Here is a 57,366-nt window from a genome sequence, read left to right as displayed (position 1 = left end):
ATTGCCCTCGACGGCATATCGTTCGAGACGGCCGATCCGCTCGAACTCAACGGCCTTCATCGCGACCTCAACACGCTCTACCGCAACCTCGCGGACGAACGCCTCGCGCTTTGGACCCACATCCTCCGTCGTCGCGACAACGACTATCCCGAGGGAGCGTTTGCCAATCCCTTCTCCGCTGCCCTGAACGCGAAATATCGCGCCCGCATGGTAGAGGAGGATCTCTTCCGCAACGACCTCTATCTGACCCTGCTGTGGTATCCGACCCGCGATCCCGCTGAGAAGATCTCGAAGCTCCTGGGCCGCCTTCGCCGGGCGCGCCGCGGGAGCGTAGAGCTCGACGAGGAGGCGCTCAAGCAGTTGCGCGACAAGGTCACCGACGTGACGGCCGGCCTCAAGCGGTTCCAGCCACGTGTTCTTTCCCTCTACGAACACGATGGTCTTCTGTTTTCCGAGCCGAGTGAGGTCCTGCACCAGATCATCGGCGGCCGGCGGGAACGAGTGCCCCTCACGGAGGGGCGGGTTTCGTCAGCGATCTATTCCGACCGCGTCATCATCGGTCGCGAGACGGTGGAGATCCGCCATGAGGCTGAGACCCGGTATGCAGGGATCTTCAGCTTCAAGGAATATCCCGCCCGGACCAGGCCCGGCATGCTCGCGGGCGTCCTCACCACGCCGTTCGAGCTCATCCTGGCGCAGTCCTTCGCGTTCGCCTCAAAGGCCGATGCCCGGACCATCCTGGGACGCAAGCAGAACCAGATGGTGAGCGCCGGCGACAAGGCGAATTCGCAGGTCGATGACCTCGATGGCGCCCTGGACGAACTGGAATCCAATCGCTTCGTGCTGGGCGAGCATCACCTGACGCTGTCGGTCTTCGCCCCATCGGTGAAGGACCTCACCGACAATCTGGCGAAGGCACGCTCTCATCTGACCAACGGCGGTGCCGTCGTGGCACGCGAGGACCTTGGCCTCGAAGCCGCCTGGTGGGCGCAGCTGCCTGGCAATTTCCGCTACCGGGCCCGCTCTGGTGCGATCACCTCGCGCAACTTTGCCGCGCTGTCGCCATTTCACTCATATCCGGTCGGCCGGAAGGACGGCAATGAATGGGGGCCGGCCGTCGCGATGCTGAAGACGGCCTCCGGCTCGCCGTTCTATTTCAACTTCCACCATGGCGATCTCGGCAACACCTTCGTGTGCGGCCCCTCTGGATCCGGCAAGACCGTTATCCTGAACTTCATGCTCTCGCAGCTCGAGAAGCACGATCCCCACATGGTGTTCTTCGACAAGGACCGTGGCGCCGATCTCTTCGTGCGGGCGGCGGGCGGCACGTATCTGCCTCTGAAGAATGGGACGCCAACCGGCTGCGCGCCGCTGAAGGGGCTTGAGCTCACGCCGGAGAACAAGGTGTTCCTGGCGCAATGGATCGCCAAGCTCGTCGGCTCAAAGTCGCGCGAGCTTTCCGTGAGTGACCTGCGCGACATCGCCGGCGCCGTCGACGGCCTCGCGGACCTCCCGGTCCAGCGGCGCACCATCGGCGCGTTGCGCACCTTCCTCAACAACACCGACCCGGAGGGCATTGCCGCCCGGCTGCGGCGTTGGGAGAGGGGAGGGCCCCTCGGCTGGGTCTTCGACAACGAGACCGACGACATTGGGATCGGCGCCAAGTTCCTCGGCTACGACATGACGGATTTCCTCGACAATGAGGAGATCCGCACGCCGCTCATGGCCTACCTGTTCCACCGGGTGGAGCAGCTGATCGACGGCCGCCGCATCATCATCGTTATCGACGAGTTCTGGAAGGCGCTGCTGGACGAGGGATTTCGCGACCTCGCCCAGAACAAGCTCAAGACCATCCGGAAGCAGGGCGGCCTCATGCTCTTCGCGACGCAGAGCCCACGCGATGCGATCGCCTCGCCGATCGCCCACACCATCATCGAGCAGTGCCCGACCCAGATCTTCATGCCGAACCCGCGTGGCAGCCACGCCGATTACGTGGACGGCTTCAAGCTCACCGAGCGGGAATATCAGCTCATCGCGCGCGAGCTGTCCCCTGAAAGCCGCCGCTTCATTGTCAAGCAGGGGCACAACAGCGTCGTCGCCGAGCTGAACCTCGCTGGCTTCGACGACGAGCTCGCCGTCCTCTCCGGCCGCACCGCCAATGTCGAGCTGGCCGACGCGATCCGTGCGGAGGTCGGCAGCGGTCAGGAGGACTGGCTCCCCCTATTCCAACAAAGAAGGAGTCCCGGCTGATGGCAAAGCGAACCATGCTGTTGGCGGCCGCAGCCGCGCTCTGCATCTTCGCGGGAGCGGCCAACGCCCAAGGCATTCCGGTGATCGACCAAGCAGCCCTCGCCAAGCAGCTGGAGAGCATCGCGCAGCTCAAGTCGCAGCTCGACACCCTGAACCAGCAGCTTCAGCAGGCACAGCAGCTTTACGGTTCGCTGAACAAGCTGACAAACATGGCCGACGTCGCGAGCGTGCTCAACGATCCCGCGATCCGCAAGGCGCTGCCCCAGGACTTCAATGCGATCGAAGGCCTGCTCCAGGGCTCCGGTTCAGGCGCCTTCGGCGAGTCCGCGTCCAAGTTCCTGCAGGACAATTCCACCTACCAGACCAGCGCCAACGATTTCTACGCGCAGGAGCTGTCTCGGATCCAGAAGAAGAACGCCGGCCAGATGAGCCTTGGCCAGCAGATCTATGATGCCGCCACCAAGCGGATCGACGGCATCGACCAGCTCCGGCAGCAGATCGCATCGGCCGGCACCTCGAAAGACGTGGCGGACCTGCAGGCGCGTCTCCAAGCCGAAGCGGCGTTCCTACAGATCGATGTGGTGCGGATGCAAGGCCTGCGCATGGTGCAGCAGGCCCAGGCCCAGGTGGACGACCAGCGCAAGGCCGAGGACTGGCGCAAGCGCATCGACACGATGAACGCGGCGCTGCCATGAAGCGGATCACGGCGTTCCTCCTGATGCTTCCTCTTGCCGCTTGCTTCGAGCCGGGGGAGGGGACTTACACCGTCAGCGACTATCTCGCCGATGATGCCTTGCGTGCCGAGCAGCTGGCGAAGTGCCGCGAGAATCCGGGGCAGCTCGCCGCAATCCCCAACTGCGAGAATGCGACCGAAGCGGATGGCAAGGCCCGCCTTCAGCGCATGAACAAGGCGCTGGGAGGGTAGGGCATGTATCAGGTCTTCTCGTTCCTCGATAACCAGTTCAAGACGCCGCTCGAGGACTTCATCAGCTCGGGGACATCGGGGATCAGCTCCTGGGTGACGGGGCCGCTGACCATCGCGCTGACGCTTTATGTCATCCTCTACGGCTTCCTCGTCCTGCGCGGCTCGATTCCCGAGCCGATCATGGAATTCGCATTCCGGGCGATGAAGCTCGCCATCATCCTGATGCTGGTGCAGAACGCCTCGAATTATCAGACCTATGTCTCGAAGGTGTTCTTCGAGGATTTGCCCACTGAGATCTCCGGCGCCCTCAACACCGGCTCGGCGCCGAGCGCCTCCGCCTTCGATTCCCTCCTCGACAAGGGGCAAAAATCCGCCAACGACATCTGGGCGAAAGGGTCCTGGCCGGTCGACATCCTGACCGGCGCGGCAGGGCTCGTGGTCATCGTCATGACCTTCATCGTCGCGGCGATTGGCTATGTGGTGTCACTCTATGCCCGCGTCGCGCTCGCCATCGTCCTCGCCATAGGTCCGATCTTCGTCGCGTTGGCCATGTTCCAGTCGACGCGGCGGTTCACCGAGGCGTGGATCGGCCAGATGGCAAACTTCGTCATCCTGCAGGTGCTCGTCGTCGCGGTGGGATCGCTCCTGGTGACCTGCCTCGATGCCACCTTCGCCACCATGGAATCCTATGCGGACGTGCTGATGCGTCCGATCGCGCTCGGCGCCATCGCGCTTTCCGCTCTCTACGTCTTCTACCAGCTCCCCGGCATCGCGTCCGCGCTTGCCGCAGGCGGAGCATCACTGACCTACGGCTACGGCGCCGCGCGCGACGCGCATGAAGGCACGATCGCCCGGAGCACCCGGTATGCGGCCCGCGCCGTCGGCCGGGGTGTCCGCGCGGCGGGACGTAACTTCGGATCGGGCGGGGCTGGGTGACGCCGTTTCCTGAGAATCATTTTCACAGCCGGGTGGGTGCATGTTGCGTTCGTTCCTATTGCTCTGCATGGCGTCGGCTCTCAGCGGCTGTGCATCGCTGTCCTATCCCTTGCCTAAATGCGACGGCTACGCGCGTCGGCCGCTTAACCGCGCCATGTGGCAGTGGGAGGAAAGCAGCAACGTGAAGGCGCAGTCGGACGCAGCGCCCCTGGCGCCGAACCGCGCAACGGCATTTGCCGATGAGGCGCCGGCATCGCCAACTGGCCCGTTCGCGCATCTCGACAGCGCCGGTTCCTACCGATCTTGCGCGGGGCAGGGGTGATGGTGACGAACGAAAGCCTTAAAAGTTATTTCGAGAAAGCCCGCCGGTTCGATCAGGACCGGATGATCCGGGCGGAGCGCTCGACCCGGGTCGCCTGGTTCGTGGCGATCTGCGCCAGCATCCTGGCGGCGGCCGCGGTCTTCGCGGTTGCGGGTCTGACGCCGCTGAAGACGGTGCAGCCCTTTGTCGTCAGGGTCGACAATTCCACAGGCATCGTCGATGTGGTCTCGGCCCTGACCGCGACCGCCGGAACCTACGACGAGGCCGTCACCAAGTATTTCGCGGCGCGATACGTCCGGGCGCGGGAGGCCTATGTCTGGAGCGAGGCGGAAGAGAACTTCCGGACCGTCGCCCTTCTTTCCACCCAGGCCGAGCAGCAACGGTTCGCCGCGCTCTATCGCGGCAGCAATCCGGAATCTCCCCAGAACATCTATGTCCGCAGCGCCACTGCCCGGATCAACATCGTCTCGATCTCGCTGATCAACCCTCACGTGGTGTCGGTCCGCTACATCCGCACCGTCACGCGCGGAGAGGATGTCCGCACCACCCATTGGGTGGCAACGTTGACCTTCGCCTATGTCAACGCGCCCATGTCCGCGACGGACCGGTTGGTCAATCCGCTCGGCTTTGTCGTGAGCGAGTACCGGGCCGACCCGGAGGCCATCAATTGAAGCGCGCTGCTCTCATCTTCGTGGTGGCTTGGGCCTGCCTCGTCACCCCTGCCAATGCCCTGGAGACGCCCAGCAGCGCACCCCAGGACAACCGGGTCCGCTTCGTCGACTACGAGCCCTACAACATCACCAAGATCGTGGGCTCGCTGCGCTCCTCGGTCCAGGTCGAGTTCGCCGAAGACGAGGAAATCGCTCATGTGGCGCTCGGCAACACAGTGGCCTGGGAGGTGGCACCCGCCGGAAACATCCTGTTCCTAAAGCCGCGCGAGAACCAGCCGGTCACCAACATCTCGGTGGTGACGACACGGCGCAATGGATCGACCCGCAGTTATCAGATGGAGCTCACGGTGCGCGACGGCTCGGTCGCCTCGGGACAGCCCACCTACTTCTATGTGAAGTATCGATATCCCGCCGACGAGGCCGGGCGCCGGCGCCAGGAGGCAGCGGCAAGGGCTCAGGCCGCCCAGGCCGGCTATGCCGACAAGGTGCTCACCTTCCATGAGCAATATGGCCCCCGCAACTGGCGCTACTCGGCGCAGGGCTCGGCCGCGCTCGAGCCGGAGGCGGTCTACGACAATGGCAAGCTGACCACCTTCGCTTTCACCGGCAACCAGGAGATGCCGGCCATTTACATGGAGAATTCCGACGGCACGGAGAGCCTGGTCCCGAAATCGGTCGAGGGCGACCTGGTGCTCGTCCAGGCCATCAGCCGCAAGTTCATCCTGCGACGTGGCGGCGATGTGCTCTGCATCTTCAACGAAGCCTATGACCGGGTTGGGATCAACCCGGGCACCAACACGACGTCTCCCTCGGTCGAGCGGATCGTGAAACCACAATCGGCGCCGAAGGCGCAATAGGGGGCGGGCGATGGCGGACGATATCGAAAGCGGCGTGCCGGGAGAGCGTGGTCAGTCCGTCACTGGACGGCGGCAAGACAACCCGCTCCTGAAACGCGGAGCGGTGGTGCTGGCCGTCATCGCATTCGTCGGCTTTGCCCTGTGGTCGATGCGAGATCGAGGACCGCGGACGGACGCTGAGAAGCCCGAGCGTGTCGTCATCCGGCAGACCACGGATTTTGAGCCGGCCCGCCAGCCTGCGGCCATGCCGGAGGTGAAGCTGCCGACGCCGGTCGTCACGCCGCAAGCCGCCCCGGCGGACGACCCGTTGCTCGACGCCGCCCGCCGCGCTCCGGTGATGGCGTACGGGGCACAGCGCGGCCCACAGAACCGGCAACAAGCTGCCGGCGCTCCGCCTGACGTCAGCTCCAACTATGTACCCCTGAATGGCGCTGGAGACGGCTTCAACGGGCCGGCCGAAAACGAGGACCAGCGCTTCGGCCGCATGATGACGCCAACCCACCTCGAAGGGTCCCGGGCGGGCACCCTGGGCAACCGGGACTTCATCATCGCCATGGGCACGTCGATCCCGTGCATCCTCGAGACCGCCTTGTCCTCGGATCAGCCCGGCTTCGCCAGCTGTGTCATCAATCGCGACGTGCTCTCGGACAATGGCCGTGTCGTCATGATGGAGAAGGGCACGCAGGTCGTGGGCGAGTACCGTGGTGGCCTGCGCCGCGGGCAGGCCCGCCTCTTCGTGCTGTGGAATCGCGCCAAGACCCCGAAAGGCGTGATCATCACCCTCGCATCACCGGCCACCGACGCCTTGGGCCGGGCCGGCATGGACGGCTATGTCGACACTCATTGGTGGGAGCGCTTCGGCAGCGCTCTGCTGCTTTCGATTGTCGGCGATGCCGCCAACTACGCCCAGGGCCAGCTCCAGCAGGGCGACATCCAGGTCCAGAACAGCGCCAATGCCGGCCAGCAGGCGGCCGCCATCGCGGTCGAGCAGTCCATCAACATCCCGCCGACGCTGGAGAAACACCAGGGCGAGTTGGTGTCGATCTTCGTCGCCCGGGACCTGGATTTCTCTGGCGTCTACGGCCTGCGCGTCACCGAGCCGCGCAACACGATCTACGATCGCGGCGTGCTCGGCGACTTCAGCCGGCGTTCGACGCTCGTCACAAAATAGGCGAGGGGAGGGGGATGACAGAAGGAGCAGATGTCGGCGTCGTCCGCGACCTGCTTTTCCCTCTCGCGCAATTCCTCAGCGACGAGACGCTCTACGAGATCGTGATCAACCGCCCAGGCACCGTCCTCACCGAGGGTCCCGACGGGTGGCGCACGCACGCAACGCCGGATCTCACGTTCGAGAAACTGATGCGGCTCGCGCGGGCCGTAGCGAGCTATTCGCACCAGGCGATCGACGAAGCTCACCCACTGCTCTCAGCCACCCTGCCCGATGAGCATCGCATCCAGATCGTCATTCCACCCGCCACCCCTAAAGGCACGGTGAGTATCACGCTCCGCAATCCCTCCGCGGTCGCGCTGACGCTCGACGATCTCGAAACCGCCGGCCTCTTCTCGGAAGTCAGTCCGATCCCCGACGAGCTCTCGGCAGCCGACGCCAGGCTGCTCGAGCTATACCAAGCCGGAAGCTACATGCCGTTCTTGCGGGAGGCGGTGCTCGCTCGAAAGAATATTATCATTTCGGGCGCGACGCGGTCCGGCAAGACCACGCTCTCGAAGGCGCTGATCCAACATATCCCCGAAGACGAACGGCTGATCACCATCGAGGACACGCCCGAACTCGTGATCCCGCAGGATAACCATGTGCGGCTGTTCTATTCGAAGGACGGGCAGGGGCTGGCCAAGATCGGGGCGAAGGAGCTTTTGGAGGCATCCTTGCGTATGCGTCCGGATCGCGTCCTGCTGCAGGAGCTCCGCGACGGCACCGCCTTCTATTACATCCGCAACGTGAATTCAGGACATCCCGGCTCGATCACCACCGTGCATGCCGATTCCGCCAGGTTGGCGTTCGAGCAGCTTACGCTGCTCGTGAAGGAATCTGATGGTGGGCACGACCTCGAGCGGAGCGATATCCGCGACCTGCTGAAGATCGCGATCGACGTCATCGTTCAGTGCAGGAGAGCAGGGGGGCGATTTCGTGTGTCAGAGATCTATTTCGATCCGCATCGGCACACCGGACCAGAGATGTAGCGCGAGGAGCTAATCGGAGGGTCGAATACTGTTTCATTGATCGAAGAGCTGTTCGTCACTTCGGCATGCTTTCGCGCGCTATCCGAGATACGCCATGGGCGAATCCAAGATATTCATCCAGAATTTGGCTTCTAAAATGGCAAAGCATCGATCTTTGCACGGTTTGAGATTTGACTTCCATCCTAGGCCTACCGCTTTTTTTGGCAGCAGTGCGACGGATACCTAAATAGCAGTGTGACCGGCTCGCCTATGCCAAGTACCCCAAAGCTTAGCAGTGCCATCAAGCCTTTTAAGCCCCATCGTGAGGTGAGGCGTCAGCCTATCAGATGCCGAAGCGCCACGCCTGCCAGTGCACAACCTGCCAGGGTTGGCAACATTCCAATCTCAAACCGGAGCATAGCGACCATCGCCGCAAGGGAAAGAACAGCCGCCCGCCAATCGACGGTGTCGGGAAAAGGAAGGTCCACGCCGATGCCGAGAAACCAAACCGTTCGGACTTCGCGGAACACGACGTGGAGCGCGAACCAGAGGGCGAGATTCATGATCACGCCGACTACGGCCGCCGTGATGGCGGACAAAGCCGCCGATATGGCCCGGTTGCTGCGCAGCGCCTCGACATAGGGCGCCCCGAGGAAGGTCCAGAGGAAGCACGGCGCGAACGTCATCCAGGTGGTGAGGAGGGCGCCGAGGCATCCGGCGAGACGCGGATCGAGCGACCCCGGCGTCCGGACGGCGGCCAGGAAACCCACGAACTGGAGCACCATGATGAGGGGACCGGGGGTGGTCTCCGCGAGGCCGAGGCCGTCCACCATTTCCCGGGGGGCGAGCCAACCGAAGGTCTGCACCGCCGCCTGGGCCACGTAGGCAAGGACGGCATAGGCCCCGCCGAAGGTGACGACGGCCATGGCGCTGAAGAAGCTCCCGTTCTGCGTCCAGACGCTGGGTTCCGAGCGGCGGCGAGCGCCGAGAAGCTCCCCCCTTTTTGCCGTTCGCCCCCTGCTGGTGGACGCGGATGGTGGTGGAATCGAGCATCTGGATGTCGCCGTCGTAGGCCTTCGACACCGCATCGAAGATGGGATCCCAGACGCCGATCTTCCGCCATCGCACGAAACGGTTGTAGCAGGTTGTGGAAGGCCCGTAGCGTTCGGGGATGTCGGCCCACGGCGAGCCCGTGCGAAGGCGCCAGTAGATGCCGTTCAGCACCATCCGGTCGTCCGCCCGAGCCACCCCGCGCGGCTTGTTCGGCAACAGCGGCTCAATGATGAAGTGAGGTGGTTCGATCGACACTTCATATACCGTCAATGGCCAAATCCGCCGGCGGTAATTCCATCGGCCAGGGGAGAGGTCGTTGAGAAAAAACCAAAGATACAGTTCAGGGCGACGCGTTTGCCTCGCAGGAGTGGCCATAGCCACGGAGTTTGGATAATTGGCCGCGGTCTCGGGGCTGCCATGCACGCGGGTCCTGCATGGCCCTCAACCGGGGCCCGAAGTGGGCTGGCGGTGAACGTCGAACCGCGCTGTACCGCAAGCCTACGGTTCGTCATGGTTGAGAAGTGACCAGACAGCAACGAACAGAGCGACGATCAGCGGGCCGAGGACAAATCCGTTCATGCCGATCAACGAGAGCCCGCCCACAGTGGAAATGAGCACGGCGTAGTCCGGCAGCATGGTGCCCTTCCCCACCAAAGCTGGCCGCAGGACGTTGTCCACCGTGCTGATCACCAGCGTGCCGATCACGAGCAGGATGGCGCCCTTCAGATAGGCGCCGGTCAGCAGCAGATAGGCGGCCGCTGGCACCCAGACCAGTCCGGCGCCCACGGCGGGGAGGAGCGAGAGCACGGCCATCAGGACGCCCCACAGGAGCGCGGCCTGGATCCCCAGCATCCCGAAAGTGACTCCGCCGATGGCGCCCTGGATTGCGGCGATGGTGACATTGCCCTTGACTGTGGCCTTCACCACCGAGGTGAACTTCTCGAGCAACTGGTCGGTTTCGCGCGCGCCGAGGGGGCTGGCTTTGCGGATACGGGCGGCAAGGGCTACGCCATCGCGGAACAGGAAGAACAGCAGGTAAAGCATCACCCCGAGGCTGATGATGAACTGGGCCGTGTTCTGCCCGATGATGACCGCCCTGTTGGCGAGGGTCTGGCTGAATTCGAGGAGGAACGATGTCAGCCGGGTCTGGAGCTGAGCCATGTCGCCGAGATCGAGCGCGGCAAGGGCCCTCCAAACGAAGGACGGCAGCACCCCCTGGAGCTGCGCGAGCATTGTGCCTGGATCGAATTCGCGCGTGCCGATGCGGGTGTAGAGGCTGGCGGCTTCGTTGGCGAGGGCGGCGAGGATCAGTGTGCCGGGGATGACGACGACGCAGACGCAGGCCAGGACGCTGAGTGCCGCCGCGAGGTTGCGCCGGCTGCCGAGCCGGTTCTCGAGCCCGCGTTGGAGCGGATCGAACAAGATCGCCAGGATGACCGCCCACAAGATCGCGCCGTAATAGGGCGATAGCAGCCAGAGGAACGCCACCGTCACGAGGACGATGGTGGCGAGAAAGGCGAACTCCTGGATCTTCGTCCGCGACATGAGCGGTACAGGCCCCATGGTTGCAGACATCCTGTCTGGCCTATTCGGATCCGGCGTGTCCGAGCCGTCAACGTGTGGCTTCGACCTTCGGTGTGTCTTTTCGAGTTTCGGTTTCGGTGCCGCGCATCCGCCGCCGAGCGTCGAGATCATAGAGGATGGGAACGACGAACACGGTGAGCGCCGTGGATACCACCGTTCCGAAAATCAGGGAGATGGCGAGCCCGCCGAAGACCGGGTCCGTCACCATGATCGCCGAGCCCAGGATGATGGCGAGCGTGGTGAGAAGGATCGGGCGCAGGCGCACGGCTCCGGCCTGCCGCACGGCCACATCGAGAGGCATGCCGTGCTTCAGATTGTCCTGGATGAAGTCGATGATCAGCAGCGAGTTGCGGATCACGACGCCGGACAGGGCGATGATGCCCACCATGGAAGTTGCCGAGAAATCCGCCCCCACCAGCCAGTGGCCCGGGAAGATCCCGATGATGCCGAGCGGTACTGACGACATGGCGATCATGGGAATGAGGAACGACCGATAATAGGCCACGAGCAGGAAGTAGACCATGAGCAGGGCGCCGCCCAGGGCCACGCCCATGTCGCGGTAGATGTCGAGGGTCATGCGCATCTCGCCGCCCCACAGGAGTTGGTAGCCACCGATGGTGTCGGGCACGTCCTGGACGAAGCCGAGATTGCCGGTGCGCAGCGGCTGCCCGTCCGGCGCCGTGATGCCGGAAAGGCGCCGCTGCAGGTCCAGCACGGCGTAGAGCGGCACCGAGGCGGAGAGTTCCGCGCCGACGAAGGTCACCTTTTCGTTGTCGCGATGGAGGATGGGGCGGTCCGCCTCCGCGGGGATCACTGTCACCAGTTCGGAAAGCGGCACTGGCCTCCCATCCGCATTGTCGACGAAGACGCGGTCGAGCCGCGTCGGGTCCACCTCGAAGCGGCGGGGCACGAAGGCGCGCACATCCACCGGGTCCTTCTCGTCCGGCAGATGGGCGCGGCTCAGCACCTTGCCGCCGTAGATGAGGGAGAGGGCCTCGGCGATCTGCGCCGTGGAGACCTTGGAAAGGGCGGCCTTCTCCTTGTCCGGCACGATGCGGTGCTCCCGCACGTCCTCCGGCTCGGTGTCGATGAGATCGACCACGTCGTAGGTTTCCGTGAAGGCCTTGCGCACCCCGGCCGACAGCGCCCGCAGCCCCTCGGAATCCGGGCCGTAAATCTCGGCGAGGACGGTCGAGCGCAGCGGCGGGCCGGGTGGGTCCTCGACCAGGGAGACCTGGGTGCCGGGATAGGCCCTCGCGAGGGCCTCCACCTTGGGTCGCAAATCGCGCACGATGTCGATGGAGCTTTCCGACCGGTCGTGCTTGTCGGTGAGGTTCACCCGGATCTCGGCGATGTTGCTGCCGACGCGGCCAGCCGTGCCCTTGAACAGGCCGTTGAAATCCTCGACGCCCGCCTGCCCGATCCAGCTCTGGGTGTTGGCGACCTGCGGCTCCGTCGCGAGCAGCGCCATGATCTCCCGCGCGAAGCGGTCGGTGACCTCGATCGGCGTCGTCTCCGGTGTCTTGATGACGACGTTGAACGTGTTCTTGTTGTCCTTCGGCAGGAAGCCGAGGGGCACGCCCAGCGCCGAGACCGGGCCGGCGACGCCGGACGGGCGAACGAAGTGCCAAGCCCCCTGCATCATGGAGGCGATCATCAGGACGAGCACGGCCGCGGCGAAGATACGGCGGACGCCGCGCCGGTGCTGGAGGGGCGCGATGAGGCGAAGATAGAGGCGCTCCATCCACCCCGGCTCGCCGTGATGCGCGGCTTCCGCGTGGGCGTCCTCCTCCTGCACCTCATGGCGGTGGAGCCACCGGTTGGCCGCCCAGGGCGTGACGATGTAGGCCACGAGGACGGATGCGGCCATGGCGATGGGCACGTTGTAGGCGATGGGATAGAAATATTCGCCCGGCATGTCGGTGACGAAGAACAGGGAAGCGAACACCAGCATCACCGCGAAGGTGGCGAGATTGGTGGCGTTGCCGATTTCGTTGGTGGCCTCGACCGTCATCTTCTCCTTGCTGGCGCGGGAGCGCTTTGCGCCGTAGTGGCGGTGGATGTTCTCGATGACCACGATGGCCGCGTCCACCAGGAGGCCGAGGGCGAGGATGAGGGCGAACAGCGTCACGCGGTTGATGGTGACGCCGCCGAGAAGGTCGGCCGCAAGGGTGATGGACAGGATGAGCGGCACCGTCACCATCACAATCAACGCCTCGCGCCAGCCCAGGAAGAAGATCAGGACAAGCCCAACCGTGGCGAGGGCGATCAGGAGGTGCTCGAGCAGAAGGTTCACGGCGGCATCGGCCTTCTCGCCGTCGTCGCGGGTGACCACCGCCTGAACGTCCTTCGGCACGAACGTCGCCTGCATCTGTGTCACCCGGTCGATGACGGCGTTGGCCACTGTGACGGCATTGGCACCCTTCTTCTTGGCCACGGCGATGGTCACTGCCGGTAGATCTGCCGCGTCCGGTCCACCGAAGCGCGGGTCGCCGGGGCCGAAGGAAAAGCGGCTCAAGGTGGAGAGTTCAGGCGGGGGACCATCGGTCAGCGTCGCCACGTCGCGCACATAGACCGGGCGGCCATCATGGATGGCCACGATCTGGTTCAGCACGTCGTCCGCGGAGGTGAAGTCGGCTGAAAGCTTGATGGCCTCCACCTTTCCGCCGCGCACGGTGGGCGCAAGGGGCACGGAGAGGTTGCTGGCGCCGAAGGCCAGATAGGCCTGGCTCAGCGTCACGCCGAAGGCCTGAAGGCGGTCGGGATCGAGCTCGATGGCGATCTCTCGCGTCTGCCCGCCCTTCACCGAGATGACGGAGACGTTGTCCGTGCTGCGCAGGTGCTCCGCCATGCGTTCGGCGAGCCGCTTCAGGGCATAGTCGTCATAGCGCAGGGAGGAGAGGGTCACGGTGACGATGGGCACGTCGTCCGCATCGATGCTGCGCACGAAGGGCGTGCTCGCGTCTGCCGGCAGGCGGGCGCGGCTCGCCAGGACCCGGTCGTAGAGCTTCACCAGCGACTCTTCCTTCGGCTGGCCCACCTTGAACTGCACCTGGACCATGGCGAGGGAGTTCTGCGCCGTGCTCTCCACATGGTCGACGCCGGACATCTCGCTCATGATGCCTTCGAGCGGCCTGACGACGAGCTGCTCCACCTCGGACGCCGACGCGCCGGGCAGGCTCACCGTGATGAGGGCCGCCGGCACGATGATCTGCGGGTTCTCTTCCCGCGGGGTCTTCAGCACCGCCACAACGCCGATCAGCGCCACCGCGATGATGAAGACGATGGTGAGCTTGGAGGTGATGAAGGTCTGGGCGAGGCGCCCGGCCATGTTGAGACGCGGCGTGCTCATTTCGTCCCCGCGACCACGTTGACCGTCGCGCCGTCGCGCAGTGTGTCGGTGGCGCCGACGAGAACGGTCTCGCCGGCCGCGAGCCCGGCATTGACCTCCACGGCCTCGTCGATCTCCTTGCCGGTGCGCAGCCAGCGGAACCGCGCCGAGTTGCCGTCCAGCACGAACACCCCGTCGAGCCCGCCGCGACGCACGATGGCGGCGCGCGGCACGAGCAGCGCCGTGCGGGCGCCGAAGACGAAGTCCGCGCGCCCGAACATGCCCGGTACCAGCGCCGGGTCGGCGGGCAGGATCACGTTGATCTCGTAGCGCCGCGTGATGTCGTCTCCGGACGGTACGATGCCGCGCACGCGGCCTTGGAAAACCTTGCCCTTCAGCGTATCGATCCGCACTTGGACCGTGGCCTTCGGGTTGATCTCACTGAGCTTGCTCTCCGCGACGAAAGCCTTGAACAGGAGAACTTCGCGCGATTCCACCGTCAGCAAGGGTGTGCCGGCGGTCGCCATCTCGCCGGTGCGCCGCGTGACGGCTACCACCACGCCGTCCACGGGGCTGGTGATGGTGGCATAGCTTTTCTGGGCCCTGGCGGCGGCGAGCGCGGACTGTGCCTTGTCGAGGCCCGCCTGGGCGACATCCACGCGCACCTTGGCCTTGCGCAAGGTTTCAGCGGCGACGGAGCCCGTGACGGCGAGCTTGGAATATTTTTCCACGTCCTGCCTGGCGTCGTCGAGATCCTCCCGGCTCGCCCGCACGCCGGCCTCCGCCTGCCGGATGGCCTCGTCGATGTCGGAGGGGTCGATGCGCACGAGGAGGTCGCCGCGCGACACCTTCTGCCCCTCGCGCACGTCGAGCTGCTGGATGAAGCCCACCACCCGCGAGGACATCGCGATGCGCCCGTCGGAGACGACTGAGCCGGGAATGCTATAGATCACCGGGACATTGGTTTCCTCGATTGGCACGGCCGATAGGCCCGTGGGCTTTTCGGAGGAAGGCTCCGCCGCGGCCGCGCCGGCCCCGGACGAGACGAACAGGAACAGGGCCGCGAGGCAGGCGGCACGGGACATCGGCGCCATGTCACTCGTCCCCCGGCCTGCTGGAGGAGCCGACTTTCCTGTCGGCGCGATGCTGCTCAGCCTGGGGGTGGACGTCCCAGAGGGCAGAGCACTGCGCCCTAAACACGGACGGCGTGGCGAAGCTCAGGGGTGACATGACTGATCCTTTTGAATCACCAACCGTGTTTTCGATCGGGAGTGGGCCGGCCATGATCGCACGTTCGGCGTCTTGATAAGTTCATTCGAATGAACTAATTGTTGGACGAGGAAAATGCAATGGCAACAGAAACCACATCGCAGAGTGGTCACGACGCCCGGAGCGCAAAAACCCGTGAGCATCTCATCGAGGCGGCGATCGAGGTCGTCGGCGCCGTGGGTTATGAGGGGGCGAGCACACGCGCCCTGGCAAAGGCCGCGAACGCGAACCTGTCGGCCATCCCGTATCATTTCGGCAGCAAGAAAGAGCTGTATCTCGCGGCGGCGCAGATGATCGCCGACTATGCGCGGGGTCGCTTCGCGGAAGTCACCGCCTTGCTGGATGAACCTGCGGACGCCGATCCGGCCAGCCGCTTCGAAAAGGCGCTCATCCACCTGCTGCACATCGTTCTCGATGATGCCGAGCCGCACTCCTGGACGTCGTTCCTGGGGCGCTGCACCTACGACAACGACGATGCCTTTGCCCTCATCCACGATCAGGCCATAGCGCCGCTGCTCGACCGCCTCATCCGCTCCGCAAGCGTAATCTCCGGACAAAAGCCCGGTGAAGCGACCTTGCGGCTGCGCATCAGCGCCATCGTCACCGCCATCATCGGCTTCCGCTTCCTGCGCGGCATCATGCTGCGCGGCATGGACGGGGAGAGCATCCAGGCCGGCTATGTCAGGCAGATGGAGGACATGGTCCGCGATCTGTGCCGCAGCGATTTTCTCCGCGCGTCGCAGCCACGGTGATCCCCGGCTGCGGCCGCCTTTTCAGGCCCCGTCATCTTAGCTTCAGCACCCGAAAGGACAGACGTCATGAGTGACCAATCCTACCCGCACGAGACCATCGTCTGGGTCAAGCAACGCCTCGACGAGCTCGATGCCATCATTGGCGAGGTGGAAAAATCCTCGGCCGAACTGGAGGGCAAGGTCCGGGCCGAGGCCGAGCAGGCTCTCGTCAAACTCAAGGAGTCCCGCCTCACCATCGGCAGGCAGTACGACCGGCTGCTCGCCGAGGCCGACGACGTGAAGCAGGGCGCCAAGGAGTTGCAGGACGCCCTCGACGACGAATGGGTCGAGGTGGAAACTTCCCTCCAGTCCTTCCTCGCGGCCGCCGCGGGCGAAGCGGGCGCGGTGCGTCGGCTCGTGGTCGCTCGAGCCGATGCGCAGCGCCAGTCGTGGGAAGCCTCGCTCCAGGCGTTCCGCGACCAGGCCACCGAGACGGTGGAAAAGGCCCGGCAGGACCTTGATGCCGCAATCCGGCGCCTGTCCGACGAGGCAGACAAGTTCCAGGCGAAGATCGGAGAAGCGAAGGACGCCGGTGACGAGTCGTGGGCGGCTGTGAAGACCGGCCTCGCTGAGGCCAGGGAGGTCCACGATCGCACGATCGAAAAGATCAAGGGCGCATTCGCCAAGCTGTTCTGAGCTTTGTGGCGCTCGGGTCCATCGGCCTCTTGAAGCCCCAGTGGAGATGAAAATGAAGACTATGCGCTCAAACATTTTCGGGCTCGCGATCCTGGTGCCCGCCCTGGCGATCGCCGGCCCCAGCGCGTTCGCCCAGGGTGCTGCGACGCCCTCTCCGGCGCAGGGGGCCGGCCAGACCTCCGTCCCCCGCCAGGCCATCCAGTGGACGCAGGACAGCCTTGCGGAAGCCGACGCGACCATCGCTGCGCTGGAGCGGGAAGCTGCCAAGCTGCAGGGTGATGCCCGTGCCAAGGCGGACGCGGCGCTCAAGACGCTGCGCGACACGCGCGATGCCTATCGGGCGCAGGCCGACGCGGCGATAGCCAATGCGAAATCTTGGACCGATGCGCAGGTGAGTGCGGCTCAGGTCGGGCTCGATGCGAGTTGGGCGGCATTCCAATCGGCACGCGATTCCTATCTGGACGCAGCCAAGGCGGACCTCGCGACGCGCCGGGCTGTGCTCCAGGCGGAATTGGAGGCTCGGCGGACAGTCTGGCTGCAATCCATCGAGGATCTGCGCACACGGGCAGATAAGGTCTCGGACGACCAACGCGCGGCCATCGAGGCGCGCATTGCCGCGCTGAAGGCGCAGGTCGATGATGCTCAGGCTAGGCTCGCGCGGCTCGAAGAAGCCTCGAGTACAGCCTGGAAGGCTGTACAGAAGAGCTACGCCGATGCCAGGGCTCTCTTTTACGAGACCTATCGTTCGATTCGAAAGGCGATCGACGACGCGTCAAAGTAGAAATGTGTGTTTCGGCGTCGACGATTGGGTCTGACGCAATTGTTGTGGAGAAGATCTAAGTGCCAGACTCGACACTCTACGAAGGATAGCAACACCTTGCGAGGCGCCTTGTCATGAGGCGAAGATTTGCGACGATGATCCAAGCTTCGGCGCTAGCGATGGTTCTCTCGACATCCTTTGTGAGCCTGCGGCAGCGCCCGAGCCAGGCGAAAGTGCGTTCAACGACCCATCGTCGCGGCAATGGCCTGCCAGAGGTCTGGAACGGTCCGTGCGGCGGCCTCTCGCAGGAGTGCCTTGAGCTTGGAGAAGGCATTCTCGATCGGGTTGAAGTCGGGACTATAGGGCGGCAGATGACGGGGCTGATGTCGCTGGGCCACGCGCTCTTCATCGGCCTCGGCGCCTACAGCGTCGCCTGGGGTGCCTCGGTGCAGGGCTGGCCGCCGCTGGTGACTTGGCCGATGGGCGTCGCCATCGCGGTGGCGGCGGCGGCCGTCATGGGCATGCTCTGCTTCCGCTACGGCCTGCGCGGCTATTTCTTCGCGATCGCGACGCTCGCCTTCAACGAGGTGGCGTTCTTCTCGGTCTCGGCCAGCGCCGCGCTCGGCCGCTCGGACGGGGCTCATCCTGCCGACCTCCTCGGAGGAGTCTGCTGATGCTGCAGTTCTTCGACAAATGGCCCTATGGGCTGATCATCGGCACGGTGCTGATCGCGGCGCTGGCGATCAGGCAGTACCTGCTGACCTCCCGCACCGGCTATTACTGGCGGGCGCTGCGCGACAACGAGGAGGCGGCGGAAGCACTCGGCGTCGATGCGCGCGCCTACAAGCTGCGCTGCTTCATGCTCAGCGCCGGCATCTCGGCGCTCTGCAGCGCCTTCTACGCCAATTACGTCGCCTTCGTGGACCCGCGCTCGATGCTCGGGATCGACCTCTCGATCCAGATGCTGGTCTATTCGATCATCGGCGGCATGGCCCTGCTCTGCTGCCGCCAGCGCATCCAGACGTTTGATGCGGGCCTGGTTCCAAGCCTTATCCTCGGCGGTACAGATGCCCTTTTCCTTCAGATTGCGCACCGCGCCCTCGTGGAAGGGGAGATCGAGCCGGGAATGACCCGATTGCTGGAGCGACCACCGGCTCATGATGGCCGTGGTCTTCTTGTAAAGGCCGTAGGTCTCGTCGAGCGCCTTGATGAACGCATAGACGTCGGCGGCGGACTTGTCCTTCAAGGTCGCCACCACCGGGTAGCGGTAGGCGGCCATGGAGATTTTCTCACCCTTCTTCAGGCCGGCGGCGATGTCCTCCTCGAAGGGGCCCATGATGGGCAGCACCTTGTGACGGGCGGCCCAGCCCTTCTTGTTGTTGGGATCGAGCGGAATCCAGCGGATGCCGCGGGGGGAATCGGCTTCGGTCGGTGCCCACGCCGGGGTCGCGAAGTCAAACATGCCCTCGGCGATCAAGGGCCGCAAGCGCCGCATCGTCACCGACACGCTTGGCCATCTGGTCGGGCTCGTCGTCCACGGTGCCGATATCCAGGATCGAGACAGGGCCGTCGAGGTCCTGAGCTCGATCCGCCATCGCTATCCCTGGTTGCGTCATGTCTTCGCCGATGGGGGCTACGGCGGCGAGAAACTGAAGGGACGCTTGACCAGGATCGGCTCCTGGACCCTGCAGATCGTCAAGCGCTCCGATCACGCCGGGGGCTTCGAGGTTTTGCCGAAGCTATTCCGGCCTTCACGACCGGCGAGTGCCAGAACTACTTCGAGGCCGCCGGATATGAACCGGTGTAAGGAGAAAATGCTCTAGATGACCTGCTGCCCTGGGCCTATGCCCCCGCGCCACTCAAGGCCGTGGCCTGAGAACGGCGGTTACGATGGGTTGGACTATGGACAAAAAGAGCAACAGCGATAGCAAGCTTCTGAACGTTACCGCTGGAAATCGAGTGTGTGTAATCTATTCTCGACGGGATGATTCGATCTCAATACACATTGAGAAAGATATGTTTGATTGAATTGCACAAGATTCGCTCGTAAATTCGGAAAATATGCTAACTCAATGCGCAGTGCATTCACAAAATGCGATTTCAACGACAGGGGCGTGGAAGGAGGCATATATGCGGAAATTTATATTTGAATCAAGTATACTGGTGCAAAAAGGAGATATGTCTATCGATCGAATTTACGTAAGCTTAATGGAGCTATGTACGAGTATAAATCGTAGTGGAACCGATTTGCTCCTAAACTTTGAAGTGGGAAGCGCGCTTCTTCGTGTTGCATGCAATGCATTTCTAATGCGCGTTGAAGCGGATGACTTGGTGGGATGTCATTCCATGAAAGTCGTGCTCGAAGGCACAGCCGTGGAAATTGCCGGTCTCAAACAATCGTCAATTCTCTGGATCGCCGCTAATTCGGTGCCATTCGCGGCATTGGCAGATCATCCGATCGTACCGAGGATCTAGCTGGCCACCGCAGCCGGCGGATCAATGCAATCTACTCTAAGCCGCTTCCCTGGCGTTTCACAAATCTGACCGCCCGGAACTGCGCGCCGAGCTTGCGCATTGCATCCTCACCCGCAAGGAACGCGCCGACCCTCGCCGCGTCGGCCGAGATCTCAGCCGCTACGCGAAGGATCATTCCGAGAGGGCGCGCGAGGAACTCGCCGAGATTGGTTCGGCGCTCCTCTGCGCGATCTCGGAATTGTCCCCGAGCTGGAACCACGGCCTGACCATGCCGCGTACCTTGGAAGCTGGCTGAAGGTCCTCGCCGATGACAAGCGGGCGATCTTCCAGGCAGCTGCGCACGCGCAGCGCGCTGTCACCTACCTGCACGGCCTGCAGCCGCAAGCCGAGACGATGCTGGAGGCGGCCTGATGTTCCGCGCTCCAATCGTCGAAGGGGATGGCGCATCGCCATCCCCGATCCGCTTGCGTGTGCTCAGCCTCGGCGCCGGCGTCCAATCCACGACCCTGGCTTTAATGGCCGCGCATGGCATCGTCGAGCCGATGCCGGATTGCGCCATATTCGCCGATACCGGCTGGGAGCCGGCATCGGTCTACGAGCATCCGCGCTGGCTGATGTCGAAGAATGTCCTGCCCTTGGCGGTCCACATCGTCACGGCCGGAAACATCCGCGACAACCTCCTCGATGCGTCGCGCGGCGAGCGTTAGCCGGGGTACTGACCAGTGCCCCGGCTAACATCGGCCGGTCAGGACCCGAGGTCCGGCGAGAGCCGCCCGATGTTTTCCAGGACGATCTGCCGGATGGCCTTCTTGGAGAGCTTGCCGGTGGCGGTGTGGGGTAGCTCGGACACGATCACCACGTCGTCCGGGATGCTCCATTTGGAAATCTTGCCCTCGTAATGGGCGCACATGTCGGCGCGGGTGAAGCTGGTGCCAGGCTTCAGCACCGCCACCAGCACCGGGCGCTCGCCCCAGCGGGTGTCGGGCTTCGCCACGATGGCCGCTTCCTGGATGGCGGGGTGTGCCTGGGCGATGTTCTCCAGGTCGATGGAGGAGATCCACTCGCCGCCGGACTTCACCACGTCCTTGGTGCGGTCCACGATCTGGATGAAGCCGTCCGCGTCCTGGGTCACCACGTCACCGGTGTTGAACCAGCCGGGCTGCTCCTCGTGGGCGGGGCTGTGGGGTGTGTTGAAATAGGCGCCGGCCACCCACGGCCCGCGCACCAACATGGCGCCGAAGCTCTTGCCGTCGCGGGGCACGTCCCTGCTGTCGGCGCCGGCCACGCGGAACTCCATGCCGAACAGGGGGCGGCCCTGCTTGCATTCGAGGGCGAGCCGCGCTTCCGGGTCGAGCGCCTCGTGCTTGGGCTTGAGGGCGGCGGCAAGGCCCAACGGACTCGTCTCCGTCATGCCCCAGGCGTGGCGCACCTTCACCCCCATCTTGTGGAAGCGGCTGATCATGATGGGCGGCGTCGCCGAGCCGCCGATCACCACGCGCTTGAGCGAGGAGAAGGCGTGGCCGTGGGCGTCCATCCAGTCGAGCAGGCCGAGCCACACGGTGGGCACACCGGCGGTGAAAGACACCCCTTCCGCCTCAAATAAAGCATGCAGGCTAGAGCCGTTGAGATTGGCGCCCGGCAGCACCAGCTTGGCGCCCACCATGGGCGCGGCGAAGGGCAGGCCCCAGGCGTTGACGTGGAACATGGGCACGATGGGGCATATCACGTCGTTGGCGGAGAGCCCCAGCGCATCGGGTGTGGCGATCGCCATGGCGTGCAGAACGCACGAGCGGTGGGAATAGAGTACGCCCTTAGGGTCGCCCGTGGTGCCGGAGGTGTAGCACAGGCCGGAGGCGGTGTTCTCGTCGAAGGTCGGCCAGTCGAAGCTGTCCGGCTCGGCGGCGATGAAGGTTTCGTAGCACTTCAGGCCCGGCAGCTTCTCGGCGAGGATGTCCGACTTGGGCATGTGCGCCTCGTCCGTCATTGCGACAACGGCCTTCAGGTCCTTCAGCTGTTCCGCCAGTTCCTCGATGACGGGCAGGAAGGTGAGGTCGAAAAACAGCACGCTGTCGCCAGCATGCTCAATGATGTAGGCGATCTGCTCGCGGAACAAGCGCGGGTTGATGGTGTGGCACACGAAACCGGAGCCGGAGACGCCGTAATACAGCTCCATGTGCCGGTAGCCGTTCCACGCCAGCGTGCCGACGCGATCGCCGGTCTTCAGGCCCATGCGGGCGAGCGCATTGGCCAGCTGGCGGCTGCGCCGGGCGAGATCCGCATAAGTGTAGCGGTGGAGGCCGCCTTCCACCGTGGCGGACACCACCTCGGTGTCGCCGTGATACGCCTCCGCATGCTTGAGGATCGAGGACAACAGCAGCGGCACGTCCATCATGGTTCCGAGCATCGCTTCCCTCCAGTTATTTGGTGTTTGTGCGTTGGTTCCGGGCGTCGGTCGTCTCGGGCAGATCTTCAGAAGGCGTCGGCCTGAAGCGCCATGAGCGCGGTCGCGCCGTGCGCAAGGGCGGCTTCCAGCCCCAGCGTCTGCGGCAGCATGCGCTGGACGAAGAACCGGGCAAGGGCGCCCTTGCGCGCCTCCACAGGCGTCGCCGCGCCGGCGGGCGGCACGGCGGCGGCCATGCGCACCCACATCCAGCCGAAGGCAACGAGGGCGAACAGGCGCAGATAGTCGGTGGCGGCGGCCCCCGCCTCCACGCCGCCGCCGGTCTCGGCGAGGCGCTGCGTGGCCCGCTCCAGCCGCGCGAGGGCCTCGGCCACCGGCGTCACCAGCCCTTCGCCCGCGGTCGGCAGCGCGGCGTCGAGCTCGGCGCGGATGAGGGTGAAGAAGCGCCCGGTCAGCTTGCCGCCGTCGAGGCCGAGCTTGCGCCCCACGAGGTCCATGGCCTGCACGCCGTTGGTGCCCTCATAGATCTGGGCGATGCGGGCATCACGCACATATTGCTCCATGCCCCATTCGCGGATGTAGCCGTGCCCGCCCAGCACCTGCTGGGAGGCGACCGCGGTCTCGAAGCCGAAATCGGTGAAGGCCGCCTTCACCACCGGGGTGAGCAGCGCCACGAGGAGATCGGCCTCGTTGCGCACCTTCTCGTCGGGATGATGATCGGCGATGTCCATCTGGAGCGCTGTCCACACCGCGAGCGCGCGCGCCGCATCGGCGAAGGCGCGCCCGGTGAGCAGCATCTTGCGCACGTCGGGATGGTTGATGATGGGAACCGGTCCCGGCGCTCCGTCCGCGCCATGGCCCTGCAGGCGCTCCTTGGCGTAGGAAACGGCCTTCTGGTTGGCCGCCTCGGCGATGCCGAGGCCCTGGACGCCGACGAACAGACGTTCCGCATTCATCATGGTGAACATGGCATTGAGCCCACGGCCCGGATCGCCCACCAGGAAGCCGGTGGCGCCATCATAGTTCATCACGCAGGTGGGCTGGGCGTGAATGCCCATCTTGTGCTCCAGGGCGCCCACGCTCATGGAATTGCGCGCGCCGAGGCTGCCGTCCGCATTCGCCAGGACCTTCGGCGAGAGGAACAGGCTGATGCCCTTCACGCCCTTGGGCGCGTCGGGCAGGCGGGCGAGCACCAGGTGGATGATATTGCCGCCGAAATCCTGATCGCCCGAGGAGATGAAGATCTTGGTGCCGGTGATGGCAAAGGAGCCGTCGCCATTCGGCACCGCGCGGGTGGAGAGAAGGCCGAGGTCGGTGCCGGCGGACGCCTCCGTGAGGGCCATGGCGCCGGTCCATTCGCCGGAGATCATCTTCGGCAGGTAGGTGGCCTTCAGCTCGTCGGAGCCATGATGGCCGATGGCCTCCACCGCACCGCGGGTGAGGCCGGGGAACAGGCCGAAAGACAGGTTCGCAGAGGACAGCATCTCGTCGAGCAGGATCTGCAGCACCCGCGGCAGGCCCTGGCCGCCATATTCGGGATCACCGGACAGCGAGCACCAGCCAGCCTCGGCGAAGGCGCGATAGGCGGCGGCGACGCCCTTCGGCGTGGTCACGACGCCGTTCTCGAGGGTGCAGCCCTCCTCGTCGCCGGGGCGGTTGAGGGGCTCCAGCACGCCGGCCGCGAACTTGCCAGCCTCCTCCATGACGCTGACGGCGAGTTCGGCGTTGACCTCCTCGTAGCCGGGCAGGCCGGCCATGAGGGCATCGAAGCCGAACACCCGCTGCAGCAGGAAGGCGATGTCCGCGACGGGGGCGGTATAGGTGGCCATGGGGCGTCCTCGGAAAATCAGTTGCGCAGGGGATTGCCGGTGGCGAGCATATGGCGGACCCGCTCCAGCGTCGGCTCTTCGCCGAGCAGAGCGATGAAGGCGGCGCGCTCCAGCGCGGTCACGGTGTCTTCGCCCGCCGGACGGGCGGGGTCGGCATCCGCCCCGCCGGTGAACACGGTGACGAGGGCTTCCCCCACCACCCGGTCATGGGCGGTGAGGCGGCCGGCGACGGCCTCCGTATCCAGCACGTGGCGCAGCGCCGAGGCGCCGGACGGGCCGGACAGGGTGATGACCGCGGGCGCCGGCGGCGCATAGCCCTCGGCGAGCGAGAGCGCCTTCGCCTTTGCATCCGCCAGCAGGCGGTCGCGGTTCATGGTGATGCCGTCCCTGGGTCGCAGATAGCCGAGGCGCCGGGCCTCGAACGCGCTGGACGACACCTTCGCCGGGGCGATGACGCCGAAGGCGGCCAGCGCCGGCGCCACGGGTCCCTTCGCGCTCACATGGCCTTCGGCGAAGCGCAGCAACATTTCCTTGCAGCCGCCCCAGCCCGGCACCACGCCAATGCGCGTCTCCACGAGGCCGATGGAGAGTTCCGCATGAGCCTGGATGGCATCGCAGTGCAGCAGCAGTTCGCAACCGCCGCCGAAGGCCAGCCCCGCCGCTGCGCCCACCACCGGGAACGGGGCGTACTTCACCGCCTTGAACACGCGGTGGCCCTGATCGATGCGCGGGCCGAAGCCCTCCGGGCCGATCTGCTCCACCGCCTCCAGGAACTGGTGGATATCGGCGCCGGCGCTGAATACCGGCCCATCCGTGCCGATGACGAGGCCGCGGAAGTCCCGCGCCACGCGCGCCAGCGTCGCCTCCAGCGCGTCGAGCACCTCCGGGTTGAAGGTGTTCATCTTGGTTCGGATCTCGAAGCAGGCCACGCCCTCACCCAGATCCCACAGCCGCGCGGCGCCGAAGTCCTCCACCGGGGCGGAGGCGAGCTGCACCGCAGCGAGGGTGATGACCCCCGGCGCCTGAGCCACCTTGCGGCGGGTGCTGTCGGGCAGGAGGCACACGCGCGCGCCATCCGCCACGCCGTAGAAGCCGAGGGCAGCGGCGGCCTTCGCCAGATAGTCCGGCACCGGGATGCCGCGCCGCTCCAGCCGCGCCACCAGCCAGTCCGCGCCCAGCTGGTCGATGATCTCGAAGGGCCCCCTGGCCCAGCCGTAGCCGGCGCGCAGGGCGGTATCCACCGCGTCCGGCCCATCGGCGATCTCGGGCGTGACGGCGGCGGCATAGCCCAGCGTCTTCTCCATCACCGCGGCGGCGTAGCGGCCGGCGGCGCCCTCATGCTCCATCAGGGCGCGCGGGTTGCCCTTGGCAGCATCGAGGCTGTCGCTCTTCGCCTCCCGCTGGGGGCGGTAGTCGCCGGTGGCAAGGTCGACCACCTCGCGGGTCTTGCGGTCGGCGGAGAGCTTGACGAAGCCGGCGCCGCTCTTCCGGCCCAGCCGGTTCTGCGCCACCATGCGGGCGAGGAGCCGGGGCTCCACCGGATATTGCTTGAGGGCGTCCGCCTCCGGCAGCGCACCGTGCAGCGAGCGCAGCACCAGCGCCATCAGGTCGATGCCGACGAGGTCCATCAGCCCGAAGATGCCGGTCTTGGGGATGCCGAAGGGCTTGGAGATGGCGGCGTCCGCCACCTCCACGTCGAGGCCTAGGGCGATGGCCTCGTTCACCGCCGCCGCCATCCAGAAATTGCCGATGCGGTTGGCGACGAAACCGGGCGTGTCGCGGCAGATGACGATGGACTTCCCCAGCCGCCGGTCGCCGAAATCGCGGATCGCCTCCAGCAAGTGCGGCCGCGTGGCCGCGCCGGCCACCAACTCCAGCAGCGGCATGGTGCGGGGCGGATTGAAGAAGTGGGTGACGAGGAAGTCCGCCGCAAACGCTTCCGGCAGCCCCGCCACCAGGGCCGCGAGCGGGATGGTGGAGGTGTTCGAACTGACGATGGAGCCCGGCTTGCGCACGGATTCGATGCGGGTATAAAGCCCCTGCTTCACGTCGGGCTGCTCGGCCACCACCTCGATGATCCAGTCGGCATCGGCCAGCAGCAGCATGTCGTCGCCCACCGATCCCGTAGCGATGCGCTCAGCGAAGGCAGGATCCATGAAGCCGCCGGCCTTCAGCTGACGCGCCACGGCGGCGGTGGCGGTGGACGCCTCCACATCCAGCAGCACGACATCGAGGCCGGCATTGGCAAGGTGCGCCGCGATGCCCGAGCCCATGACGCCGGCGCCGATGACGCCGGCCTTGCGGATCTCGCCCATCACGCGGCCTCCAGCACCAGAGCGATGCCCTGTCCGCCGCCGATGCACTGGGTAGCGAGGCCGTAGCGCCCGCCGTCGCGCTTCAAAAGCTGCGCCGCCTTGCCCACGAGGCGCGCGCCGGTGGCGCCCAAAGGATGGCCGAGCGCGATGGCGCCGCCGTCGCGGTTGAGGCGGGCGGGGTCGATATCGAGGTCGCGGCAGCAGGCCAGCACCTGCACGGCGAAGGCCTCGTTCATCTCGATCACGTCGAGGTCGGCGGCGGTGATGCCGGCGCGCTTCAGCGCCTTGCGCGTCGCCTCCACGGGGCCGATGCCCATGATCTCCGGCGCGCAGCCGGAGACCGCATAGCCCGCCACCCTCGCCAACGGGGTCAGGTTGTGCCGGCGCGCATAGTCTTCCGACACCACGAGGGTGGCGGAGGCGCCATCGGTGAGCGGGGAGGAGTTGCCTGCCGTCACCGAGCCACCGGCCTTGAACACCGCCTTCAGCGTGGAAAGCTTGTCCACGGTGGTGCCGCCGCGCACGCCGCCGTCCTTGTCCACCACGCCTGTCGGCGTCGCCACCGGGACGATCTCGGCGGCGAGGCGTCCGTCGGCCTGGGCGGCGGCGGCCTTGTCCTGGCTGGCAGCCGCATAGGCGTCCTGCTCCGCGCGGGTGATGCCATAGCGGGCCATCAGGTTCTCGGCGGTGAGGCCCATATTGAGGAAGGAGGCGCGCAGGGCGTCGTCCCAGTCGGGGTTCGGCATGGGGTTGAAGCCCATCATGGGCACCTTGGTCATGCTCTCCACGCCGCCGGCCACGAAGGCCTCACCCGCACCCATGGCGATGGCGCCCGCCGCCATCTGGATCGCCTGCATGGAGGAGCCGCACCAGCGGTTCACCGTGGAGCCGCCGACGCTCTGCGGCAGCCCGGCGATGACGGAGACGCAGCGGGCGATGTTCAGCCCCTGCTCGCCCTCGGCGAAGGCGCAGCCGAGGATCACGTCTTCCAGCGTCGCGGGGTCGATACCCGAGCGCTGGACCACCGCGGCGACGATGCCGGCGGCGAGATCATCCGGTCGCATGGCGGAGAGGGCGCCTTTGTATGCCGGGGCGAAGGGGCTGCGCGCGTAGTCGGCGATGAAGGCTTCAGCCATGCTCGGTTCATGCTCCATTAGACACAAATTGACGGTTTGGCTTCCGGGATCGGTCACCTGCATCCCACTTTCATCCCGCGACATACTGGCATTACTGGACGGCACACTGCATCGTGCGAGATAATCCATGTCCCAACCTGTCATCCTCGACATCATCAAGGATGGGCTCCATGACCGCCGGAGCGGTCTGTGCACCACCTGCCGAGTACGGCGCCACGCTCGATCGACCATGTGAACCGGGCCTCCATGTCCCGGCCGCGAACAGGTTGTGGCACTCGGGTCGACGCTTGGTCGGCGTCATCTAGGTGGCCTTCACAATTGACGCCTACATCCGCCGCATCGCCGCATCGCCGCATGGCGTGTGAGCAGGACAGTCCGTGCCTGCATCCTCTTCGATGCTTTTGAGCAGACCCTGTACGAGCACCGTCCTGTTTGCTGTGGCGGTCTGATACATCATTCGGATCGCGACATGTCAGCATCCGCACACTAACTGCCCGGCTAAGAGGGTATCGCACCTATCCACTCACCGGACGGCAAGGTACCTTACGCCGCCGATATGCAGGGTCGGCCTTCAGAACCGGTAAGCCACCCCTACGTTCACGAGCACCGGATCTACCTCGACACTGGCGTTCACAGGAGCACCGCCCAGCCAACCACTCACATCCGACTTGAACGGTACATAGCGGACGTCAATATTGGCCAGCCAGTTTTCGTTCAGACGATAGCGGAACCCAGCTTGCAGGGCTGGCGACCATGCATCCTTCAAGTTGAAATTAATGAGCGCCCCGTCTTTTTCGCCGAAGAACACTACTCGTCCCACGCCGACACCAACATAGGGGCTCAACCCGCCAATAGAAAATATATGATACTGGAGTGACAAGATCGCAGGGCCGTATTTCGTTTCACCGACTGGAAGCCCCGCAAGCGATCCTTCCCCCGTGAGTGACGCCGTAGCGGGGATTCCACTATAAAAATTGACCGCGAAAGAAGGGCTAAGGAAGTATGAAACGTCGAAAGTCAGGGTCATGTCATCCGTGATCGCCACGTCCGCGTGCGGCACGGGGACCCCGGCTACGGTGGTTGCGTGGAGTGACTCGCCGGTAAGTACCTTCGTGGCGTTCAGCCCCACCACCCAATCGCCGCCCGAATAGAGCGGCTCGGCGGACGCATAGCTGGCAGCGGTGGCTACGACGATCAGGGCCGCGAGGCCGCTCTTTGCCTTACTGTTGGTGAAGTCCATTCCATCCCCCCTATTTTTATCTTCAACCGTTCCGCCGCGTTGGACGGAGTTCGCGCTGCACCTCAGGCGTCGGACGAATCCGAGAACCCCGGTGACCTCGGCGCTTGGCGCCTTCACTGCCACGATCACAGGGCGTTCTTTGTCCCATCGGTCTCGAACGAGATGATCCGGGTCTCGCCGTGGTAGCGGGCGCCGTGGTCGCTCAGCGAATGGATAGTGAACGGGATCACCATCATCTGACCCTCCATCTCGGTCTCCCCTCTCGTTTTACTGTTCTGTGCAAGGCATTGTGCAACGCCGTGATCGAGCCATCGGACCTCGCCTTCGCTCGCCCCGTTCCATGTCATCCCGCGCATCGCCGGTCGCGGCGCTCTGCGGACCCGTGTTGGCCAGCACCCGGCCGGCTTGCGTCCAGAGCGCGCACTCGCCCGAGAATGATCTCCGCGGCGTTCTCCGCGATCGCTATCGTCGGCGCGTTGGTATTGCCGGCCACGAGGCTCGGCATGATTGACGCATCGACCACCCGAAGTCCGCTGATCCCGCGTACCCTCAACTCGGGATCGACGACCGAACCCTCGTCCGCGCCCATACGGCAGGTGCCCACCGGATGGTATATCGTCTCGGCGTTCTCGCGAATGAAGGCGATGATATCATCGTTGCTTTGCACCGCCTTGCCGGGTTGCACTTCGTACTTGCTGTGTGCGGCCATCGCCGGCGCATCGAGGATGCGGCGTCCGATCTTGAAGGCCGCGATCATGGTCTCGATGTCTGCGGGATTGCTCAGGTAGTTCGGCTGGATCAGGGGATCGTCCATCGGGTCCGGGCTTTTCAGCCCAATATGGCCGCGGCTCTTCGGCAGCAGATCGCAGATGTGAAGCGTGTAGCCATAGCCGAGCGCAATCTGGCGGCCGTGGTCGCGCAGATAGGTCGGAAGGAAGTGGAACTGAACGTTCGGCCGATCGCGGTCGGGCGAAGATTTCACGAAGCCCCCGCTCTCGGCCACGTTCGAGGTGAGGAATCCGCGCCGGAGGAAGAGGTACGAGTAAAGTCCGCCCAGCGCGCGAGGCAAGAAGCTCGGTGCTACGCCGATCGGCTGGCGCGAGTTGGCCGCGTGCATCAGCGTAATGTCCAAGTGATCAGCCATGTTCTTGCCAACATCTGGCAAGTGGTGAGCGACCGGAATCCCTCCTTCTTTCAATTCTCTGGCATCGCCAATACCAGAGAGAAGAAGAAGTTGTGGCGAATTCACTGCACCACCTGACAGGATCACCTCTCCGCCCGAATTCAAGCGAAGTTGACGATACTCCGTCCCTTGGCGCAGAGTCACGCCGGTAGTGGTCTTGTCGTCAAGCACCACACGCGTAACACGTGCGTTGGTCAGAATATCAAGATTCGAGCGGCTCTCGACACCGCGCAGGAATGCCTGCGCTGAACTCCAGCGGCGTCCATTCTTCTGTGTGACCTGGTACAACCCCAAGCCTTCCTGACTCTCACCGTTGAAGTCGCCGTTGTAGGGAATCTGGAGCTCACCCCCGGCCCGAACGAAATCTCGGCTTAACGGGTTGACGGTTTTCAGTTCGCTTACGGAGAGTTCGCCACCTTGACCGTGATGTTCGTCTCCGCTGAAGCGGCGGTTGTCTTCTATCCGCTTGAACAACGTTTTCATGCGATCCCAGCCCCAGACGTCGTTGCCTGCTACGCTGGCCCAATAATCATAATCCGCCCGGTGGCCGCGAATATAAACCATGGCATTTATCGAGGATGAACCGCCGAGAGTTTTGCCGCGAGGCCAGAACAGACACCGGCCGTTCAGATGCTCTTGCGGTTCGGTTTCGAAAGCCCAATTGAGCTTTTTGCTGTTCGCAAGAAGCGCGATGCCCAGCGGCATGTGGATGAGCGAGCTCTTGTCCTTCGGCCCCGCCTCGATCAGGGCGACCCGTTTGGCAGGATCAGCGGACAGGCGGTTGGCCATGACGCAGCCGGCCGAGCCGGCACCAACTATGATATAGTCATACATATGATGAATTCCGGTCATTTGGGGCGCGGCCTCAGCCAAGAACGCGAACGACGGCGTTAACGAGGTGCTGGACGAAGCCGGTATAGGGCGGGAACAGCATGTGAGTGATCGAGTGCCTCTCCTCCATCACCGCTTTCTCGTGAGAGAAGGCCCTGAAGCCGTATTCACCGTGTGCGGCGCCGATGCCCGAGTTGTTAACCCCGCCGAAGGGTAGGTTCGGGTGCAGGAAATGCACTACCGTCATATTTACCCCCACCGCACCCGACGAGGTGCGTGCGATGATCTCCCCGGCGAAGGATTTGCTCTTGTCGAAAATATAGAGGGCTAGCGGCTTGGGATTAGCGTTGATCCGGTCGATCACCTTGTCCAGGTCGACGTATTCGATGATCGGCAAAATCGGTCCGAAGAGTTCCTCGCGGGTGATTTCCATGTCGTCAGATACGTCGGCGATCAGCGTCGGCGCCACGAAGTTCTGGGTAGCGTCGGTCTGCCCGCCCTGCAAGATTCGCGCGCCCTTGGCCCTGGCGTCCTCGATCAACGCGTGTATGCGGCCGAAGTGACGTGCGTTCACGATCCGGCAGTAATCGGGCGTGGCCTTCTGCGCCTCCAGCGTCTTGCCGTAGACGCGGCCGACCTCGGCCTGCACCGCCGCGTTGAACGCCGCCACGACATCGCGGTGCACGAACACATGGTCCGGCGCGATGCAGGTCTGGCCGTTGTTGGCGAACTTGCCCCAGACGATATTGCGCGCGGCCTTCTTGATATTGGCGTTCGGTCCGACGATAGTGGGTGACTTACCACCCAGCTCAAGCGTCACCGAGGCGAGGTTCTTCGCCGCCGCGTCCATTACCACCCTTCCGATCGCGGGGCTGCCGGTGAAGAAGATGTGATCGAAGGGTAGCGATAACAGACGTTGCGCAGTGCCTGCGTCTCCCTCAATCACAGTCACTAGGTCGGGGGTGAAGGCTTCCCGAACAATCTGGGCGATCACGCGCGAGGCGTTCGGCGTCATCTCCGACGGTTTGATGATCACGCTGTTACCCGCTGCGAGGGCCGACACGAGAGGCCCGAGCGAGAGATTCACAGGGTAGTTCCAGGGGGCGATGATGAGGCAGACGCCCTTCGGCTCCGGCCGCACTTGCGCCTTCGTTCCGAACACGCCCAGCGTTGCAGCCACGCGTTTGGGGCGCATCCATTTTTTCAGATGATGCTTGGTGTGACGGATCTCTTGCAGGACCGGGAAGATTTCGGTGAGTTTCACCTCGGCGAGGGGTTTGCGGAAGTCCGCGCCACAGGCTGCAATAATGTCTTTCTCAAAGCGCCTGATCGTTTCACTCAGCCGGTTGAGTTGGGCTATGCGGGCAGCGTGGTCGAAACTTGCCCGCCGCGTGAGTTGAGCGCGCTGTTGCCGCTCGAAAATCGACCTGATTTCATCGTCGCTCATAATATTTGGCGCGATCTTTACGATTTGGTTCATCGTCCCGGCCCTCACTTTTCTTCGTAGAGGACGTAGTCTTCTTTGGTTGCGCCGCAGTCGGGGCAGCACCAGTTGGCCGGGATCTCGTTGAACAGGGTTCCGGGCGCGAAGCCTTCGTGCTCGTCCCCCAGAGCCTCATCATAGATGTGCCCGCATGTGATGCATATCCATTTCCGGTAGGCGGTAGCGACGGACGGGGCCGATTGCGGTGTTCTTTCTTTTCCAACCTGAGCTGGGGCCAACTCTCGTTGAGGGGTAGGGCTCACCTCACGAGTCGCGGGAGAGAGGGGCGGAGGCGCGATACGTTCCAAAACCGCCGTGCTGCCATCCCGAGCGACGGTCGAAGAGGCGACGGCGCTCCGCGCCATTCCCTGCGTCCCGGCATCGGCACAGAGCGGAACGTCATCGATCAGCACGAAGTCAATCTTGTCGCGAACGGCGCAATCGGGACAGGACCAGCTTTCGGGCACCTGCGACCAGGACGTTCCCGGCTTGAATCCTTCATGCGGATGGCCCGCCACCTCATCATAAGTATACCCACAATCCGGGCACTGATATTTGGCCATATCCACTTCCTCCCATGCAGCCAACCCCCTTCCCCCGACCACCCGCGGTGTTTCGGCGAGCTATTTATCCAGCGGGGTGGCGGCCGTTTCCTCCGCGCCGACCTGGGCGCGGCGCATTACTTTTTAATGATTGGTACTGCGAGGCGGCCGCTTAGTAGCAGCCGCCCCGTGATGAGCCGTATCTCTTATTCTGCCGCGACCGGGGCGACAACGGTCGTGGGCACGACCGACCCGAACTTGCGCTCGTAATAGTCGTACATGCCCGGCTGGATCTGGATCTTGCTCAGATCGCCATTGGCCCATGCGACAACGCGGTGATCCATGATGGTGCGGTACCAGCGCGGAAACAGCGCGGCGAAGAACATGCCCGGATAACCTGACGGCAGCGCCGGCAGATCTTTGAAATCGCGCAGCGACTGATAGGCCCGCGTCGGATGCGCGTGGTGGTCGGAATGGCGCTGCAGGTGGAACAGGATCAGGTTCGACATGATATGGTTAGAATTCCACGAATGATGCGGCTTCTGATGCTCGTAACGGCCGTTGGGCAGCTTTTCACGCAACAGGCCGTAATGCTCGATATAGTTGGCGGACGTCAATTGCCACCAGCCATAGCCTATCTGTATCGGCAGGAACATCAGCATGATTGGACCAAAGAACGCCAACAGGGAAGCATACAGCACGACTGTGATGATCATCGGCTGCAGAATCTCGTTATCAAGACTCCATACGCTATTACCACTACGCGCGAGACGCTCTTCTTCCAGCAACCAGGCGCGTTTGAAAGCACCAGGAATCTCGCGGAGCGAGAAGGAATAGATGCTTTCGCCCATGCGCGAGGTCGCCGGATCCATTGGCGTCGCCACGTCGCGGTGGTGTCCCTTGTTGTGCTCAATGAAGAAGTGTCCATATCCCACCACAGCCAGCACCAGCTTGGCCATCCAGCGGTCAAAGGCTTCCTTCTTGTGGCCCAGCTCATGACCGGTGTTGAGTGCTAGGCCGTTCACGATGCCGAGCGACAAGGCCAGAACTATGATTTCCAGCGCATTCATTGAATGTGTGGACACCCACCAAGCACAACCGATTAGCGCGGCATAGTGCATCGGCACGGTCAGGTACGTGAGCACCCGATAATAGCGATCCTTCTCCAGGTCGGACACCGCCGACTCGGGCGGGTTCGAAAAATCCTCGCCAAACATGGCATCCAGCAACGGCACGGCACCGTACCACAAGATCAGAACAGTCGCGTACCAGATGCTCCAACCGGTCACCGAGACCAAATAAAGTCCTATCAACGGGGTTGCCGGCCAAAGGACGGACAGAATCCAGAAATAGCGCTTCTTATCGACATAGGGTTCGGCGGCCAGAATTTGCACGGAAGGCGCCCTATCTATTGCATTCATGTTTCCTCTCCTCCCAAAGCTTTGCGTACAGCGGACACGCTTGGTGTTGGCTGGACGTTCGACATCCGTCCGCCTGTTGATATTCTGACGTTTACGAACCACAGCAACTACACTAACGTGTAGTTTTCAATTCTGCTCGGCGATGCTTTCGTCTGACCAAAAGCGAGCGCTGCAAAAAACGGGCGCTGAAGGGAGGAGAGCGTGACCATGGGTGCCAGCGGAGCGCCGATCGATGGTGTCAATGTGGCTGACCGCATGTCTGCCCGCAGGGCGACCTTGACGAAAGGCCGGCTGCACCGGGACCGACTCGATATTGAAGGCCGTCAGGGGTGCAAGGCGCTGGTGTTTCGCGCTCCGCGGGGTTTTGGCAAGTCCGTGCAGGTGGCGCTCTGCACTGACGCGGCCCTGCAGCGAGGTGAACATTGCATCTATCTAGACCTGTCTTCGCCGAGGGGCCGAGGGCTATCCGAGGCAGAATCTATCGCCGGCGCGATACTTCGCGCACTTGCGCCGACTGTGCGCACGAGCATCGTGGACGAGGCGGATTTGGAAGCGCAAGCGCTTTCTGCGCTGGCAAACAACGTCAATCGGGTCACGATCTGCCTTGATGACGTCGGCGGCGAGGGTCCGTGCGGACATCTGCTGGAGGCGCTCGTGTTGGAAACTCCAGCGACACTGCGCCTCGTCATCGCGGCGCGCGAAACAACGAATTTGACCGCGCTGTTACTTCTACCCGGTGTTGAAACGGTGGGGCCGGCCGAGCTTGCATTTGATCGCGCCGAAGCTGGGCGCTTCACTGGGGGCGATGCTGCGGCGGCCGAGGCCATGCTCTCCTCGACCGGAGGCTGGCCCGCGCTTTGCGCGTTCATGCAAATGGCTGCCCCCGCGAACATCCTCCCCGAGAGCTTGCCCGAAACGCGTGCCTTCTTTGAAGGCGAAATACTCGAGCCTCTTAAAACGCCGCTGCGGGAATTCTTGTTGAACGCCAGCATGCTCGAAGCGATCACTCCGGCGTCCTACGATTATGTATTCAAGACGCGGGACGCGGCGCGCGCGATGATCCTGCTGAGCGGTGAGCTTGGCCTCCTAATGCCGGGCGACGAGTCGCGCTATGAGCTCAATCCCGCTCTGCGTCGCTACCTCCGCGCCCGCTTCACTGCCGAGAAGGCTGATCGGCGTTCCTCCATTCTCAAGCGGGTGGCGCTCTGGCATTGGCGCCGCGGGGAGTCTCGCGACGCGATCACCGCGGCGCTCCGGGCGCATGATCATCGATGGGTGCAGAGCCTCAGCGAGGACTTCGTCCTCGATCTAGCCTTACGCCAGGGTGAGATCGAGGCATTGTGCAAGTGGATTGCCGACATGCCGCGATCCATTCTCCTTAAGACGCGAGCGCTAGCTCTTGGTTACGCTTGGGCGCTTTATTTCAGGCAGCGCGCGCAGGCGGCGGACGACGTCTTGATGGCGCTGGATCGGAAAGAGACCTCGCACGCCGCCGATTCGCGAGAGGCTACCAGCCACAGGACACTCGTCCGCGCCATCGGCAAAGCCACGCACGACGAGATGATCTTAAGCGAACAACTCTGCAGGGACTGGCTTCATGATTGTGGCGCCGGCAATGCCATTGGAAAGGCTGCCGCACTGACCTGCTTGGCGTTCATTGCGGCAAGCGACAGACGCTTCGGTTCGCTCAACTCGCTGATCCAGTCCGCAGTTTCGGCCAGTAGGTTGGTGCGCCACCGGTATGCGTTCGGGTGGATCGCTGCGACCCGCATTCAGGCGGAATTGCTCCGCGGCGACGTGCTCGCGGCGCGCAAGGCGCTCATCGAGGCGCGGGAAAGCACTGACGTCGCCGCCGACCGAACACCGTTCACTCACGGGATGCTGGAGGCCTTTGCGCTCCAAATCGACACCGAGGACATGTCGGTGGATCCGGGCGACGAACGACTGCAGGAGATGCTCGCTTTGGTGATGGATTTCGGCGTAACCGATATTGCGTGGGGCACGGTTCGATGTTGTGCCGAGACCCTCATCCAGACCAATAACAGGGAGCGGGCGTTCTCACTGATCGCAGAGTGCCGCGTTCTCGCGCACGAGCGCGGACTGGGGCGCCTTGTCGTGTTGGCGGAGCTTGGCGCCGCAGGTTTCGCGCTCGCGTCCAATGTTGAAGACATCAACGATGCTCTACTACTAGAGCCAGCCGACCTATCTTTCTTGCCCAACCAAAACCGCGCCATTCAGGCTGAAATTGAGCTTCTGAGAGCAATAAGCTGTCTTCGAGAAGAGAAGGCGGGTCTTGCAGATCATCATGCGCGTAAAGCGCTTGGTGCCTTCACGGCAGTCGCTGACCGGCGCGGACAGATACGCGCGCAGTACGTCCTCGCGGCTGCGCTGCACCTCCTGCAGGACGAGATGTTGGCCTGCCGACACATCGCCAACGCCGATCTGCTTGCGCACCAGCTTGGCTGTCTCAGAACGCTCCGGAACACTCGCGCCTTGCTCCTTGCGATCTGTCCCCCGGCCGCGAAATCTTTGAACAAAGTCAGCTCTCTAAATCCTGCTTCGAGCACGGCCGCCAAGCCGCAGCCTTTGGCTGCCCTCCGATCAGATGGCACGTCGGTTCGCTTGACCAGCAAGCAATTAGGTATTCTGCAATACGCGACCCAAGGGTTAACCAACAGGGAAATTGCCGAGCGCTTATATGTGACTGAAGACGCGGTGAAATGGCATTTCCGTAAGATTTTCCATCTGCTGTCTGTGACCAGCCGAACCCAGGCCGTTGCCGACGCGCACGAGCGCGGCATTCTCTGAAGCACCATGAAATCGAGGTACACTGAGATCATGAATCAAATTGTCATCATCGGTGCTGGGACCGCCGGCGCGAATGCCGCCGCGGCCCTTCGGATGGCCGGGTTTTCGGGGAAGATCGCCTTGATCGGGCAAGAAGCGGTTTTTCCTTACCAGCGTCCGCCACTGTCGAAATCCTGGTTGACCGCTCCGGAGCAGCCGGAACCGACGCTAATCCGTCCGGCTAGCTTCTACGCCGAACGCGAAATCGAGCTGACGCGCGCGCGCAAGGCCGTCGGCATCGATCGGGAGGAATGCCAGGTGCGGTTCGGCGATGGCGCCCTGATACGTTATGATGCCCTAATCCTCGCCACGGGTGCCGCACCGCGGCAGCTCGATCTGCCCGGCGGTACGCTCCACGGTATCCACTACCTGCGTGATCTGGGTAATGCTGTTGAACTGCGTCGGGCTTTATACCACCCCGACTGCCGTTCCGTGACGATCATAGGGGCGGGGGTCATAGGGCTTGAGGTTGCCTCGGCTGCGATCGACATGGGAAAAGTGGTCACAGTCATTGAAGCTGCCGCGCGTCCCATGGCCCGCGTTGTATCGCCCGCAACCACAAACTTCATCACCGGACGGCTGCGGAAGTATGGAATTACCTTCCTCTTCAACCGTAAGGTCGAGAGATTCGATGCCCATGGCGACCGCGTCGCCGCTGTATCGCTGCGTGATGGCGTTAGGATCCCATCAGATCTGGTTCTGGTCGGGATCGGTGCCACTCCCAATGTCGAATTAGCGCGGGAAGCGCGCCTGGATTGCGCGGACGGCATCTGCGTGGATCAGGACATGCGATCCTCTGATCCGAGAATATTTGCGATCGGGGACTGCGCGTGCGGGGAAAACCCGTTTGCACGCGGAAGGGTCCGGATCGAGACTGTCCACAACGCCGTAACTCAGGCCCAGACCGTCGCCGCGATTCTATGCGATCGGCCGCGGCCGGCACCAGTGCCGCCGCGCTTCTGGTCAGATTTGAAGGCCATGAAGGTGCAAGTTTCGGGGATCGCCGACAGCTACGACCGCGTACGCTGCGACAGCTCCAATGCCCCTGAAACGCTAGAAGTGAGGCTGATGGAAGGTAGCCAACTCTTGGCAGTGGAGACTGTGAACTTGCCCAACCACCGGAACTTCATGTCAAAGGCGGTCGAGCCGCAGGCGGAGCAGGCTGTTGAGGATATCGGCTCTCGGACGGCTTTGAGGATGACGTCGTCCCCGTCGTGGTGATCTTTCAGCTCCATCAGGGGTCAAACCTGCTGCACAAAAACGGCACGCGATCGCTTGGGCTGTTCGGCGCAACCACCCAACGGGCGGTGCTCGGAGCTCTGGCACGACCACTCGTGCACGAGGCACGAGCGTGAACAACCTGATCTCGTTTCTCATGCTCAACAGGCAGAACCTGGGGTCAGGGCACCGCTTACCCCGTAATCCTCCGGTGAGGGACACGGTCAGGCAGCTTTGAGCTTGTCGGCGGAGCTGGGTTGCCAGTTCCAAGGCAGGAGATCGGAGAGCCGGTTCTGCGGGGTGTCGGCGATGCGGGCGAGGACGTCGGCGAGCCAGGCCTGCGGATCGATGTCGTTGAGGCGGGCGGTGCCGATCAAACTGTACATGTAAGCGTCGGGACCCTGCGCCGGCCGGCCGCGGCCGCCGGTTTGAACAAAACCAAGAAGAAGATCGCGGCGGTTCGGCTAAGAATTGGGAGGAACTGATGATTCCGGCCTCGATCGTCCCGGAGATTGCGCCGACTTCGGAGGTGGACATCCGCTCGACCATCCGCGCTTGGGAGGACTTCCTTTCCGGAAAGGAGGAAGATCTCCTGAAAGTCCGCCGGGTGGTGAGTCGCTCATGGCGGCGGTCGCTAGCGGCCGGCGTGGACCCGTCCATGATGCGGGCGCCGCGGCCGGCCGAGAGCGACGCGCTCTGGCGCCAGCGCCGTTGCGCGCGCCTGCTGGTGGAAGCCAGCCGCCCCATCTTCGGCCGGCTCGATCCGCTGCTCAACAACACCCAGAGCATCCTGCTCCTGGCCGATGCCCGCGGACTGGTGCTGGACCTCATCGGCGATCCCCATACCCGCGAGCTCGGCCGCGAGGCGCATATCGATTCCGGCGCCACCTGGAGCGAGGGCAACAGCGGCACCAATGCCATCGGCACCGCGCTCGCCGACAACGTGCCGGTGCAGATCCACGCCAGCGAGCATTTCTGCGCGGCGGTGAAGAGCTGGACCTGCGCCGCCGCCCCGGTCCACGATCCCCTGGACGGGGAGCTGATGGGCATCTTCGACATATCGGGGCCGAGGGGAACGGTGCATCCCCTTTGTCTCGCCCTGGCCATGTCCGCGGCGGGGGAGGCCCGCGCCGTCCTCGCCCAAAGATATGCCCTTGAGGAATATCATCTCTCCGCATGGCTGGAGGGCCGCATGGCGCTGTCGGGCGCCGACGCGGTGGTGCTGCTGGACCGCAAGGGGCGCTTCGTGCGCGCCCTCGGGCCCACGACGAGGGTGCGGGAGCTGATGCGCCGCGTCGGCCAGGACGGCGCGCCCACGCGGCAGGCCAAGCTGCTGGAGCCCCAGGGTGGCGCCTTCCGCGCGCCCTTCTGGGCCCCCGGCGTGGAGATGGAGACCCTGGAGGACGGCGGCGACTGCCTCGGCGCCATGCTCGTCCTTCCCGCCGACGGCGGGGGCGCCCGCGCGTCCCGGCCGTCGCCCGCCGCCGCGACGCCGGACCGCAGCGATCCGTTCTGGCAGATCGCCGGGCGGTCCGCGGCCATGCAGCCGGTGGTGGCGCGGGCCCGGCAGATCGCGCGCATCGCCGCCCCGGTGCTGATCCTCGGCGAGACCGGAACCGGCAAGGAGGTCATGGCGCGCGCCATCCACGCCGCGTCGCCTCAGGCCAGGGGGCCGTTCGTCGCCGTCAACTGCGCCACCCTCAGCCGCGAGCTGGCGGCCAGCGAGCTGTTCGGCTACGCCCCGGGCGCCTTTACCGGCGCGCGGTGGGAGGGGCGCGCCGGCTTCTTCGAGCTGGCCGACCAGGGCACGCTGTTCCTGGACCAGCTTGGCGACATGCCGCTCGACGTGCAGGGCCATTTCCTGCGGGTGCTGGAGCAGGGCAGCGTCCAGCGGGTGGGCGGCGGCGACGAGAGGACCGTCGGCGTGCGGGTGATCGCAGCCACCAACGTGCAGCTCAAGGCGGCGGTGGATGCCGCCAGCTTCCGCGCCGGTCTGTTCTTCCGGCTCAATGTCGGTCAGATCACGCTCATCCCCCTGCGCGAGCGCCGCAACGATTTGCCCGAGCTGGCGGAAGCCCTCCTGGAGCGCATCCGGCTGCGCTACCACATGCCCGGGCTTGCGCTCGACGCGCCGATCATTGCGGCCTTCCGGGCCTATGACTGGCCCGGCAACATCCGCGAGCTGGCCAACGTGCTGGAGGGCATGGCCGCCCTGTCCGAGGGGGAGGAGCTGACCATCGACCTGCTGCCGCCGGCGCTCGCGGAGGCGGCGGGCGCCCGCGCCGACAACCTCAGCACCCTGCGCATGAGCGAGCGGGAGCTGATCCTGCGCTGCCTGCGGGACAATAGCGGCAACCGGACGCAGACCGCCCGGCAGCTGGGCGTCGCCAAGAGCACGCTCTACGACAAGATGAAGCTCTACCGCATCAGCTGACCCGCAGGCGACCGCCGTGCCCGTCGCCACCGACAGTGGGCACGATAGGGCTGAGGGACAGAGCGCGGACCGTATTGCACCGCCGTGGCCAGGCAGGTTTTGACCGAGACCGACACTTACTCATCGTAGAAATTTAGGGCAGTTTCAGCCCAGCACTAGATGTTTGATCCCGGGCTTTGATGGTGCAATCTCGACGCATGAATGGAGGGACGCGCTATGGGGCAGGTTCTTCACGGGAGCGCCACGACGACTGAGGCAATCCGTCGAGCGATACAGCATAGTCAAGCGAGCCTGAGGGCGCTGGCGAAGCGCTATGGCATCAACCAGAAGACGGTCGCGAAGTGGAAGAAGCGGACGTCGGTGGCTGATGTGCCGACCGGGCCGAAGAACCCGACCTCGACCGTGTTGTCGGTCGAAGAGGAGGCGGTGATCGTCACCTTTCGGAAGCACACCCTGCTGCCGCTCGACGATTGCCTGTATGCGCTGCAGCCGACGATCCCGACGCTGACGCGCTCGTCCCTGCATCGCTGCCTTCAGCGTCATGGGATCAGCCGATTGCCCGAGGTTGAGGGCGAACAGCCCGCAAAGACGAAGTTCAAGAGCTACCCGATTGGCTTCTTCCACATCGATCTCGCCGAGGTGCGGACCGCCGAGGGCAGGCTCTACATGTTTGTCGCCATCGACAGGACCAGTAAGTTCGCCTTTGTCGAGCTTCATCGGCAAGCCAAACAGCGCACCGCAGGCGACTTCTTGCGGCGGTTGATCGAAGCGGTCCCCTACAAGATCCACACCATCCTGACCGACAACGGCCTCCACTTCACGACGCCGGGCGCCGGTGGCTCAGCGGTACCGCTGATCCGGGAGGCCATGGCGAAGGGAGAGCGGTTCCGCGCCCATGCCTTCGAATACGCCTGCGCCCAGGCCGATATCGACCACCGCACCACCAAGCCGAAACATCCTTGGACGAATGGCCAGGTCGAGCGGATGAACCGCACGATCAAGGATGCAACCGTCAAGCGCTACCACTATGACGACCACGACCAACTCGAGCGGCACCTCGCCGACTTCGTCAGCGCCTACAACTTCGGCCGGCGGCTCAAGACCCTGAAGGGTCTCACGCCCTACGAGTTCATCTGCAAACGTTGGACGATCGAGCCCGAAAACTTCACGCTAAATCCGATCCATCAAATGCCGGGACTAAACATCTAGGGGGTAGTGACGATTTAAGGATTTGGTCTACCCGGCCGACGTCGCACTCGTTTTCCCCGTGTCGGGACGCGGCCGGCCCCGCAAGAACCAGGTCCCCGACCAGCTCTCCGTGTCCGCCGAGACGGTGCTGACCGGCGCGCGATGGCGCAAGGTCTCCTGGCGGCGCGGCTCCAAGGGACCGTTGAGCGCACGCTTCGCGGCCTGCCGCATCGGCGTCGCGGATGGGCCGCCTCAGCACATCCTTGACAAGGGCCAGCAGCACATGCCGGGGGAGGAAGCCTGGCTCGTGGGCGAGTGGCGGTCTTCGGGCGAGCGCAAATACTATCTGTCCAACCTGCCGGCCGGGGTTTCTCTGCGAAAGCTGGCGGCCGCCATCAAGGCGCGCTGGGTGTGCGAGCAGGCCCATCAGCAAATGAAGGAGCAACTCGGCCTCGACCGCTTCGAGGGGCGCTCCTGGCGCGGCCTCCACCGTCACGCCCTGATGACCATGATCGCTTACGCCTTCCTGCAGCATCGGCGTCTGATGCAGGCTGGGGGAGAAAAAAGTTTCCGAAAGGGACCGCCTCAGCCGACCCTGCCTCAGGTCCGCAGAGCCGTCATCAGGGCCATCACCTCACCCTATTCACCCCCAGCGATCCGCAAGTGCTCGCAACAGCTTTGCGGCGCCATGCCCCCGACCTGGTGCGGCTCGGTCTCGAGACAGGTCCGTTGACGCCCTGGCTCTATCACACCCTCAAGGAACTCGGCCTCCCGATCATCGGAGACCTGCGCCTGGAGCAGGAACGACGAAAAATCCGAGGTGCCGATCGGCGCACGCACCTTACCGACCATCTTTCCACCGTTCTCCAGCACGATTTTCTCGGTGTCCCACTCCAGCGAATGACCGAAGGTGTAGTCCGCGGTCAGGAAGAACCACGTATCACCGCCAGTTTTCACCAGCGCCTTGCCGGTGCCGTTGGCAAACAACCATGTATCGCTCGTCCAGTGGACGGTGTTGGGCGAGCAGGCCTTCCCGGTCAGATCCGATGTCGCCGGACCGGAGGCGAGGACAACCTTGTTCTTGTCGCGGCTGATCTGACTGACCGCCAGGGCCGCAGCGGAATTTAAGAGGTCCGTGATGGCGTCGATGCCTTCAGTATCGTACCATTTCAGGGCCGTGTTCGCGGCGATGTCCGCCTTGTTCTGGTGGCCGGCCGCGACGATCTCGATGGTCCATCCCTTCTTCGCCAGGCCCGAATCCTCAATCGCTAGGCGCGCGGCCACGACAGATCCCATTCCGCCGCTATCGGCATAGGGTCCCGACAGGTCACTCAGGACACCGATCTTCACTGTTCGTGCCGTCGAGTTTTGCGCCATCGCCTGGAGGGCATGAAGACAAGCCAATGCGCCGGCGAGAAACAACAACTTCTTCACTCGCATGACGTTTCCTCCTGCTATGTCCGCCCGATTGTGCTTTTGGTGCATTCCCCTGTGAGCGACTGTCTTGTCGGTCAAGGGGTTTGTTCTCGCCATGGATGTCGGCGTGACGGTCAGCGGTTGTCCGTGAGAGGGACACCCAATCGGCGCCATCTGAGCGGAGGCGATACTCGAAGGCGCGAGGTCAAAGAGCCAAGCACACGAGGGGTTGCCAGCGGCTGGTGGTCTCCGGAAGGCCACTCCCTTCTTGGAAATGGTGTCTCCAGTGACTACACAAAAAATCTCTATGTCGGAAAAAAGGCTAATTAAAACAATATATTATAAAGTGGCCTAAATATTGCTGTGGTGATCTCATCAATCACCGGCGCCAAAGTGTGCGCCGCCAAAAGTGAAGGAGGACGCCAGTGAATTTTCTCCCCATCCGTGCCAGCTTCGGCGCAGCTGCACTCGCAGCAGCCGTTGCGGTGTCTCCGGCCCCGCTCTCTGCGCAAAATAATAACGATAGCTCGGTGAAGATTGGCGCCATCGTCGATATGACCGGCGTTTACTCGCGCCATGGCGGCCCCGGCGTCGTCGCGGCGGTAAAGATGGCCGTTGAGGATTTCGGCGGCAAGGTGAACGGCCAGCCCATCGAGGTGGTTTCAGCGGATTATCAGAACAAGGTGGACGTGACCTCGGGCATCGCCCGGCGCTGGTTCGATACCGAAGGAGTCGACATGGTCGTCGAGTCCACGGACAGCGCATCCGCGCTCGCCTTGTTCCGTCTCGGCGAAGAGAGGAAGCGCGTTATCATCGGCGCCGGTTCCGCGACCACCGGCCTCACCAATGCCGGCTGCATGCCCTATGGCATCCACTATGTGTACGACACCTACGCGCTTGCCACGGGGACCGGCTCGGCCATCGTGAAGGAAGGCGGCAAGAACTGGTTCTTCATCACTGCCGACTATGCCTTCGGCCATGCGCTCGAAGCCGACACGTCCCGCGTCGTGCTCGCCGATGGCGGCAAGGTGCTGGGCAGTGTGCGCGCCCCGCTCTCCTCGACGGACTTCTCCTCCTACCTGCTTCAGGCGCAATCCTCCAAGGCGCAGGTGATCGGCCTCGCCAATGCGGGCGGTGACTTCGTCAATTCAGTCAAGCAGGCCAGCGAGTTCGGCATCACCCAGGGCGGCCAGAGCCTTGCCGCCATGCTGGTGTTCATCAACGACATCAAGGCCCTCGGTCTTCCGGTGGCGCAGGGACTGAAGTTCACCGATGGCTATTACTGGGACCGGAATGACGAAAGCCGCGCCTTCGCGAAGAAGTACTATGCGCGGATGAAGGCCCAGCCCTCCATGGTCCAGGCGGGCGCCTATTCCGCCACCATGCACTATCTGAAGGGCGTCCAGGCCATCGGGTCCGACGATGCGCAGAAGGTGACGGACTGGATGAAGGCCAACCACATCAACGATTTCTTCGCCAAGGACGGCGTCATCCGGGCCGATGGCCGCATGGTGCACGACATGTATCTGGTGGAGGCCAAGAAGCCCGAGGAATCCAAGAATGAATGGGACCTCATGAAGGTGCTGCGCACGATCCCCGGCGATGAAGTCTTCCAGCCGTTGGACAAGTCCACCTGCAAGCTGGTGAAGAAGGGCTGAAGGGGGCAAAGCCGCAAAGAGGGACGTCAAGTCCCGCGCCGCCAGGCCCATTCCGCGCGATCCCTCCCACTTATGGGCGAGAGGACATCTCGCCTAGTTTTTTATAAAGATAAGATCGGGAGATCCCCAGCTCTGCGGCGACCTTCTTCTTGTTGCCTTTGTGGCGGTCCAGCGCCTCCCGGATCAGCGCATACTCCATGTTTCCCACGGTCTCTCGGATGGTCGTCGCGCTCGATGCCTCCGGAACGGTAGCGTTCACTGCCTCCCCCGGCATGTCGTCGAGGTCGCGGAAGTTCGCCAACGTCAATTCGCCGCCGTCGGCGAAGATCATGGCCCGTCGCACCTCATGGTGAAGTTGGCGCACGTTTCCGGGCCAGGGAAGCGTCTGGAGCATCTGCACCGCCTTGGGATGAACGCGGTGGATCTTCGAGTCGATACGCGGGCCGATGCGCTGCACGAAATGCTTCACCAGCAGGGGAATGTCGGAGGCGCGCTCGCGCAGGGGCGGCACGCGCAGTGTCACGCCGTTGATGCGGAAATAAAGGTCGGCGCGGAACGCCTCCTCGGCGATCAGGCGCCTCAGATCCCGGTTGGTGGCACTGATGAGCCGGAAGTTGGTGGAGCGGCTGCGGTTGGAGCCAACCCGCTCGAATACACCGTTCTCGATGACCCGCAGAAGCTTGACCTGCGTTTCCATCGGCATGTCGCCGATCTCGTCCAGGAACAGGCTGGTGCGGTCCGCCATCTCGAACTTGCCGGCCCGCCCCTCGCGCCGCGCGCCGGTGAACGCGCCGGCCTCGTAGCCGAACAATTCGCTCTCCACCAGGTTGGCCGGCAGCGCGCCGCAATTGACCACCACCATGGGCCGCTCCATCCGGCGGCTCAGATTGTGGATGGCATGGGCCACGAGCTCCTTGCCCGATCCGCTCTCGCCGGAGACGAATATCGGCACATCGAGGGGCGCCACCTTGCGGATGTCCTCCTTCAGGCGGCGGATGGAGTCGCTCTCGCCGACGATCTCGTCGAGGCCGAAGGTGCGGTGGCGCAGGCCCGCCAGCTCCTTTTTGTAGTAGTCCACCTCGGCGCGCAGCGTGGAGATCTGGCGGGACAGCTCGTGGACCTCCTCCGGAGCCTTGAACATGACCCGGCCGATAGCGCCGACCAATTCGCCATCGTGATGGATGGGAATTCGATTCACCACCCGCGTGACGTCCCGCATCTCCTGCACCTGGCCGATCTCGGCATTGCCGGTCCGGGCCACCACGTGCAGCCGGGTGTTCTGGATCACCTCCTGCACCGGGCGTCCCAGCGCTCCACCGCGCTCGAAGCCAAAGAAGCGCTCGTGCACCGGGCTCACATAGCGCAGCACCGCGGCGCGATCCACGACCGTGATACCCTCGTAGGGATTGGTGAGGAAGTGGTTGAGGATATCGAAGGCGATGTCCACGCTGAGGACAAAGTCCACCAGTGTGGACGCCTTGTCCTCGGGATGAACAAGGGCGGCAGTCATGCCGTCGCCGGTTTGGCCGCAGACGACCACGTAAGCCGCATCACCCAAGGAGACAGTAAAGAGTCTTCTCCCCTTGGCTGCACCGCGGACATGAGTGCGAACCTCCTCCGCAAGCCCGGAAGCCCGGAGTCGATGAGAAGCGAAAGCCAGCGTCCCGGCGCGGTCGACGATAACGATCTCTAGTGGCGTCGCCATCCCAGTCTCAATTTTGTATTTCTTGAGGACACAATGAGTATTCCAGTGTCCAATCTAGAAACATCTAGCAGGCAAAATTCGCAGAACGCAAGCGGCAAATGCGGGGAGTTTCGTCCGATTCCAAGTCTTGGCACGGGCCTTGCTGCAGCGGTGCGGCGAGGATCGTACCAATGATGAAAATAGCTCCCCTTCCCGCTGAAGACCTCCCTGGCTCGAACCTGCCCGAGGGGCACGTCAACGAGTCGTTCCGGATTCTCTCGGACGTCCGGGTGGTTGACCTCACCACCTCAATCGCCGGGCCCTACGCCACGATGCTGCTTTCGGATTTCGGCGCCGAGGTCGTCAAGGTGGAGCGCCCATCCGGCGACGACGCCCGCCATTGGGGGCCTCCTTTCCTGGAGGACGAATCCCTGTGGTTCCTGGCCGTGAACCGCAACAAGAAGAGCCTCGCCCTCGACTATTCCAGCCCAGGCGGGCGGCAGGTGCTGGCCGACCTCATCGATACCGCAGACGTGGTGGTGACCAACCAACTCGGGAGCGTGCAGAAGAAGCTCGGTCTCGATGCCGCCAGCCTGCGCGCGACCCGCCCGCGTCTCATCCACGTCTCACTCACCGGTTTCGGCCTGTCCGGCCCACGGGCCGGCCTGCCCTGCTACGACCTCATCGCCGAGGGCTACAGCGGCGTCATGGACCTCACCGGCCCGGCCGAGGCCGAGCCGCAGAAGGTCGGCGCCCCCGCCGCGGACATGCTGGCCGGCGCCGATGCCGCCATGGCGGTGCTGGCCGCCCTGCATCGCCGCGCCGCCACCGGCCAGGGCGCGAGCATCGACGTGTCGCTGACTGAGAGCATGATCCGCTTCATGTCGCCGCGCATCCTGCCCTATCTCGGTTCCGGCGAGGTGCCGCGGCGGACCGGTGGCCGCGACAGCGTGATCGCCATCTACCAGACGTTCGAGACGCAGGACCTGCCCATGACCCTCGGGCTCGGCAACGACGCCATCTGGCGGCGGTTCTGGGAGGCGGTGGACCACCCCGGGGAGGCGGACGCCGCTCATCTCGCCACCAACGCTGACCGGCGCCTGCACCGGGGGGAGATCGTCGCCCGCATCCAGGCCATCCTGCTCACCCAGCCACGCGCTGAATGGCTACACCGCTTCGCAGCCGCGAAGGTGCCCGCCGGCCCCATCTACCGTGTGGACGAGGTGGTGGCAGACGAGCATTTCCAGGCGCGCTCCACCTTCTACCGCATCACGAAAGATGGCCGCGAGGTGCCCCAGGTTGCCCTCGGCATCCACATAGACGGCGAGCCGGCCGGCTTTTTTTCGCCCCCGCCGCGGCTCGGCGAGCATTGCGAGGAGATACTGGGCGAGCTCCTCGGCTATGACGAACGGGCCATCACCGAGCTGCGGGCAAAAGGCGTCATCTGAGACCCATCACGGTCCCGCACCGAAAAAATTTCATCAGGAAGGAACGCTTACGCATGTCCTACGAGACCATTCTCTACAGCGAAGACGGCCCCGTCGGCACGATCACGCTGAACCGGCCCGATGACGGCAACATGTTCAACGCGACCATGTGCCGTGAGCTGCGCGACTGCATCGAGACCATCCGAAACGAGACCCGCACCCGCGTGACCGTGCTCACCGGCGCTGGCGAAAAGTTCTTCTGCACCGGCGGTCGCAAAGACGGACTGGAAAAGACCAACCTCTATGCCGGCGTGCTGCCGACGCTCGAGATGTACGACGCCATCGAGCGCCTCCAGAAGCCAGTGATCGCCTCCGTCAACGGCTTCGCGGTGGGCGGCGGCAACGTGCTCCAGATGGTCTGCGACCTCGCCATCGCCAAGGAAAGCGCCGTGTTCCGCCAGGTCGGGCCCATGGTGGGCTCGTTCGACGCCGGCTACGGCACCTGGTTCCTGGAGGACATCGTGGGCAAGCGCCGCGCGAAGGAGATCTGGTACCTCAACGAGAAGCTGACCGCCCAGCAGGCGCTCTCCTACGGCCTCATCAACAAGGTAGTGCCGGACGACAAGCTGGCCGAGGCCACCCGCGAGATGGCGCTCACCATCGCCGATCGCGGCCCGTTCGCCATCGCCTCGCTGAAGGCGGCCTTCTCGGCACGCCATTCGGGCGTGGGCGGACTCGCCCGCATGGCCCACGACCTCCTGCTGCGCGGCTACCTGGACAGCGACGAATCCCACGAGCTCGCCGAATCTTTCGCCCAGCGCCGCAAACCCGATCCCGCCAAGTTCGGCAAGTGAGGGCTGCCCCATGCAGCCCTCCCTTCTCACCCTGCATGATCCCGCCATCGCCCGGGCCTACTACGCCGCCGGGCAGTGGCAGGACGACACCCTCTACGGCCTTGCCGCGGCCCATGCCGTGCAGCGGCCGGACGCCTACGCCCTCGCCGATGGCTCCCGGCGTCTGACCTGGGCGGACCTGATCCGCTGGGCTGACGCCACCGCCGCCGATTTCGCCGCCGCCGGCCTCAGGCACGGCGACCGAGTGGGCGTGTGGCTCCCCAACCGGGTCGAATCGGTGATCGTGTTCCTCGCCTGCTCGCGGGCCGGGCTCGTGTGCACACCCTCGCTCCATGTGAACCACACGGTCAGCGAGATCATCACTCTCATGGAGCGGTGCGGCGCCGCCGCGCTGGTGGCCCAAATGGGCCATGGCGCTGACGCCGACCGCCACGACGTGTTCGCTGCCGCCCTTGCCCTGCCGGCCATGCGTCGGCTCTATGTGGTGGGCGGTAGCGCGCCGATCCACGCCGACCGGATCGCCGCCTTCCCGTCGGCCGACGGCCCCGCGCCGGCGACGCCCCCAGTGACGAACCCCGACAAGGTGACCTACCTCGCCTTCACCTCGGGCACCACCGGCCAGCCCAAGGGTGTGATGCACTCGGACAACACGCTCATCTCCAATGGCCGCGCCATGGTCGCGGATTGGCATGTGGGGCCGGACACGATCATCTACTCCCTGAGTCCGCAGAGCCACCACATCTCCACGGTTGCGCTAGAGCAGATGCTGGTCTCTGGCGCCGAGTTGGTTGTCAACGACGCGCCGCGCGGCCAGAGCCCGCTGGACCGCATCATCGAGACCGGCGCCACCTATGTGATGGGCGTGCCCACGCACGCCATCGACCTTCTGGGCGAGATCGAGCGGCGTGGCTTCGCCGGCATCGGCAACGTGAAGACCTTCTACCTCGCCGGCGCGGCCATCCCCATGGATGTGGCGCGGCGCTTCCTCGCCTACGGGGTCAAACCGCAGAACATCTACGGCATGACCGAGAACGGGTCGCACCAGTACACGCTGCCGGACGACGACGTCGAGACCATGGTGCGCACCTGCGGCAAGGCCTGCGCCGCCTATGAGGTGAGGATCTTCAAGGCCGACAATCACGACCTGGAGGCCGCGCCCGGCGAGATGGGCGAGATCGGCGGGCGCGGCGCCTGCCTCATGCTCGGCTATTTCGGCAACCAGCCGGCTACAGAGCAGTCGTTCAATGCGGACGGCTGGTTTATGTCCGGCGATCTCGGCCGGCTCGACCCTCAGGGCAACCTGGAAATCGTGGGCCGCTCCAAGGACCTCATCATCCGCGGCGGGCACAACATCTATCCCTCGCAGATCGAGGATCTCGCCATCCGCCACCCGTCCGCCTTCAAGGTGGCCGCGTTTCCGGTGCGCGACGACCGGCTCGGGGAGAAGGTGTGCCTCGCGGTGATCGCCAAGGACGGAACCCGCATCGCCGCTGAGGAGATGCTGGCCCACCTCTTCGAGGCCGGGCTCTCTAAGTACGACATGCCGGAATTCTACCTGGAGCTGGACGCCTTCCCCGTCACCGCCAGCGGCAAGGTGCTGAAGCGCGACATGGTGGAAATGGTCAGCGCCGGTACCCTCTCGCCGACCCCCGTGCGCTTCCGGGCGCCAGACGCGTCGCTCGCCAAAGGAGCCTGACATGGTCGACCTCGTGAGGGACGGCGCGCTCGCCGTCATCACCCTCAACCGTCCGGACGCGCTGAACGCGCTGTCCTTCGCCATCATCCGCGACATCAGCGCGGCCATCAACGAGGCGGCGGGCTGGGACATCCGGGCCCTGCTGTTCACCGGCGCGGGCGAGAAGGCGTTCTGTGCGGGTGCGGACATCAAGGAGCTGATGGGTCGTCCGCTGATGGAGGAGCGCGCCGGCGCCGAGCTCGGCCAGCGCACCTTCGCCAAACTCGACACCTTCAAGGTGCCATCCATCGCCGCCATCAACGGCTATGCCTTCGGCGGCGGTCTGGAATTGGCGATGGCCTGCACGTTCCGCGTCGCTTCGCCGAAGGCGAAGATGGGCCTGCCGGAGATCAAGCTTGGGCTCATCCCCGGCTATGGCGGCACCCAGCGCCTGCCGCGCCTCGTGGGCGAGGCGCGCGCGCTGGAGATGGTTCTCACCGGCCGCACGGTGGGCGCCGAGGAGGCCCTCACCATGGGCCTCGTCAACCGGCTGGCGGAGGGCGACGTGCTTGAGGCCGCGAAGGCCATGGCGGGCGAGTTTACCGGTCATAGCCTTCCCGCCCTTGCTTTCGCACGCGACGCAGTCCGCCGCGCGCTGGACACGCCGATCAGCGAGGGCCTGCGCATCGAGGCCGATTTGTCGACCCTCGCCTACCGCACGCAGGACGCCACCGAAGGGCTCACCGCGTTCGTCGAGAAGCGCAAGCCGAACTTCCAGGATCGCTGAGATGACACCCCTCAACATTCTCCTCACCGGCGCCAGCCGGGGCATCGGCGCCGTCGCCGCACTGGAGCTGGCCCGGCGCGGCCACCGGGTCGGCTGCGTCTCCCGCCGCGGGACCGGGCCGGAAGGCGTCGAGATCTCCGCGGAGATCCGCGAGCACCTCGTGCCGCTTAAGGGCGATGTGGGCGACGCCGCCAGCATCGCCGAGGCGATGACAGCGTTCGCGAAGACCGCCGGCTCCATCGACGGCATCGTCAACAATGCTGGCGTGCACCTCACCAACCGCTCTGAGAGCCAGCCGCTCCCCGAGTTCGAGGAGGTGCTGCGGACCAACACCACCGCTACCTTCTCGGTGTGCCAGCAAGCCTATCCGCATCTGGTGGCGGCCGGCGGCGGGCTGATCGTGAACATGGGCTCGTTCTTCGACAAGCTGGGCGTGAAGCATAACACCGCCTATTGTGCCTCCAAGGCGGCGGTGGCGGCCGTCACCCGCTGCCTGGCGGTGGAGTGGGCGCAGAAGGGCATCCGCGTGATGACGGTGGCCCCCGGCTATATCGAGACCGACTTGAACAAGGACTTCCTGGCCTCGGAGAAGACCCGCGCCTTCCTCACCGCCCGCATCCCCGTGGGCGGCCCGGCGAAGGCCGATGAGGTGGCGCGGCTCATCGCCTGCCTGTTCGACGAGAACATTCCCTTCCTGACTGGCGAAACCATCTATCTCGATGGCGGTCAGGGCATGGCCCATTGAGGACGCCGATGAACGTTATCTCCCGCCTGGACGCCCAGCTCGGTCTTCCCGAGGATGAGGCGCTTCTGCTCCAAAGCGTGCGCGATTTCGCCCGCGACGAGATCGCCCCGCGCGCGGCCCATCACGACGAGACCAAGGAGTTTCCCTGGGAGAACGTGAAGGGCATCAACGCACTCGGGCTCAACGCCATGTTCGTGCCGGAAGCCTATGGTGGCGCCGGCCTTTCGTACCTCTCCTATCTGGCCTGCGTCAGGGAGATCTCGGCAGCCTGCGCCTCCACCGGCATCATCTGGGCGACGAACTTCCACGCCATCAAGCCGTTGATCGACTTCGGCGCGGAGGAGCAGAAGCAGCGCCTGTTGCCGCGCATCGCCGAGGGCGGCCTCGCCGCGCTGGTCATCACCGAGCCCGACGCCGGCTCAGATGCCACCGGGATGCGCACGAAGTTCACGCCCGAGGGCGACGAGATCGTGGTCAACGGCTCCAAGACCTTCATTACCAACGGTGACGTGGCCGACCTCTATGTGGTCTTCGGCAAGTGGTCGGACACGGCCGACGCCAAGCAGGCGATTTCCTGTCTGATCCTCGAAAAGGGCACGCCCGGGCTCTTGATGGTGCGGCTCGAGGACAAGATGGGCCATCGCGCATCGTCCACGGCGACGCTGTCCTTCGACAATTGCCGCGTGCCGAAAGCCAATCTGCTGCGCGGGCCGGGCGAGGGGCTGAAGCTGCTGCTCGCCTCCCTAAACAAATCGCGACCTTCGGTCGGCGCCCATGCCTTGGGGATCGCGCGCGCCGCGTTTGAGGAGGCGACGGGCTACATCAACGGCCGCAAGCAATCGGGCAAGAAGATCATCGAATTCCAGGGCATCCAGTTTCTCCTCGCCGACCTCGCCAGCGAGTTGGCGCTCTGCGATTCCTGGATGATGCAGGTGGGGCGGATGGTGGATGCGGGCATCTCCGACATCGGCATCGAGGCCTCAATCTTGAAGATGCGGGCCACGGACCTCGCCATGCGGATGGCCACCGAGGCGGTCCAGCTCCACGGGGGCTATGGCTACGTCAAGGAATACAAGGTCGAGCGCCTCATGCGCGACGCCAAGATCACGCAGATCTGGGAAGGCACGAACCAGATCCATCGCCAGCTCATCGGCCGCAGCTTCATCGAGCGCTGAGAAGAACCATGACCAACAAGATCACCATCGGCGTCGCCGGCTCGGGCACCATGGGCACGGGCATCGCCATCGTCGCCGCGCGCGGCGGCTTCCCCACCATCATCTTCGACATCGACCAGGCCCGCGCCGAGGGCGCCGTCGACCAGATGAAGGCGTTCTTCGCCAAGTCCGTCCAGCGCGGCAAGCTCACCCAGGAGCAGGTGGACAAGATCATGGGCCGGGTGTCCGCCACCAGCGACATTGCCGCCATGGCGCCCTGCGGGCTCGTCATCGAGGCGATCTTCGAGGAGTTGGAAGTCAAGGGGAAGCTGTTCTCGGCGCTCAACGCGATGTGCGGACCGGACACCCTGTTCGCCTCCAACACTTCGACCCTCTCCATCACCGAGATCGCGGCGAAATCCGGGCGTGACGACCGGTTCGTGGGCATGCATTTCTGCCTGCCCGCGCAGCTCATGAAGCTGGTGGAGATGTCGCCGGGCATCAACACCTCGCCCGAGAGCTTGGAGGCGGCGTGGAAGATCTGCGAGGCCATGGGCCAGCGCCCGGTCAAGACGCAGGACGCGCCCGGCTTCATCCTCAATTACTTCCTGGTTCCCTTTAACAACGATGCCATCCGCCTCGTGGAAGAGGGCGTCGCGGAACCGGCGGAGATCGACAAGGCCATCAAGGGTGCGCTCGGCTATGCCATGGGTCCCATGGAGTTGCTCGACCTCGTGGGCCTCGACACCCAGGTGCTGCTCTGCGAGGCCTTGTATGGCGTGACGAACGAGCCGCGCGCTTCCTGCCCGCCGCTGCTGCGCCGCATGGTCGCCGCCCGCCGCCTCGGCCGCAAGACCAAGCGCGGCTTCCTGAATTACGAGACCGCCGCCATTTTCGGAGCCTGATCCCATGTCCGAGCGTCCCATGTCCGAGCGCGTGATCCAGTCCGGTGACAGCCGGTCCTTCTCCGAGCCGCACCCGTTCCTGAAGGCCGTCGAGGCCCAGGAGGGCGTGGCCGTGTTCACTGGCATCGGCGCCGGCCGGGCCTATGCCGCCCTCGCGGACAAGGCGTCCTACCGCCTCATCCTGATCGAGCTGGGCACCGAGTGCCTGGGCGTCCACACCGGCGAGGGCCGCGGCGCGGAGGGCTCCAACACCCTCGGCTTCGCCCGCTTCCGCCTGGGCGACGCCGCCCCCTCCGACCTCGTGGAGATCGTGCGCCAGCCGCACACCCCCGATGCCGTGGTGGCCACCGCCCGCGCCCTGTTCGAGGAGAACGGCCTCAAGACCGCGGTGTGCGGCGACTTCCCCGGCCGCATCGTGGACCGGCTGGTGCGCCCCTATTACAACGCCGCCCTCAACCGGCTGGATGCGAAGCTCGCCACCGCCGACGACATGGACCTGACCCTGAAGCTCGGCCTCGGCTACCCCGAAGGGCCCATCGAGCTTCTGGAGCGCACCGGCCTCGCCGCCCACCACGACGTGACGGCCGCCCTCCACGAGGCGCTCGGCAATCCCGCCTACGCGCCGGCCCGCCGCGCCCAGGTGGCCAAAGCCCGCCAGCTCAGGGGAGTGTGAGATGCGCCCCCTGGAAGGTCTCCTCGTCCTCGACTTCTCCACCCTGCTGCCCGGCCCGCTGGCGAGCCTGATCCTGGCCGAGGCCGGCGCCCGTGTGGTGAAGATCGAGCGCCCCGGACGCGGCGACGAGATGCGCACCTACGAGCCGAAGCTCGGCGAGGACAGCGTGAACTTCGTCATGCTCAACCGCGGCAAGCAGTCCATCGCCCTCGACCTGAAGGCGCCCGACGCGGTGGAGCGCCTCAAGCCTCTCCTCGCCCGCGCCGACGTCCTCGTCGAGCAGTTTCGGCCGGGCGTCATGGACCGCCTCGGCCTCGGCTATGAGGCGGTGCGCAAGATCAATCCCAAGCTCGTCTACTGCTCCATCACCGGCTGGGGCCAGACCGGCCCCAAGGCCCAGGTGGCCGCCCACGACCTCAACTACATGGCCGAGACCGGCCTGCTCGGCCTCTCCACGGGAGCGGACGGCGCCCCGGTGCTGCCGCCGGTGCTCGCCGCCGACGTGGCGGGGGGCACCTTCCCGGCGGTCATGAACATCCTGTTCGCGCTGCGCCAGCGGGACATCACCGGGCTCGGCTCTTATCTCGACGTGGCCATGGGCGACAACCTCTTCAGCTTCCTCTACTGGGGCCTCGGCTCGGGCTTCGCCGGCTCGGGCTGGCCTCAAGCGGGCCAGGAGCTGGTCACCGGCGGCTCCCCCCGCTACCAGATCTACCGCACGGCGGACGGCCGCTACCTCGCCGCCGCGCCGCTGGAGGACAAGTTCTGGGAGAACTTCACCCGCACCATCGCTTTGCCCGAGCCCCTGCGCGACCCCTCTGCGCCAGCCGACGAGGTCACCGCCGCCGTGGCCGGACTCATCGCGCAAAAGACAGCCGCCGAATGGCAGAAGGCCTTTGCCGGCCAGGACGTGTGCTGCTCCATCGTCGCCACGCTGGAGGAGGCGGTGAACGATCCCCAGGTGGCGGCGCGGCGGCTGTTTGCCCATGCGCTGAAAGCCGGCGGACGCGAGGTTCCGGCCCTGCCGGTACCCATCGCGCCCACCTTCCGGCCCGACGCCTCGCGCGGTGTTGCCCCCCGTCTGGGCGAGACCACCGACCCCCTCCTGTCCATCTGAAAGGCGTTCCCCATGCGCAGCTATCGTGTCTGGGAGCACGGCGCTCCCTCATCCATGCGCGTCGACACGCTGGCCGACCTCGTCCCGAAAGAGGGCGAGATGGTGGTGGACGTGAAGGCCGCCGGCATCAATTTCCCCGATGCGCTGGTGGTCACCGGCAAGTACCAGCTCCTGCCGGAGCGCCCCTTCACCCCCGGCAAGGACCTCGCCGGCGTGGTCCGCGCCGTCGGACCCGGCGTGAGCGGGTTCGCGCCGGGCGACCGGATCATGGCCCAGGTGGAATACGGCGCCTTCGCCGAGCAGGCGATCGTGCATCCCTCGCAGGCGTTCAGGATGCCCGTCGGGCTGTCGTTCGAGGCCGCCGCGGCCATGGGCCTCGTCTACCAGACCGCTTATTTCGCGCTGGTGGAGCGCGGCCAGTACAAGCGCGGCGAGACGGTGCTCGTGGGCGGCGCCGCCGGCGGCGTGGGGCTTGCGGCGGTGCAGATCGCCAAGGGCCTCGGGGCAAAGGTGCTGGCCGGCGTGCGCTCGTCCGAGGAGGCGGAAGTGGTGCGCGCGGCGGGCGTCGACGCGGTGATCGACCTTTCCGTGCCGGACCTGCGCGAGAGCGTGCGCACCCAGGTTCTCGCCGCCACGGACGGCCATGGCGCCGACGTGGTGCTCGACCCGCTCGGCGCGGACTTCTTCGCCGGCGCGCTGCGCGCCATGGCCTGGGGCGGGCGCCTCGTCGTCATCGGCTTCGCCGCCGGGGACATCCCCACGCTGAAGGTCAACTATTTGCTGCTCAAGAACATCGCGGTGAGCGGCCTGCAATGGAGCGACTACCGCGACCGGACCCCGGAGCGGGTGCGGCAGGTGCAGCAAGATCTGTTCGACCTGTGGCGGGCCGGCGCGGTGAAGCCGCGGATCATGCGCGACTTCGCTTTCTCGGAGCTGCCAGAGGCGCTGGACCTCGTGTCCCAAGGCAAGGTGCAGGGCAAGGCCGTGGTCCGTGTCGGGGAGGGCGCGTGATGGGTGCGCTTGCGACCGCGCAATTGGTAGCCGTTATCGGCGCTGGCGCGATGGGCTCGGGGATTGCGCAGGTGGCGGCGCAGGCGGGACATGCCGTGCGCCTCTACGACGCGCTGGACGGTGCGGCCGAGAAGGGACGGTCCGGCATCCTCGC

The 57,366-nt window shown here is 64.7% G+C and carries 45 protein-coding genes and 10 pseudogenes (1 of these 55 only partly in view); 35 read left to right on the top strand and 20 right to left on the bottom strand.

What is annotated here, in order from left to right:
* The 9 genes in view from V5F48_RS20205 to virB11 are tightly spaced (at most 40 nt apart) and all read left to right on the top strand, a layout consistent with a single transcriptional unit that may run on beyond the window.
* Positions 1–2,250, top strand: partial view of a VirB4 family type IV secretion/conjugal transfer ATPase gene (locus V5F48_RS20205; RefSeq protein ID WP_455685408.1) — the 3' portion only. 117 nt of this gene lie to the left of the window's left edge; 2,250 of the gene's 2,367 nt are visible here — the last part of the coding sequence; its start codon lies beyond the left edge, outside the window; the stop codon is at positions 2,248–2,250.
* The gene (gene virB5, locus V5F48_RS20200) at positions 2,250–2,945 is read left to right on the top strand and encodes a P-type DNA transfer protein VirB5 (RefSeq protein ID WP_394260129.1); all 696 of its coding nucleotides are present in this window, start codon (positions 2,250–2,252) and stop codon (positions 2,943–2,945) included. Before V5F48_RS20205 ends, virB5 begins: the two co-directional genes overlap by 1 nt.
* Positions 2,942–3,175: an EexN family lipoprotein gene (locus tag V5F48_RS20195; protein ID WP_394260128.1), complete on the top strand. Its 234-nt coding sequence runs from the start codon at positions 2,942–2,944 to the stop codon at positions 3,173–3,175. Before virB5 ends, V5F48_RS20195 begins: the two co-directional genes overlap by 4 nt.
* Positions 3,176–3,178: 3 nt before the next feature.
* A complete protein-coding gene (locus tag V5F48_RS20190) occupies positions 3,179–4,111 on the top strand; it encodes a TrbL/VirB6 family protein (protein WP_011993184.1) in 933 nt (310 codons plus the stop codon).
* A gap of 40 nt (positions 4,112–4,151) precedes the next feature.
* A complete protein-coding gene (locus V5F48_RS20185; protein WP_394260127.1) occupies positions 4,152–4,433 on the top strand; it encodes a hypothetical protein in 282 nt (93 codons plus the stop codon).
* The gene (locus tag V5F48_RS20180) at positions 4,433–5,104 is read left to right on the top strand and encodes a VirB8 family type IV secretion system protein (RefSeq protein WP_011993182.1); all 672 of its coding nucleotides are present in this window, start codon (positions 4,433–4,435) and stop codon (positions 5,102–5,104) included. Before V5F48_RS20185 ends, V5F48_RS20180 begins: the two co-directional genes overlap by 1 nt.
* Positions 5,101–5,961 carry a P-type conjugative transfer protein VirB9 gene (gene virB9, locus V5F48_RS20175; RefSeq protein ID WP_394260126.1) on the top strand — a complete coding sequence of 287 codons (861 nt, stop codon included), beginning with the start codon at positions 5,101–5,103 and terminating at the stop codon, positions 5,959–5,961. The genes V5F48_RS20180 and virB9 overlap by 4 nt, the downstream gene beginning before the upstream one ends.
* Positions 5,962–5,971: 10 nt before the next feature.
* The gene (virB10, locus tag V5F48_RS20170) at positions 5,972–7,132 is read left to right on the top strand and encodes a type IV secretion system protein VirB10 (RefSeq protein WP_394260125.1); all 1,161 of its coding nucleotides are present in this window, start codon (positions 5,972–5,974) and stop codon (positions 7,130–7,132) included.
* A 14-nt stretch (positions 7,133–7,146) separates the two neighbouring features.
* Positions 7,147–8,160 (top strand): P-type DNA transfer ATPase VirB11, encoded by a 1,014-nt coding sequence (gene virB11 / locus V5F48_RS20165; protein WP_394025556.1) that lies wholly within the window; start codon positions 7,147–7,149, stop codon positions 8,158–8,160.
* A 314-nt stretch (positions 8,161–8,474) separates the two neighbouring features.
* Here virB11 and V5F48_RS20160 read toward each other — a convergent pair.
* The 5 genes and pseudogenes from V5F48_RS20160 to V5F48_RS20140 all read right to left on the bottom strand — a co-directional run.
* Positions 8,475–9,101 (bottom strand): annotated as a pseudogene (locus V5F48_RS20160) (chromate transporter); the annotation flags it as partial.
* A gap of 34 nt (positions 9,102–9,135) precedes the next feature.
* Positions 9,136–9,471, bottom strand: a pseudogene (locus V5F48_RS20155) (transposase); the annotation flags it as partial.
* A 219-nt stretch (positions 9,472–9,690) separates the two neighbouring features.
* Positions 9,691–10,737 (bottom strand): AI-2E family transporter, encoded by a 1,047-nt coding sequence (locus tag V5F48_RS20150; protein WP_394025603.1) that lies wholly within the window; start codon positions 10,735–10,737, stop codon positions 9,691–9,693.
* Between the two features lie 67 nt (positions 10,738–10,804).
* On the bottom strand, positions 10,805–14,128 hold the full coding sequence (locus V5F48_RS20145) for an efflux RND transporter permease subunit (protein WP_394025557.1): 3,324 nt from the start codon (positions 14,126–14,128) through the stop codon (positions 10,805–10,807).
* Complete coding sequence (locus V5F48_RS20140) at positions 14,125–15,201, bottom strand: efflux RND transporter periplasmic adaptor subunit (protein WP_394025558.1); 1,077 nt, start codon at positions 15,199–15,201, stop codon at positions 14,125–14,127. The genes V5F48_RS20145 and V5F48_RS20140 overlap by 4 nt, the downstream gene beginning before the upstream one ends.
* A gap of 255 nt (positions 15,202–15,456) precedes the next feature.
* On the opposite strand from V5F48_RS20140, the gene V5F48_RS20135 reads away from it, so the two are divergent.
* The 3 genes from V5F48_RS20135 to V5F48_RS20125 all read left to right on the top strand — a co-directional run bounded on the left by V5F48_RS20135 (position 15,457) and on the right by V5F48_RS20125 (position 17,584).
* On the top strand, positions 15,457–16,128 hold the full coding sequence (locus V5F48_RS20135) for a CerR family C-terminal domain-containing protein (protein WP_394025559.1): 672 nt from the start codon (positions 15,457–15,459) through the stop codon (positions 16,126–16,128).
* Between the two features lie 66 nt (positions 16,129–16,194).
* Positions 16,195–16,803, top strand: coding sequence for a hypothetical protein (locus tag V5F48_RS20130; protein ID WP_394025560.1), 609 nt, complete (start codon positions 16,195–16,197; stop codon positions 16,801–16,803).
* A gap of 52 nt (positions 16,804–16,855) precedes the next feature.
* Positions 16,856–17,584, top strand: a complete 729-nt coding sequence (locus V5F48_RS20125; RefSeq protein ID WP_394025561.1) for a sll1863 family stress response protein — start codon at positions 16,856–16,858, stop codon at positions 17,582–17,584.
* A gap of 76 nt (positions 17,585–17,660) precedes the next feature.
* On the opposite strand, the pseudogene V5F48_RS20120 reads toward V5F48_RS20125, so the two are convergent.
* Together V5F48_RS20120 and V5F48_RS20115 are read right to left on the bottom strand one after the other, a co-directional pair.
* Positions 17,661–17,825 (bottom strand): annotated as a pseudogene (locus V5F48_RS20120) (transposase); the annotation flags it as partial.
* Positions 17,803–17,937 (bottom strand): annotated as a pseudogene (locus tag V5F48_RS20115) (transposase); the annotation flags it as partial. The pseudogenes V5F48_RS20115 and V5F48_RS20120, both read right to left, overlap by 23 nt.
* 9 nt (positions 17,938–17,946) lie before the next feature.
* Between V5F48_RS20115 and V5F48_RS20110 the strand changes: the two are divergent.
* The 6 genes and pseudogenes from V5F48_RS20110 to V5F48_RS20085 all read left to right on the top strand — a co-directional run.
* Positions 17,947–18,237, top strand: coding sequence for a hypothetical protein (locus tag V5F48_RS20110; protein ID WP_394025562.1), 291 nt, complete (start codon positions 17,947–17,949; stop codon positions 18,235–18,237).
* A pseudogene (locus tag V5F48_RS20105) lies at positions 18,237–18,524 on the top strand (ABC transporter permease subunit); the annotation flags it as partial. The gene V5F48_RS20110 and the pseudogene V5F48_RS20105, both read left to right, overlap by 1 nt.
* Before the next feature lie 511 nt (positions 18,525–19,035).
* Positions 19,036–19,302 (top strand): annotated as a pseudogene (locus tag V5F48_RS20100) (transposase); the annotation flags it as partial.
* Positions 19,303–19,909: 607 nt separating this feature from the next.
* Positions 19,910–20,038 carry a hypothetical protein gene (locus V5F48_RS20095; protein WP_348842176.1) on the top strand — a complete coding sequence of 43 codons (129 nt, stop codon included), beginning with the start codon at positions 19,910–19,912 and terminating at the stop codon, positions 20,036–20,038.
* Positions 20,039–20,162: 124 nt separating this feature from the next.
* Positions 20,163–20,449 (top strand): annotated as a pseudogene (locus tag V5F48_RS20090) (zincin-like metallopeptidase domain-containing protein); the annotation flags it as partial.
* Positions 20,449–20,742 (top strand): annotated as a pseudogene (locus V5F48_RS20085) (hypothetical protein); the annotation flags it as partial. The pseudogenes V5F48_RS20090 and V5F48_RS20085, both read left to right, overlap by 1 nt.
* A 41-nt stretch (positions 20,743–20,783) precedes the next feature.
* Here V5F48_RS20085 and V5F48_RS20080 read toward each other — a convergent pair.
* From V5F48_RS20080 to V5F48_RS20035, 10 genes are all read right to left on the bottom strand, one after another.
* Entirely contained in the window at positions 20,784–22,442 is a 1,659-nt protein-coding gene (locus V5F48_RS20080) for a long-chain-fatty-acid--CoA ligase (RefSeq protein ID WP_394025563.1), read from the bottom strand.
* A gap of 65 nt (positions 22,443–22,507) precedes the next feature.
* A complete protein-coding gene (locus V5F48_RS20075) occupies positions 22,508–24,268 on the bottom strand; it encodes an acyl-CoA dehydrogenase (RefSeq protein WP_394025564.1) in 1,761 nt (586 codons plus the stop codon).
* Positions 24,269–24,285: 17 nt separating this feature from the next.
* The gene (locus V5F48_RS20070) at positions 24,286–26,583 is read right to left on the bottom strand and encodes a 3-hydroxyacyl-CoA dehydrogenase/enoyl-CoA hydratase family protein (RefSeq protein ID WP_394025565.1); all 2,298 of its coding nucleotides are present in this window, start codon (positions 26,581–26,583) and stop codon (positions 24,286–24,288) included.
* Positions 26,583–27,719 carry a thiolase family protein gene (locus V5F48_RS20065; RefSeq protein ID WP_394025567.1) on the bottom strand — a complete coding sequence of 379 codons (1,137 nt, stop codon included), beginning with the start codon at positions 27,717–27,719 and terminating at the stop codon, positions 26,583–26,585. Before V5F48_RS20065 ends, V5F48_RS20070 begins: the two co-directional genes overlap by 1 nt.
* A 571-nt stretch (positions 27,720–28,290) precedes the next feature.
* Positions 28,291–28,959 (bottom strand): OmpW/AlkL family protein, encoded by a 669-nt coding sequence (locus tag V5F48_RS20060; RefSeq protein ID WP_394025568.1) that lies wholly within the window; start codon positions 28,957–28,959, stop codon positions 28,291–28,293.
* Positions 28,960–29,084: 125 nt separating this feature from the next.
* Entirely contained in the window at positions 29,085–29,207 is a 123-nt protein-coding gene (locus V5F48_RS20055) for a hypothetical protein (protein ID WP_394025569.1), read from the bottom strand.
* Between the two features lie 95 nt (positions 29,208–29,302).
* Positions 29,303–30,976 (bottom strand): GMC family oxidoreductase, encoded by a 1,674-nt coding sequence (locus V5F48_RS20050; protein WP_394025570.1) that lies wholly within the window; start codon positions 30,974–30,976, stop codon positions 29,303–29,305.
* 31 nt (positions 30,977–31,007) lie between these two features.
* On the bottom strand, positions 31,008–32,420 hold the full coding sequence (locus V5F48_RS20045) for an aldehyde dehydrogenase family protein (RefSeq protein WP_394260124.1): 1,413 nt from the start codon (positions 32,418–32,420) through the stop codon (positions 31,008–31,010).
* A 44-nt stretch (positions 32,421–32,464) separates the two neighbouring features.
* Positions 32,465–33,019 (bottom strand): rubredoxin, encoded by a 555-nt coding sequence (locus V5F48_RS20040; protein ID WP_394025572.1) that lies wholly within the window; start codon positions 33,017–33,019, stop codon positions 32,465–32,467.
* A 185-nt stretch (positions 33,020–33,204) separates the two neighbouring features.
* On the bottom strand, positions 33,205–34,419 hold the full coding sequence (locus tag V5F48_RS20035; RefSeq protein ID WP_394025573.1) for an alkane 1-monooxygenase: 1,215 nt from the start codon (positions 34,417–34,419) through the stop codon (positions 33,205–33,207).
* Positions 34,420–34,626: 207 nt separating this feature from the next.
* Between V5F48_RS20035 and V5F48_RS20030 the strand changes: the two genes are divergently transcribed.
* On the top strand, positions 34,627–37,227 hold the full coding sequence (locus tag V5F48_RS20030) for a LuxR C-terminal-related transcriptional regulator (protein ID WP_394025604.1): 2,601 nt from the start codon (positions 34,627–34,629) through the stop codon (positions 37,225–37,227).
* A gap of 30 nt (positions 37,228–37,257) precedes the next feature.
* A complete protein-coding gene (locus tag V5F48_RS20025) occupies positions 37,258–38,487 on the top strand; it encodes an NAD(P)/FAD-dependent oxidoreductase (RefSeq protein ID WP_394025574.1) in 1,230 nt (409 codons plus the stop codon).
* Positions 38,488–38,708: 221 nt separating this feature from the next.
* On the opposite strand, the pseudogene V5F48_RS20020 reads toward V5F48_RS20025, so the two are convergent.
* Positions 38,709–38,876: pseudogene (locus tag V5F48_RS20020) on the bottom strand (transposase domain-containing protein); the annotation flags it as partial.
* Between the two features lie 92 nt (positions 38,877–38,968).
* On the opposite strand from V5F48_RS20020, the gene V5F48_RS20015 reads away from it, so the two are divergent.
* The 3 genes and pseudogenes from V5F48_RS20015 to V5F48_RS20005 form a co-directional block, all read left to right on the top strand.
* Positions 38,969–40,918, top strand: a complete 1,950-nt coding sequence (locus V5F48_RS20015; protein ID WP_394025575.1) for a sigma-54-dependent Fis family transcriptional regulator — start codon at positions 38,969–38,971, stop codon at positions 40,916–40,918.
* Between the two features lie 216 nt (positions 40,919–41,134).
* Positions 41,135–42,127 carry an IS481 family transposase gene (locus tag V5F48_RS20010; RefSeq protein WP_394025576.1) on the top strand — a complete coding sequence of 331 codons (993 nt, stop codon included), beginning with the start codon at positions 41,135–41,137 and terminating at the stop codon, positions 42,125–42,127.
* A gap of 25 nt (positions 42,128–42,152) precedes the next feature.
* A pseudogene (locus V5F48_RS20005) lies at positions 42,153–42,799 on the top strand (transposase); the annotation flags it as partial.
* On the opposite strand, the gene V5F48_RS20000 reads toward V5F48_RS20005, so the two are convergent.
* Entirely contained in the window at positions 42,746–43,483 is a 738-nt protein-coding gene (locus tag V5F48_RS20000; protein ID WP_394260136.1) for an ABC transporter substrate-binding protein, read from the bottom strand. The pseudogene V5F48_RS20005 and the gene V5F48_RS20000 sit on opposite strands and share 54 nt — an antisense overlap.
* Positions 43,484–43,962: 479 nt before the next feature.
* Here V5F48_RS20000 and V5F48_RS19995 point away from each other — a divergent pair, with 479 nt between their 5' ends.
* Positions 43,963–45,180: an ABC transporter substrate-binding protein gene (locus V5F48_RS19995; RefSeq protein WP_394025605.1), complete on the top strand. Its 1,218-nt coding sequence runs from the start codon at positions 43,963–43,965 to the stop codon at positions 45,178–45,180.
* Between the two features lie 70 nt (positions 45,181–45,250).
* On the opposite strand, the gene V5F48_RS19990 is transcribed toward V5F48_RS19995, so the two are convergent.
* Positions 45,251–46,690 (bottom strand): sigma-54 interaction domain-containing protein, encoded by a 1,440-nt coding sequence (locus V5F48_RS19990; protein WP_394025578.1) that lies wholly within the window; start codon positions 46,688–46,690, stop codon positions 45,251–45,253.
* A 365-nt stretch (positions 46,691–47,055) separates the two neighbouring features.
* On the opposite strand from V5F48_RS19990, the gene V5F48_RS19985 reads away from it, so the two are divergent.
* From V5F48_RS19985 to V5F48_RS19935, 11 genes are all read left to right on the top strand, one after another.
* Entirely contained in the window at positions 47,056–48,312 is a 1,257-nt protein-coding gene (locus V5F48_RS19985) for a CaiB/BaiF CoA transferase family protein (protein ID WP_394260123.1), read from the top strand.
* 53 nt (positions 48,313–48,365) lie between these two features.
* Positions 48,366–49,145 (top strand): enoyl-CoA hydratase-related protein, encoded by a 780-nt coding sequence (locus V5F48_RS19980; protein ID WP_394025580.1) that lies wholly within the window; start codon positions 48,366–48,368, stop codon positions 49,143–49,145.
* Between the two features lie 10 nt (positions 49,146–49,155).
* Entirely contained in the window at positions 49,156–50,841 is a 1,686-nt protein-coding gene (locus tag V5F48_RS19975) for a class I adenylate-forming enzyme family protein (RefSeq protein ID WP_394260122.1), read from the top strand.
* A gap of 1 nt (position 50,842) precedes the next feature.
* The gene (locus V5F48_RS19970) at positions 50,843–51,607 is read left to right on the top strand and encodes an enoyl-CoA hydratase/isomerase family protein (protein WP_394260121.1); all 765 of its coding nucleotides are present in this window, start codon (positions 50,843–50,845) and stop codon (positions 51,605–51,607) included.
* 1 nt (position 51,608) lies between these two features.
* The gene (locus V5F48_RS19965) at positions 51,609–52,352 is read left to right on the top strand and encodes an SDR family NAD(P)-dependent oxidoreductase (protein WP_394025583.1); all 744 of its coding nucleotides are present in this window, start codon (positions 51,609–51,611) and stop codon (positions 52,350–52,352) included.
* 8 nt (positions 52,353–52,360) lie between these two features.
* Positions 52,361–53,527 carry an acyl-CoA dehydrogenase family protein gene (locus V5F48_RS19960; RefSeq protein WP_394260120.1) on the top strand — a complete coding sequence of 389 codons (1,167 nt, stop codon included), beginning with the start codon at positions 52,361–52,363 and terminating at the stop codon, positions 53,525–53,527.
* Between the two features lie 8 nt (positions 53,528–53,535).
* Positions 53,536–54,411 (top strand): 3-hydroxyacyl-CoA dehydrogenase family protein, encoded by an 876-nt coding sequence (locus V5F48_RS19955; protein WP_394260119.1) that lies wholly within the window; start codon positions 53,536–53,538, stop codon positions 54,409–54,411.
* Positions 54,412–54,415: 4 nt separating this feature from the next.
* Complete coding sequence (locus V5F48_RS19950) at positions 54,416–55,084, top strand: 3-hydroxyacyl-CoA dehydrogenase family protein (protein ID WP_394025586.1); 669 nt, start codon at positions 54,416–54,418, stop codon at positions 55,082–55,084.
* Position 55,085: 1 nt separating this feature from the next.
* Complete coding sequence (locus V5F48_RS19945; protein ID WP_394025587.1) at positions 55,086–56,201, top strand: CaiB/BaiF CoA transferase family protein; 1,116 nt, start codon at positions 55,086–55,088, stop codon at positions 56,199–56,201.
* Between the two features lie 12 nt (positions 56,202–56,213).
* Entirely contained in the window at positions 56,214–57,212 is a 999-nt protein-coding gene (locus V5F48_RS19940; RefSeq protein WP_394260118.1) for an NADPH:quinone oxidoreductase family protein, read from the top strand.
* Positions 57,212–57,366 (top strand): 3-hydroxyacyl-CoA dehydrogenase NAD-binding domain-containing protein (locus V5F48_RS19935; RefSeq protein ID WP_394260135.1); only part of this gene is annotated, 155 nt, incomplete at its 3' end. The genes V5F48_RS19940 and V5F48_RS19935, both read left to right, overlap by 1 nt.

The sequence above is a fragment of the Xanthobacter autotrophicus ATCC 700552 genome (genome assembly GCF_043194565.1).
Lineage (GTDB): Bacteria > Pseudomonadota > Alphaproteobacteria > Rhizobiales > Xanthobacteraceae > Xanthobacter > Xanthobacter autotrophicus_F.
Note: the sequence above shows the minus strand (reverse complement) of the source record. Positions and strands in the feature narration are given on the sequence as shown.

Bases quoted from the DNA above. Each gene is read 5' to 3' on its own strand.
- V5F48_RS20075 (WP_394025564.1), bottom strand. From the start codon at position 24,268: ATGGCCACCTATACCGCCCCCGTCGCGGACATCGCCTTCCTGCTGCAG.
- V5F48_RS19940 (WP_394260118.1), top strand. From the start codon at position 56,214: ATGCGCAGCTATCGTGTCTGGGAGCACGGCGCTCCCTCATCCATGCGC.
- V5F48_RS20080 (WP_394025563.1), bottom strand. From the start codon at position 22,442: ATGCTCGGAACCATGATGGACGTGCCGCTGCTGTTGTCCTCGATCCTC.
- V5F48_RS20135 (WP_394025559.1), top strand. From the start codon at position 15,457: ATGGCAACAGAAACCACATCGCAGAGTGGTCACGACGCCCGGAGCGCA.
- V5F48_RS20180 (WP_011993182.1), top strand. From the start codon at position 4,433: ATGGTGACGAACGAAAGCCTTAAAAGTTATTTCGAGAAAGCCCGCCGG.
- V5F48_RS20035 (WP_394025573.1), bottom strand. From the start codon at position 34,419: ATGAATGCAATAGATAGGGCGCCTTCCGTGCAAATTCTGGCCGCCGAA.
- virB10 (WP_394260125.1), top strand. From the start codon at position 5,972: ATGGCGGACGATATCGAAAGCGGCGTGCCGGGAGAGCGTGGTCAGTCC.
- V5F48_RS19960 (WP_394260120.1), top strand. From the start codon at position 52,361: ATGAACGTTATCTCCCGCCTGGACGCCCAGCTCGGTCTTCCCGAGGAT.
- V5F48_RS20185 (WP_394260127.1), top strand. From the start codon at position 4,152: ATGTTGCGTTCGTTCCTATTGCTCTGCATGGCGTCGGCTCTCAGCGGC.
- V5F48_RS20150 (WP_394025603.1), bottom strand. From the start codon at position 10,737: ATGTCGCGGACGAAGATCCAGGAGTTCGCCTTTCTCGCCACCATCGTC.
- V5F48_RS20140 (WP_394025558.1), bottom strand. From the start codon at position 15,201: ATGGCGCCGATGTCCCGTGCCGCCTGCCTCGCGGCCCTGTTCCTGTTC.
- V5F48_RS20190 (WP_011993184.1), top strand. From the start codon at position 3,179: ATGTATCAGGTCTTCTCGTTCCTCGATAACCAGTTCAAGACGCCGCTC.
- V5F48_RS19945 (WP_394025587.1), top strand. From the start codon at position 55,086: ATGCGCCCCCTGGAAGGTCTCCTCGTCCTCGACTTCTCCACCCTGCTG.
- V5F48_RS20025 (WP_394025574.1), top strand. From the start codon at position 37,258: ATGAATCAAATTGTCATCATCGGTGCTGGGACCGCCGGCGCGAATGCC.
- V5F48_RS20065 (WP_394025567.1), bottom strand. From the start codon at position 27,719: ATGGCTGAAGCCTTCATCGCCGACTACGCGCGCAGCCCCTTCGCCCCG.
- V5F48_RS20070 (WP_394025565.1), bottom strand. From the start codon at position 26,583: ATGGGCGAGATCCGCAAGGCCGGCGTCATCGGCGCCGGCGTCATGGGC.
- V5F48_RS20050 (WP_394025570.1), bottom strand. From the start codon at position 30,976: ATGTATGACTATATCATAGTTGGTGCCGGCTCGGCCGGCTGCGTCATG.
- V5F48_RS20145 (WP_394025557.1), bottom strand. From the start codon at position 14,128: ATGAGCACGCCGCGTCTCAACATGGCCGGGCGCCTCGCCCAGACCTTC.
- V5F48_RS19980 (WP_394025580.1), top strand. From the start codon at position 48,366: ATGTCCTACGAGACCATTCTCTACAGCGAAGACGGCCCCGTCGGCACG.
- V5F48_RS20195 (WP_394260128.1), top strand. From the start codon at position 2,942: ATGAAGCGGATCACGGCGTTCCTCCTGATGCTTCCTCTTGCCGCTTGC.
- V5F48_RS20095 (WP_348842176.1), top strand. From the start codon at position 19,910: ATGAAAGTCGTGCTCGAAGGCACAGCCGTGGAAATTGCCGGTCTCAAA.
- V5F48_RS19965 (WP_394025583.1), top strand. From the start codon at position 51,609: ATGACACCCCTCAACATTCTCCTCACCGGCGCCAGCCGGGGCATCGGC.
- V5F48_RS20130 (WP_394025560.1), top strand. From the start codon at position 16,195: ATGAGTGACCAATCCTACCCGCACGAGACCATCGTCTGGGTCAAGCAA.
- V5F48_RS20030 (WP_394025604.1), top strand. From the start codon at position 34,627: ATGGGTGCCAGCGGAGCGCCGATCGATGGTGTCAATGTGGCTGACCGC.
- V5F48_RS20060 (WP_394025568.1), bottom strand. From the start codon at position 28,959: ATGGACTTCACCAACAGTAAGGCAAAGAGCGGCCTCGCGGCCCTGATC.
- V5F48_RS20015 (WP_394025575.1), top strand. From the start codon at position 38,969: ATGATTCCGGCCTCGATCGTCCCGGAGATTGCGCCGACTTCGGAGGTG.
- V5F48_RS20000 (WP_394260136.1), bottom strand. From the start codon at position 43,483: ATGGCGCAAAACTCGACGGCACGAACAGTGAAGATCGGTGTCCTGAGT.
- V5F48_RS19975 (WP_394260122.1), top strand. From the start codon at position 49,156: ATGCAGCCCTCCCTTCTCACCCTGCATGATCCCGCCATCGCCCGGGCC.
- virB5 (WP_394260129.1), top strand. From the start codon at position 2,250: ATGGCAAAGCGAACCATGCTGTTGGCGGCCGCAGCCGCGCTCTGCATC.
- V5F48_RS19955 (WP_394260119.1), top strand. From the start codon at position 53,536: ATGACCAACAAGATCACCATCGGCGTCGCCGGCTCGGGCACCATGGGC.
- V5F48_RS20055 (WP_394025569.1), bottom strand. From the start codon at position 29,207: ATGGAGGGTCAGATGATGGTGATCCCGTTCACTATCCATTCGCTGAGC.
- V5F48_RS19990 (WP_394025578.1), bottom strand. From the start codon at position 46,690: ATGACTGCCGCCCTTGTTCATCCCGAGGACAAGGCGTCCACACTGGTG.
- V5F48_RS20045 (WP_394260124.1), bottom strand. From the start codon at position 32,420: ATGAGCGACGATGAAATCAGGTCGATTTTCGAGCGGCAACAGCGCGCT.
- V5F48_RS20125 (WP_394025561.1), top strand. From the start codon at position 16,856: ATGAAGACTATGCGCTCAAACATTTTCGGGCTCGCGATCCTGGTGCCC.
- virB11 (WP_394025556.1), top strand. From the start codon at position 7,147: ATGACAGAAGGAGCAGATGTCGGCGTCGTCCGCGACCTGCTTTTCCCT.
- V5F48_RS20010 (WP_394025576.1), top strand. From the start codon at position 41,135: ATGGGGCAGGTTCTTCACGGGAGCGCCACGACGACTGAGGCAATCCGT.
- V5F48_RS19950 (WP_394025586.1), top strand. From the start codon at position 54,416: ATGTCCGAGCGTCCCATGTCCGAGCGCGTGATCCAGTCCGGTGACAGC.
- V5F48_RS19985 (WP_394260123.1), top strand. From the start codon at position 47,056: ATGATGAAAATAGCTCCCCTTCCCGCTGAAGACCTCCCTGGCTCGAAC.
- V5F48_RS20110 (WP_394025562.1), top strand. From the start codon at position 17,947: ATGTCGCTGGGCCACGCGCTCTTCATCGGCCTCGGCGCCTACAGCGTC.
- V5F48_RS20040 (WP_394025572.1), bottom strand. From the start codon at position 33,019: ATGGCCAAATATCAGTGCCCGGATTGTGGGTATACTTATGATGAGGTG.
- V5F48_RS19970 (WP_394260121.1), top strand. From the start codon at position 50,843: ATGGTCGACCTCGTGAGGGACGGCGCGCTCGCCGTCATCACCCTCAAC.